This is a genomic window from Terribium retamae (assembly GCF_022347545.1).
Taxonomy (GTDB): Bacteria; Pseudomonadota; Alphaproteobacteria; order Rhizobiales; family Rhizobiaceae; genus Mesorhizobium; species Mesorhizobium retamae.
The window spans coordinates 54,926-97,807 of the sequence record NZ_JAKREW010000020.1 but is presented as its reverse complement, the minus strand read 5'-3'; the positions used below and the strand labels follow the sequence as shown (position 1 = coordinate 97,807).

The window sequence follows — 42,882 nt, the reverse complement described above, 5'->3', positions numbered from 1 at the left end:
GCTTCGGCGCGCTGCGCCTGCGCTTCGGCATTCTCCGCCCGCTGCACGGCAACGCCTTGCCGGGCCACGGCAACGGCGGAGGCGCGGTCTTCATAGGTCTGTTCGGAAATGGTACGGGTCATCTTCAGCCGCTCGGCGCGTTCGAGCGCCGATTGCGTCTGCGCCAGGGTCGCTTCCTGTTGGGCAAGGGAGGCCTTGCTGCGCGCCACGCGGCCTTCGGCTTCACGCAGCTTGTTTTCCAGCATCGCGGTTTCCATCTGGACTAGCACCTGGCCGGCCTTGACCTGTTCCCCGACTTCTACCTCGACCGAGGCGATGCGCTGATCCTGCAATGCAGTTCCGACGGCGATCTCGTCGCGCGCCACCAGCACTCCGGTGAAGGTCAATGTCCATTCGGCCGGCTGCTGCTTGGCAATGAAGGTGGAAACGGTGCGCTGTGAAAGATCCTTCGAGGCCGCCGCTGCGCCTTCGGCCAGCAGCGGACCGGTGCTCGCCGCGACGATGAAAATGGATGCCGTCGTTGCCCTGAAGCAATTCCAGGAAAAGTGCGAAGCGGTTTTCCGCGTTTCCGTAAAAAACGGAAACGCTCTGGCCAAGCGAGAAACGTAACGCATGAGTGCTGTCGCCTATATCTGCGGCGTCCCCCGCCGCTCACTTATTTATTAGACTAGTCGATCTAATAAATGACTCTGCGAAGTGTCAAGTCGCCGAAATATGCCGATTTATACGTTGACATGGCACACGTCGCCATTTATTAGACTGAGTGGTCTAGAAATAAAAAGGCGGAATTGAGGCGGGATGCGCAAGGTCGACCCCGAGAGGCATGAGGCGAAGCGCCAACAGATTTTACAGGCAGCCGTCACCTGCTTCGCGCAAAAGGGGTTTCACCGCACCTCTACCGCGGAGATCTGTGCCGAAGCAGGCATGAGCCCCGGCAATCTCTTTTATTATTTCCCCAACAAGCAGGCGATCATCGCCGCCATCGTCGAGGAAGAGCGGCGTCAGACCGCCGATTATTTCGAGGGCACCACCCAGGCGACGGATCTGTTTGCCGAGCTGCTGGACTTCATGGACATCGTGCTCGAGCTCGCTTCCGACCCGATCTATCTCAAGCTGGCGCTGGAGATCGCAGCCGAGGCGATGCGCGACGAGGAGATCGGCAAGCTCGTAACAAAGAATGACAATGAGCTGCAGACCGCGTTGAACACATTGTTACGCAACGCGGCAGCCCGTGGCCAGGTCGATCCGACACTCGACCCCGCCGACAGCGCCCGCTGGATCGCAGCCCTGGTCGACGGCGTCTTCAGCCGGGTTGCCATCGATCCCGGTTTCAACCCCCTCGAGCAGCGGCCGATGCTGCGGCTTCTCATCACCCGCTTCCTACGGCCGGGCGGCGCCGGCGACTTGTTGTCGGCGACTTCGTCACAAGGATAATCGCGGGTCATCATGGCTGACGACCGAAAAGCCCTGCGGCCGGCGCGCACGATCTGGCCTTATGCCGGGCTGCAGCTCGCCAGCGTCACCGTCAACCTGGCCAATGCGATCACCGCCGTGATCTATCCCTGGCTGGTCTACGACCTGACCGGCAGTGCCGGCTGGATGGGCGTCATTGCGGCGCTCACCTTGTTTCCGGCCATAGCCGGCTCGGCTTTCGGCGGCATCGTCGCCGAGCGGATCGGCATACGCCGCATGGCGCTGGTCTCGGTGGCGATGGGCGCTGCGGCTGCGCTTGCCGCCGCTGGCGCTTACGATGCCGGCCTGCTCACCATCGGGGTTCTTGCCATGCTCGCCCTGTTGGGCGCCGTATTGGACGGGCCGGGCGGTATCGCCATCGAGGCCCGCGTGCCGGAGATCGCCCGGCTGGCGCGCCTGCCGTTGATGCGCGCAAACGCCATCGACGACCTTGTCGACAACGGTGCCGCGATTGCCGGGCCGGCGATTGCCGCATTCCTGGTCGCCGTCACCAGCACGACGGTGCTTTTGTGGATCATCGCCGCGATCAACCTGTTGGCCGCCATTCTGGTGGCTGCCAGCCTGCCGCGCTTTCGTTTGCGTCACATCGCCGGATCCACATTCACCCAGATGAGGGCCGGCCTCGGCTTCATCGTCGGCCAGCCGACTTTGCGTTCCGCCCTCATTCTCGCCGGCATCGGCACCAGCGTCTTTGTGGCCGTCGAAGGCATCGCGCTGCCGGCAATCCTGCGCATGGAGGGACGGTCCGCGGCACTGCTTGGCTTGTTCCTGGCTGCTGCTTCGGCCGGCGCCATCGTGTCCAACCTCGCTTTGGCCCTCGCCAGTCAGGCGCCATCGCTGCGCGGTATCTTCTCGGCAGCGTTTGCCGGGCTCGCGGCCGGCGTTGCCCTTCTGCTGTTCGGTCGCTCCGTGCCGATCATGATCGCCTCCGGTGCAATGCTGGGCATCGCCGCGGGTCCCTTGTCGCCGGTCTTCGCGACACTGCTGCAGTCGAGCGTGCCGAAGGATCTGCGTGCCAATGTCATCGGTATCTCGATGAGCCTTGTGCTGCTTGGCGCGCCGCTGGCTGCACTGGTCACGGGTGCCGCATTGGAGGCTTTCGGCTCGACCGCCGTGCTGATCGCCTGTTCAGTCCTGCTTCTGGCCTGCGCGCTTTCAGCCCTTGCGATGTCGGGGCTGTGCGGCGTGGCGGCGAACCTTTCGGGCGATGAGGCCGGATAGTCCCGGCGCCGAGCATGACCGATACCGTGGGGTTATTGTCACAAAGTACAATTTCACTGGCTGAACAAAGCTATATCGTTGGCCTGCTCTGATCGTGCGGGGTGCACCGTCGTACGGAGCAGGCCCGTCTGCAGGTTAACGCCTACAAAAGTAGCAGACGGGCTTTGCTTTCTTCCGATGGTTCGCGCGGAAGCAAGCCGTCGACACGTCGAACGACCGTTGGGCATACTCCCTTTAAATTGTTGTCGCTTCTCGGGTTGCTGGAATCGCTACCCAATCGACTTCGTAGCTGCAAAGATGAGGCATTGCGGAGGATGGCCCGATGCGCATCGCTGTAGCTTGTGTCGCAATTGTCTTGGCATTGGCGGGTTGCGCGTCGCCGCCCTCCAGGCTGGTCATCGGCAGCAGCAATGTCACCGTCGCTCCAGATCTGCCGTTGCACGCTTCGATCATGCAGCGTGTGAGCGCCATGGTTTGCGCGCACAGCCTCATTGACCCGCTCCCGTCGGATGAGGAGGCCTTGAAGGCCTTGCAGAACGAAGCGGCGGCAATAGGCGCCTCGGGTGTCTATAAGTTGAAATATGCGCCGACCGGGTTGCTCGACCGCTGTGGCCTGCTGCCCGGCCTGGAGGCGACAGCGATCGCGTATCGGATGTGAGCAGCGGCTCGGGCCGGTCGTAGGTCATCGTGATCTTCGGCTTTTTGCGTCATAAGCGCCGGCATCATGGAGCGCACCCGGTGCTATCTGCATCCGGGCCGTGAGGCTTTCGCCTTCGTCAACCGAGAACTTGGCGCCGTCTCGCCTCAAGGGAACCCGATGTTCTTCCCGGGGTTACCATCGGAGGGGTGCTGCGCACCGGCAATAAGGCGCCCCCTGTCAGGCTCGGTTCGGAGAGGGGTCCAAGACATGCAGCTCTTAATACTCGGCACTGGCTGGATGGCCGGAGAGCACGCCAGGCAATTTTCCAGAGTCGAGGGCGTTGAACTGGTTGGGGCGGTCGATGTTGACCGTGGCCGTGTCGATGCATTCTCGCAAACCTATGGCATTCCCAACCATTTTACCTCGCTGGAGGCCGCATTGGACTGGGGCAGGTTCGATGCCGTGGCCAACGTAACTCCCGACGCCGTCCATCACCCGACCACGCTGGCGCTGATTGCCGCGGGCAGGCCGGTCTTGTGCGAAAAACCCCTGGCGGAAAACCATGCCAAAGCCGACGAGATGGCCACGGCCGCCGAGCGGGCCGGTATCATCAACATGGTGAACCTGACCTATCGCAACGTGGCGCCGCTGCAGAAAGCCAGGGCAATGGTCCTTGCGGGTGAAATCGGTTCCATCAAGCATGTCGAAGCGTCTTATCTGCAGAGTTGGCTGGTTTCCAAGTTCTGGGGCGATTGGCGAACCGACCCGAAGTGGCTGTGGCGTCTGTCGCGCGGCCATGGGTCCAACGGTGTGCTAGGCGATGTCGGCATCCATATTCTGGATTTCGCAAGCTACGGCGCCGGTCTTGGCATCGACAATGTGTTCTGCAGGCTCAAGGCCTTTGACAAAGCACCGGGCAACAGGGTCGGCGAATATGCGTTGGATGCGAATGACAGCTTCACCATGGCATTGGAGTTCAGCAACGGCGCGCTCGGGGTCGTTCACGCCAGCCGGTGGGCAACCGGCCATCTGAACGAACTGCGCCTGCGCTTGTATGGCGACAAAGGCGGGATAGAGGTCGTCCACAACTTGAATGGTTCGGAACTGAGAGCCTGTCTCGGTGACAAGGTCGAGAATGCAGTCTGGGAAACGCTGGATGCCGGGACCGTGCCGACCAACTATCAGCGCTTTGCTGATGCCGTTCGTTCCGGCGCGCAACCGCAACCGTCGTTCCGCCATGCGGCAGAACTTCAAAAGGTGCTCGATCTGGCACAGGTCGCGGCGGAAGGTCGAACCGAATTGCATACAGGCGGCACGGGAGACTGACGGCCGCAGACCTCGTAGCCCCGCTCCGCATGCGGGGGATCCGGAAGTCGCGTGCGACGGCCAATGTCGCCGGCGGCACAGGATGCGGATGCGATTGCCAGCATCCTTCCCGAAAAATGGAGGAGGACAGGATATGGTTTCCATGCGCAGCTTGGCTCTGGCCGTGTTGCTTCTGGCACTGCCGGTCGCGGCGGATGCAGAGGAAATTCCGGTTCCGAGCCAGGCGGAATGGGCAGGTGCGAAGAAAAGCGTTGATCTGCCGAATGGCCAGAGGGTTGCCTATGTCGAGATGGGCGATACGACCGGCAAGCCGTTGCTGCTCATTCATGGCTATACTGACAACAGCCGCAGCTGGTCGTTGCTGGCGCCCTATCTGAAATCGAGGCATGTGTTCGCCATCGATCTGCGCGGGCACGGAAAATCGAGCGTGCCGGATTGCTGTTATGCCATCACCGATCTGGCAGACGATGCATCGCTCTTCCTCGACGCGGTTGGTGTGAAGAAAGCCGATGTCGTCGGACACTCGCTGGGATCGATGACCGCGCAGATGCTTGCGGCAACCCATCCCGACAAAGTCGACCATCTGGTTCTGGTGTCGTCATCGATGAAGCCCGGCGGCGGGCCGGGTTCCTGGCTGTGGGACAACATCATGCCGCTGCGGGCTCCCATCGACCCCAACGGGAAGTTCATGATCGACTGGTATTGGAACCCCAATCCGGTGGACAAGGACTATATCGACCGCGAGCGGGCCGAGAGCGCCGCGGTTCCGATCAAGGTCTGGCACGGCGTCATGTGGGGGCTGTCGGCTTACGACTTCAGCAGCCTGGCACCGACCATCAAGGCGCCGGTGATGATCTTCTGGGGCGACCAGGACCAGCTTTTCGACGTGAAGCATCAGGATGCTTTGAAGAAAGCCTATCCATCCGCGAAATTCGAAGCCTTCGCCGGCGCCGGCCATAACATGTTCTGGGAGTTCCCAGAAAAGGTGGCGAAGGTCCTGAGCGGATTCTTGGGAACGCCGTGAGCGGCGCGGCCTCGCCAACACAGGAGCCCGCCGGCTTAGGCGGGCCCTCTGTCCATGCTATAAGGCGCCATCTTGTGACACCAAGCGGGCACCTGATCTCAAAAAAATGTCTTGAGCGCTTGTAACACCTGGTACTTTTCGTCGACCAGGAGAAGCATCGACCATTTGTCGAAGGTCGTGCACGGGTGGCCGTTGCCAAAGCCGACCATGTCGCCCACCCGCAACGGGCTGTCCTGCGGTATGTCCAGATGACAATGCTGATCACTCAGCGTCAGGACGACGTGGTCAGCCGGCATGACTTGCGGGCCTGGCATCCCGCCGCCCGGCCGATACCAGCGCAACGGCACGGGCATGCCCGTGTCGATGCCGACATCGCGTTTCCCCATCGTCAGAATGGCGCGGCCGCTCTCCGGTCGCGACTGCACATAGGCCCAGACTTCGAGCGCGGCGGTCAATCCGCCCGGCGGAAGCTGGAGCGTGGTTTGGCTCACGATGCGTTTGAATGCCGAGGCGTAGCCGATCGAATCGTGGGTCAGGTAGCAACCTGACCGCAGCACCCGCAAAACCGGCTGCGAGAACACGGCACGGTCGAATCGCTCGCCGACGCGGTCGAAGAAGCTTGAACCTCCCGCGCTGATGACGATTTGATTCCCTGGCTGGTCCTCAGGACCGAACAGACCTTCCGCCAGAGCGATGCCGGCGACGGTGGCGACAGTGTCGATCAGGCCGTCGGCTTCCCGCGGCGTCGCGAGCAGACCCTCGAAACATTCAAACCCGGCAAGCACAAGTCCGGGTGTGGCGACGACTGCGCGCGCTATATCCAGGGCCTCTTCCGGCGAGCGGACACCGGTGCGTCCGCCGACGAAACCGATCTCCACCAGCACGCGCATGGGGTTGTCTTCCGGGGGCAAGTTGCGGCGCGCGCCATCCGCCAGCAGCCTAAGGCCTTCGGTGCTGTCGGCCAGGCAATAGAGCTCGATGCGGTTGTCCCCCTGCAGGGCCCTGAAACAGGCGTCGATGGCCATTGCGCCGACCGGCTGGTTGGCGAGCACGATACGCGCCACGCCAAACCGCCGGCACACCTCCAACTGCTGGATCGTTGCGACCGTGATGGCCCAGGCGCCGTCCGCGATCTGCAGGTCAAACAGATGCGGTGACATCGTCGTCTTGCCATGCGGGGCAATCAGCAGGTTGTTGGCCTTGGTGAAGGCGCTCATCCAAGCGCTGTTGGCGGTGACGAGATCGCTGCGGATGATGGCGACCGGCATCGGCAGGTCGCCCTCCAGGACATTCCAGCCCTGATCGCCGACATCGCCGAGGCGCAGCGCCGGCGCATCGAACGGCAAGCCCTTCGTCGAGCGATCGAGGATCAGGCCGTCGAGCGGGGTGAGGTTCAGGCGCGGAAGAAAGGTCATGGGAAACTCGAATGTCGGGATATGCGGATCGCCGGCATGTGCTCGAAGAGAGCACTTGGCGACCTGCGGAAGGGATAAGCGGATTTGACCCGGGTCAGGCAGCTTCGCGCACGAAATGCGTCGACGACACCTGTCTCATGGGCCGTTCCACTGGCACGAAATCGACGCTGCGTACCGCACTGGGGATTTCGTCTGCCATCGGTTCCCGTCCTTCGGGGCGTTGGGTTGGGTCGGCCACAGGCACGGTCGAGAGGAGCTTGCGTGTATAGGGATGTTGCGGATTGCCGAAGACCGAGCGCCGGTCGCCGATCTCCACAATCTCGCCGAGATACATTACCGCAACACGGTGAGCGATGCGCTCGACCACGGCCATGTCGTGGCTGATGAACAGAAGGGCGATGCGCATCTCGCGTTGCAGGTCCATCAGGAGGTTGATGACCTGGGCCTGGATGGTTACGTCGAGCGACGCGACGGCTTCGTCGGCGATAATCAGCCGCGGGTCCATCGCCAACGCCCGCGCGATGCAGATACGTTGCCGCTGCCCGCCGGAGAAAGCATGCGGATAGCGTTCGAGATGCTCCGTGGGAAGTTCGACCTTGGCCAGCAACTGGGCTGCGCGCGCCCGCTGCGTCTTTGTCGTGCCCATGCGGTGTACGCGCATCGGATCCATCAACGCCTGTTCAATCGTCATGCGCGGATTAAGCGACGAGAACGGATCCTGGAAGATCATCTGGACGTCGCGGCGGAAGCGCGCAAGGTCCCGATGCTGTGCGCCGATCATCTCCACCCCGTCGTATCGGATGGAACCGGACAGCGGCTTCTCCAACTGGATCAGGCTGCGCGCGACTGTCGACTTTCCGCAGCCGGACTCGCCGACCAGCGCCAGCGTCTCGCCGGGAAAGATATCGAACGATACATTTTCCACGGCGTGGACCCGGCCTGAAACGCGGCCCAAAATGCCGCCGCGCAGATCGAAGCGGGTGATGAGGTTGCGAACCTCGACCAGCGGCGCGTTTTTGTCGCGTGGCGCGCTCATGCGGTCGTCTCCGCGAGCTTTTGAGTTGGTTCGTAGACAACCAGCGGAAATTTCTCCGGCGCGTCCTTTTCCACCATGCTGCCGAGGCGCGGCACGGCCGAAATCAGCGCTTGGGTATATGGATGCTTGGGCGCTGCGAAGATCTCGTAGACGGAGCCGGTCTCGACGATATCGCCCTTCAGCATCACGCAGACGCGATCCGCAATCTCGGCGACGACGCCCATGTCGTGAGTGATGAAGAGCACCGACATGCCGATCTCGCGCTGCAGTGCGCGCACGAGGTCGAGGATCTGCGCCTGGATCGTCACGTCGAGCGCAGTCGTCGGCTCGTCGAGGATCATCAGCGACGGCCTGCACGCCAGTGCCATGGCGATCATGACGCGCTGGCGCATGCCGCCGGACAGCTGATGCGCGTACTGATCGAGCCGTCGCGCCGCGTCAGGCACCCGCACGAGTTTCAGCACGCCCAGCGCAATGTCGCGCGCTTCGCGCTTCGTCTTGCCTTGATGGCGGATGATTGCCTCGGCGGTCTGGTCGCCGATGGTGAAAACCGGGTTCAGGCTCGACATGGGGTCCTGGAAGACGATCGACATCTCGTAGCCGCGCAGCAGCTCGATCCCCTTCAGGGAAAGCTTCGTGAGGTCCGATACCTTGCCATCCTTCAGGCGCATCAGGATGCGGCCGCCGGTAATCCTGGCGCCGTCATGTTCGGTCAGCCGCATGAGGGTCATCGCGGTGACCGATTTACCGGAGCCGGACTCGCCAACCAACACCAGCGTCTCTCCGCGGGCTATCGTGAAGGAGATGCCGTTCACCGCCCTGATCGGTTGGCGCCCTTGCGACGCAAAGCAGACTTCCAGATTCTCGACCGCCAGAATGACGTCGTCTGGCAATGTTGGATCGGCAGCTTTGATCGTCGACAAATCGAGTCCTTCGATAACGCGTGGCTTGGCTTGCTGCCGGGCATCGAAGGCAATGGGTGGCCCGACTGTCAATAGCAGGTTGTGGCGGAGACGTCCGCTGTGGTCGTGCCTGGTGCTGCCATCTCTCTGGGCGAAGAGTTGGAAATGCGGGCATCTGGATGCCCAGAGAGCTAACTATGCGCGTTTTGCATCAGCGTATCGCTTTTGGCATACAAGATGCTGATGGGTTCAGCGCGCGATCGAGATCGATCCGTCGAGCCGTCGCTCGGAAGTCTGGGCAAGAAAATTCCACAGCGCTTCCACATCGCGGTTGCTCGAACCGGTGCGGCGAAAGATGCGTATTTCCATCTGGAGCGACAGCTGCTGGCCACCGATCTGGACAAGCTCGCCCTGCGCGATGGACTTGCGGACACAGATTTGCGGCAACCAGGCGACCCCATGGCCGGCGACGGCCATGTGCTTGAGCCCCTCAGCGAGTGAGGATTGGTAAACGATGCTCAGATTGAGCGGCCGGCGTGAACGCGACCGGATCACCGAGATCAGTTTGCCGAGGTAGCCGTCATTCCAGGAATAGGCGAGGTAGGGAACTTCATCGCTTTCTGCCGGGTCGAGCGTGAACAGAGGCTGGCCGGAGGAATCGACGCCGGAGACGAGGATCAGCCGGTCCTGGCCTATTTGCAGCGATTCGAACGGCCCGGCCTCCAGCACCGGCGGTCCATCCGGATGATCGTAGGTGATGACGAAATCGCACCGGCCCGAGGTTAGATGCTCGATGCATTCCAGGAAGTCGGCCGTGTGCATGCTGGTGCGCATCGGCGCGTTCGGCATGCCGGGCGAGTGGACCCAGGTCGGGAAGAAGTAGATCGCAAGGGTGTGCAGCGAGGCGAATGTGATCAACTGCGAACTGGCACCGGCGACATTGCGGCAGTCGGTACGCAGCCGGTACATTTCCCGCACCATCTCCTGGCAGCGCGGCAGGAACATATTGCCCGCGCTGGTCAAGTGCACGGGGTATGTGCTGCGGTCGACCAAGCTGGCGCCGACCCAGGTTTCGAGCGATTTTATCCGCCGGCTGAATGCCGGCTGGGAGATGTTCCGCGCCGAAGCGGCGGTCGAGAAGTTCCGTGTCGCAACGATTTCCAGAAAGTCCTCGAGCCACGCCAGTTCCACAAATCGGCCCCATGCGCATTTTGCATAACCGATCCTATCTACACATTGGACAGCAGCGCAAGTGTGCTCCTAGCCTGCCGGCAAAAAGCAAGAAACCTCCGCCAACCGGGAACCAACGATGAAGCGACTTCTAGTCCTTGCCTTGTGCCTCGGCCTCAGCGCCGCGGTACCGCCGGCCATCGCCGAAACCAAGAACCCTGGAACCTTCGTGTTCCTCTGGACGGACGACATTTTGTCGTTCGACCCAGCCTACATCGCCAACACGCCGAGCTCATATGGCGTATTGAACGTCTACAGCCGCCTGCTCAATTACAAAGGCTCCGAAATTTCCGAATTCGTCCCTGCGATTTCGACTGAGGTGCCGTCGCTGGAAAACGGCTTGATCAAGGAGGGTGCCGACGGTTCCGTCAGCTACACGTTCCCGATCCGCAAGGGCGTGCGCGCTCACCAGGTCGGCATCAAGGGTGCCGACGGCAAGATCACCTGGGAATATCTCGATAAGCTGACCGAGGAGCAGAAGGCCTCCATCGAGCCGGGCTATGGGGAAATCACCGCCGAGGATGTGCGCTATTCGTTGATGCGCGCCATACTGCAGGGCCAGTCCTGGATGTCCAACGCCATCACCGAAGTCGTCACCGCCGGCAAATATACCGACATCGCCAAATGGGTAGAAACCGAGGGCAAGGTCGAAAAGATCGCCGACGCCAGCCCGGAAGTTCTGCGCAAGGTCTATGACCAGCTGGCGTCGCAGTTCACCGTTGACGGCGACAAGGTCACGTTGACGCTGCCCAAATCTTTCCCGGCGACGCTGGGCGTCATCGCCCTGCCGTTCGGCACCTCGATCGTTGACAAGGAATGGGTCACGGATGTCGGCGGATGGAGTGGATCCGGCGACGACTGGATCAAGCACTACAAGCCGGAACTCGCTGCCGATCCGCTGTTCGACAAGGAGAATGGCACCGGGCCGTTCATGCTGGAAGAGTGGGATCGTACCGATCGCCGTATCACCATGAAGCGCTTCGAAAACTACTTCATGGGACCCGCCTCGCTTGAGCGGGTGGTCATGCGCACTGTCCCGGAATGGACGACACGCCGTCTGCAACTGTTGTCGGGCGACGCCGACTATGTCTGGGCGCCAGTCGAATTTCTCGATGAACTGAGTAAGACCCCGGGCGTCAAGGTCACGGATGGGCTGCCGAAGGTTTTCGGGCGTGGGCTGTTTTTCGCCTGGCCGCTCGACGATACCGACAATCCGGCCCTCGGCAGCGGCCAGTTGGATGGCAAAGGCATCCCGCCGGATTTCTTTGCCGATATCGACGTGCGCAAAGGCTTCAACTATGCGCAGAATTACGACGCACTGCTGAAGCAGGTGCTGCTGGACAAGACGGTGCAATCGCGCGGACCGACCGTGCGCGGCATCATGGGCTATCGTCCGGATTCGCCGATCTACACATACGATCCGGCCAAGGCCACGGAGCATTTCAAGAAGGCCTTCGGCGGCAAACTTTGGGAGACCGGTTTTACCTTCACGGCCTACGTCCAGGAAGGTACGCCGCAGGGCACCGCAGCACTTTCGGCCTTGCAGCAGGGGCTGCAGCGGATCAATCCCAAGTTCAGGATGCAAATCCAGTCGCTGCCATGGGCTTCAATCTCCGACAAGCTGAACAACCGCGAAAAGCCTGCCTCGCCGTTGACCTATATGGGCTGGGGCCCAGACTATTCCGATCCGGGCGGTCCGCTGGGCGCCGCTTCCTACTACCTGTCGCCGACCGGTCTTGTCGGCGGCATGGTCGGACAAGGCTATCGTGACCTGATGGCGGAGAAGTTCAAGCCGCTGCTGGACGAGGCGTGGGCGTCGAGCGATCCGGCCGTACGCGAGCCGATCTACGCCAAGCTGCAGGAGATGTCGCACGAATACGCCACCACACAGTTCCTGTGGGAGGATTTCGGTTACATCGTCACGCGTGACAACATCGATGGCTACGTCAACAACATGATCCTCTACGGGGCATGGGACTTCTATCCGATCAAGAAGGCGAACTGATCCGCCTCGCTTCCAGCCGGGTGGCATTGTCGCCCGGCTATTCTTTTCAACCGGATATTTTCATGTGCTGAACTATGCCCTGCGACGGCTGCTGATGTTGCCGGTCGTCATGTTTGCCCTGTCGCTGATGATATTTGCGCTGCAGATGTCGTTGACGCCGACGCAACGACTGGCGGCCTATGCCCCTTCGCCAGACTACCTGAAAGGCGGCCAGGAGAGCATCCGGCGCATGATCGAGCAGTATGGGCTCAACGATCCATTCTATATCCAGTACGGACGCTGGATCGGCAACGTCCTGAGCGGCAATCTCGGCTGGTCCGAGACCGCACGGCAGCCGGTGGGGACGGCGCTGTCCTCGCTGTTTCCCGCGACCATGGAACTGGTCGTCCTCGCCTTCGTCCCGGGCCTGCTCCTGTCGATCTATCTGGGCTCGCGTGCCGGCATCTACCTGAATAAATGGCCCGACCACCTGATCCGCTTCTTCACCATCGTAGGCTGGTCCTTCCCCGTCTACGTCTTCGGCCTGTTGATGCTGCTGATCTTCTATTCCGTGCTCGACTGGTTTCCGCCGGGACGCCTGAGCCACTGGGCGCAGGACGTCGTCACCTCGAACCAATTCGTCCGCTACACCGGCGCTAACACGGTCGACTCGCTGCTGAATGGCAATCTGCCGGTTTTCTTCGACTCCCTTCGCCATTTGGCCGCGCCGGCCATTTCGCTGATCTACGTCAATCTCGCCAGCATGACCCGCATCATGCGCACCTCGATGCTTGAGACCCTGCGCCAGGACTACGTGCGCACCGCGCGCGCCAAGGGCATGCTGCGCCGCGTCGTCGAACTGCATCATGCGCGGCGCAATGCCCTGCTGCCGGTGGCGACCATCGCCGGCATGGAACTCGCCACCATGATGGGCGGCGTCGTCATCACCGAAACTATCTTCGACTATGCGGGACTCGGCCAGTTTTCGGCCAAGGCTGCGGCCAATCTGGATTTCCCGGCCATCCTCGGGTTTGGCCTGTATTTCGTCGTGGTTCTGGTGGTGATGAATCTGATCGTCGACCTGATCTATCCGCTGCTCGATCCGAGGGTGAAGACGAAATGAAGGCGCTTCGCTACCTCCTGAAAAACCCGGTTTCGCTGTTTGGCGTCCTCCTGCTGCTGGCCTTCGTGCTGATCGCGATCTTCGCGCCGGTGCTGGCGCCGACGCAGGAATTCCAGATGTCGGCCTACGACACGCCGCGTGCCGGCTTCCTGGCCACCCCGCAACCGCCATCGGCGGAGGCGATCTTCGGCACGACCGAGGGGCAGTACGATATCTATTACGGGGTGATCTGGGGTACCCGCACAGCGTTCAAGATCGGCCTCGGTGTCGTCTCTATCTCGCTGCTGATCGGCACGATCATCGGCGCTGTCGCCGCCTTCTACGGCGGGTTGCTAGACGAGTTCCTGATGCGCGTCGTTGACGTGTTCATGGCCGTGCCTTTCTTCATTGCGGCTATGATGCTGGTTGCCCTGATGGGGAAGGGGGTGATTCCCGTTTTCATCGCGCTGACCACCTTCGGCTGGATGCCCTACGCTCGCGTAATTCGCAGTGAAATCCTGCGCTTGCGGGAGATGGATTATGTTCACGCGGCTCGAGCATACGGCGCCAGCGACATGCGGCTGATCGTGCTGCACATCCTGCCTAACGCCATCTTCCCGGTGCTGGTGCTGGCCACCATGGCGACCGGCTCGATGGTCCTCACCGCCTCGGCGCTTAGCTTCCTCGGCGTCGGTGCCGAGGAGGGCTATGCGGACTGGGGCCAGTTCATCGCCTATTCGCGCAACTGGATCATCGGCCAGTCCGGCAATCCCTTCCAGTATTGGTACACGCTGGCGTTTCCCGGCGCCGCGATCTTTCTGTTCGTCCTGTCATGGAACCTTGTCGGCGATGCGCTGCGAGACATGTTGGACCCGCGCCACCAAGCCCACTGATCAATCCTGAGGTAACGACCGTGACTTCGCTCTCCACCGCCGCGCTCCGACAATTCGAGGACCTGATCCGCCATGAAGTGGAGGACAAGGAAATCCCCTCCATTTCCTACGCCCTGGTCGACCGCGACGGTCTGTTGGGCGAGGGGCATATCCAGCGCCACGACCGCAGCTTCGACATGCGCGAGGATACCTGTTTCCGCATCGGCTCGATCACCAAGACGTTCACCTCGATGGCGATCATGCAACTGGTCGAGAAGGGCATCGTCGATCTCGACGTGGATGTTTCCGAATACATCCCGGGCTTCCAGCCGCTTAACCCCTTCGCCGGACGCGAAAGCGGGCCATACGGCTCGCATATCAGCCTGCGCAAGCTGATGAGCCACACTGCCGGCATCGTCCGAGAACCGAAGAGCGGCCACTATCTCGACGCCACCCGGCCGCCGCTTGCCGACACGGTCGCCGAACTGGCGACATCGACACTGAAACAGGATCCGAGCGCCGGCCTGATGCACTATTCCAATGCCGGCATCGCGGTGGTCGGCATGGTCATCGAGAAGATGACGAAGAAGAGCTACAGCGACTACATCTCGGAAAACATCCTGAGGCCCCTCGGCATGGGCCAGACATCGGCTGGCATGGCGCCGGGCGTGCGCGAGAGGCTGGCGCCGGCAGACATGTGGACCCTCGAGGGCGACAGTCCGGCGCCCGTGTTCAGCCTTGGCGGATCGCCGGCCGGCAACATCTTCTCGACCACCGGCGACATGGCCAGCTACGCCCGCTGCCTGCTGCGCGGCGGCTTCGCGCCCGACGGCCAGTCCATAGTTTCGCCGGCTTCCCTGCGAGAAATGTGGACACCGATCGGCAAGCGCCCGGCCGGCCACGACAAGACCTTGAACGGTTACGGCCTGTGCTTCGGTATCGGCGACGTGGATGGCTGGACCTCGGTCGGCCATGGCGGAGCGGTCTACGGCTACGCCTCGCAGATGATCCTGCTACCGGCGGCAGGTCTCGGCGTGCTGATGTTTGCGACGCTGGATTTCGTCAACCAGATCGCTTCGCGGCTGGGTGGCGACGGGCTGCGCATCGTCCTTGCCGAGCGGCGCATGGGCAAGCCGCTTGAGCGGCTGCAAAGCCCGCCGCCCATCCAGGAAGAACAGTTCAATACGCTGCCCGGCCATTACCGTCATGAAACCACGGGCGAGCTGGTCGAGGTCAAGGCCAAGGGCGGCAAGCTCTATCTGATGGGCGAGGGGGTGCCTTTGCAGATCAGGCCGGTTTCCGGCTCGGATTTCGTCATCGACGGACGCATCTACGGGCGGGGCGCCGATTATGCCCATATGAACGTCTCGTTCCCGGAAGCCGACGGCCTCGTCTGGAAGGGGGTGAAATGGTCACGCATCGACAAGCTGCCGACCGAAAAGGTGCCGCCAGAGATCGCTCCGCATCTCGGCGAATACGGCCCCGACTTCAACATTACCTACCTGTCCTACAGCCACGGTGAATTGAAGTGCCTGATCGAGTATTTCTGCACCCATACGTGCGAGCCGGTGGACGCCGGACGCTTCCGGATGCGCGGCCTGCTTTATGAAGAGGAAATCCTCGAACTCGATGCCGTGGACGATCACGGCCGGCGCGGCATCCGCGTCGGGCCGATGTTCCTGGAGCGCCGCAAGCCGGCGGCCGAGGCCGCAGCTTGAACCATCAGGCAACCCCGCCCGCGCCGCTGCCGGTTGTCATGCAGTCGCCGCTCGGTGCGCGCATGCGCATCAATGGCCGCGACGTCGATTACTTCTGCGGCACCAGCTACTTCTGCCTGCACGGCCATCCGCGGGTCATTGAGGCAGCCTGCGCGGCCACCCGGCAGTTCGGCATGGGACCTGGCACGCTGGCGCAGATGCAGGTGTACGTCGCTCTCCAGGATGAGTTGCAGGCCTGGTTCGGCGCCGAGCATGTCGTCAGCCTGATCTCCGGCTATTCCAGCCCGATGGCGATGTTGCAGGGGCTGCGCGACGATTTCGACGTGATCCTGATCGACGCCGCCACGCACTACAGTGCCCGCGATGCCATACCGACGCTTGACAGGCCCGTGCACAGCTTCCGCCATCTGGATGCCGGCAGCTTGGCTGAGGAACTGGACCGCTATGTCAAACCTGGCAAGCGTCCCGTCGTGGTGACCGACGGCGTCTTCCCATCATCGGGCGCGCTCGCGCCGTTGGCCGATTACCGCCAGGCGATGGTTCCTTATGAAGGCGCCATCCTCGCCGTCGACGATTCGCACGGGGTCGGCGTGCTGGGATCGAGCGGCCGCGGCGCGCTGCAGCATTTTGGGCTCGAAGCCGACGGCAACTACCTCGCCGGCACCTTAAGCAAGGCTTTCGGCGCGCTTGGCGGCATCATTCCGGGGAGCCAGTCGCTTGCCGACAAGATTGCCGCCAATGCCATGATCATGCGTGGTGCGTCACCCGTGCCGCCTGCTGCCGCTGCCGCCGCCATCGCTTCATTGCGCGTGCTGAAAGAGACGCCGGCAATGCGAGCCAACCTTGTCCGCAATGTCAGCCACGTGCGGGCTGGCCTGCGCAAGCTGGGTTTTGTGCTGGCCGATACGCCGGTACCGATCGTCAGCGTACGCGGCGACGTCGACTTCGAACAGCTGCGTCTGCAACTTGATGCCAAAGACATCGTGGTCAAGGTCACCAAGGCTTCGGGCTATTCCGACGCGCCCGACGTGCCGACGATGCGGCTGGCGGTGTTTTCCGAGCATTCCCCCGAGCAGATCGACCGGCTTCTGTCGTCGATGGCCGAGCTGTTGTGAAACCAAGGAACAATCATCATGAAGGTATTCATCAGCGCCGATATTGAAGGCACCGCGGGCATCACCAATTGGGATGAGGCCCGTAGGGATCATCGCGACTATGCGGAGTTCCGCGAATATATGACCGACGAGCTGGTCGCGGCCTGTGAAGGTGCCAAGGCGGCAGGCGCGACCGAAATCGTCGTCAAGGACGCCCACGCTTCCGCGCGCAACCTGAACCTGGCGAAACTGCCAAGCTATGTGCGCATCATCCGGGCCTGGAGCGGCCACCCGGACCTGATGATGTTCGGCATCGATTCGAGCTTCGCCGCGGCGCTCTACACCGGATACCACAACAAGGCCGGCACCGACACGAACCCGCTCGCGCACACGCTGACCGGCACCGTGTCGCGGCTGCTGATCAACGGCGAGGTCGCTTCCGAATATACGCTGAACGCATTGTGCGCGGCGCGCTACGGGGTGCCGTCCGCCTTTCTGGCCGGTGATGCCGGCATGTGCGCCGAGGCAAAGATGTTGGTGCCGGGCATTGGCACGGTGGCCACCAGCGAAGGTTTTGGCCCCGCAACGTCGTCGTTGTCGCCGCAGGCAGCCGTGGTCGCGATCCGAGATGGCGTGGAGGCAGCGCTGTCGCGCGACCTGAAAGCATGCCTGCCCAAGCTCGCCGACAGCTATGAGTTGGTCATCGAATTCACCACGCCGATCGAGGCCTATCGTGGCAGCTGGTATCCGGGGATGGAGCATCCGGCGGCACGCACGCTACGCTTCACGGCGAAGGACTTCTTCGACATACAGCGCGCTATCCGTTTCGTCGTTATCGGTAGCTGATCGGCATGGCTACATCTCGGTGGTAGGGATCGCGCGTCGGTTGGGCATCAGCCGTGTGAGCTTCTACGACTACTTCCCCAGGCACGGATTAACGCGAAAACGGCCAAGACATGATAAGTTCACTGGTTCGCGAGGAATGAGCGCGGGAGTGTAGGCTCTTCCCCTTATGGGCCAAGTGACTCCAAGCTAGTACTCATGGGTAATACCCGGATCGTCACCCACAAACTGATGCGTTGCAATGGTATATGGCGGTATATGGCGGTATATGGCGGTGCGCCATGAGCCGCCGAAACCAGCTAAATCATTGATTTGTATTGCTCTTTAGGACGCTATGGGAGGAGGTGGAAAAACAAATGGTGCCCAGGGGCGGAATCGAACCACCGACACTGCGATTTTCAGTCGCATGCTCTACCAACTGAGCTACCTGGGCATCTGGCCGGATCCGCGACCTGAAAACCAGGATCTGGACCTTGCCTGCTTGCCGGGCTGCGGCCCGAAAGCGAGCGGGGTTATAGCATGAGATTCCTGGCTGTCCAGCACCGCCGTGTCGATTTCGCCGGGAAAACAACTATCGCGTTGAAACGTCTGAAAAATCCATGCTTTTCGTTGCGCTAGGCCGTCAGTTTCCTGCGTCGCCTTGCGACTTGTCAGGCGTATTCGCCGGCAGCTCTTCTTCTGCCTCGCCGTCGTCGCCGGGGATGACATAGACGCCCTTCAGCCAGCGGTTGAGGTCTATGTCCTTGCAGCGTGTCGAACAGAACGGATAGGTGTCGCGCGCGGAGGGGCGTCCGCATTCGGGGCAGGGCCGTTTGGGACGCAGCGGCGTCACGGTGCTGTCGTTGATTGCCATCGTTCGCTTTCCGCAGTCTGCCTTGTCTGTTGGTCGCATGATCGCGTTCGAAAGGTCAGCGCCGTTTGCTTCGCCGACCTTCAGTTTCGGATAATGCTTTAAGACAGCCCGCGTTCCGGCCAGCCGCGATGGATGTCGAAGCCTTCTCCGGCCAGCAGCGCGGTGGTCTCGTAGAGCGGCAGGCCGACGATGTTGGAATAGGAGCCGGTCATTTTCACGACGAAGGCGCCGGCCAACCCCTGCACGCCATAACCGCCGGCCTTGCCGCGCCATTCACCGGAAGCGACATAGCGGTCGATCTCGGCGCGCGGCAGGCGCTTGAAGCGCACGCGCGTTTCCACCAGACGCTGCCGCTGCTTGCCGTCCGGTGTGATCAGGCACACGCCGGTATAGACGCGATGCGAACGGCCCGACAGCAGCTGCAGGCAAAAGGCGGCATCGTCACTGGTTTCCGCCTTCGGCAGGATTCGGCGGCCGACCGCAACCACCGTATCGGCCGCCAGCACATAGCCGCGTTCGGTCTCGGCATCGCCTTGCATCGAAGCAAAGGCCTTTTCAGCCTTCTCGCGGCAAAGGCGCTTGGCCAGCGATCGTGGATGCTCGGCGCGCTGCGGCGTCTCGTCGATATCGGCGGGCAGGATGCGGTCAGGCTCGATGCCGGCCTGCTGCAACAGCTCGATCCGGCGTGGCGACCCCGAGGCAAGCACGAGCTTGTGCATGGTGCTCATCGCATCTCCGGCCCGCAATCAGGTCTTTTACTTGAAGCGATAGGTGATGCGGCCCTTGGTGAGGTCGTAGGGCGTCATCTCGACCAGAACCTTGTCGCCCGTCAGGACGCGGATACGGTTCTTGCGCATGCGTCCAGCCGTATGGGCAATGATTTCGTGTTCGTTTTCGAGCTTCACGCGGAACATCGCATTGGGCAACAATTCTGTCACCACACCCGGAAACTCGAGGACTTCTTCCTTCGGCATTCGATACCTTTGGTTTGGATGGATATCCGGCGGGCCGGCCGGAATTGGCGCGGAACCTATATGATTATCGCCGCTTTGTGAACAAGCTTAATCGGCTTGTACTCAATGGTGTTATTCGGGACTTTTCTTGGCCTGTAACCCCTTATCCACGCCAGTGCAGCACGCAGACCAGCGTGAACAGCCGCCTGGCCGTGTCGAAGTCGATTTCGATCTTGCCGGCGAGCCTGTCCATCAGGGTTTGCGAGCCTTCATTGTGCAGCCCGCGCCGGCCCATGTCGATCGCCTCGATATGGCTCGGCGTCGAGGAGCGGATGGCGTCGTAATAGCTTTCGCAGATCAGGTAATAGTCCTTCACGATGCGCCGGAACGGCGTCAGCGACAGGATATGGGTGACGACATCCGTTCCGTCCTCGCGGCTGATGGCGAAGACCAACCGCGATTCGGCAAGGGAAAGCTTGAGCTTGTAGGGGCCGTTGCCGTCGTCGTTGACAGGGCGGAACGAGTTTTCCTCGATCAGGTCGAAGATGGCCACCGCCCGCTCATGTTCCACGTCGGGCGTCGAGCGGCCGATAGTCTCGTCGAGCTCGACGTCGATCAGCCTTGCGGTGTTTGGCCCGGCTCCCGACATGCCTGCCTACATGTTCAGCCGGATGGAGACGGAGCGGCCATGCGCGTCGAGCCCTTCGGCCGTGGCCAGCGCTATCGCTGCCGGTGCCAGCTGCCGCAACTGGTCGGGGCCGAGCTTCAGCAGCGACATGCGCTTGACGAAATCGAGCACGGAAAGCCCGGACGAGAAGCGCGCTGAACGCGCCGTCGGCAGCACGTGATTGGAACCCGCGACATAGTCGCCGATCGCTTCCGGCGTGTGGCGGCCGAGGAAGACGGAGCCCGCGTTGCGCAGGCGCGCGAGATACGCCTCCGGATCGTCGACCGCGAGTTCGAGATGTTCGGCGGCGATGCGATCGGCCAGCGGCAGCGCGTCTTCCAGATCGCCCACCAGGATCACCGCGCCGAAGTCGCGCCAGCTGGCTGCCGCAGTCTCGGCGCGCGGCAAGGTGGCGAGCTGGCGCTGCACGGCAGCTTCGACGGCCGCGGCGAAGGCGGCATTATCGGTGATCAGGATAGACTGCGCCGAGGCATCGTGTTCGGCCTGCGCCAACAGATCGGCGGCGATCCAGTCGGGATCGTTCTTGCCGTCGGCGATCACCAGCACTTCGGACGGGCCGGCGATCATATCGATGCCGACGGTGCCGAAGACCTGGCGCTTGGCAGCCGCTACATAGGCATTGCCGGGGCCGACGATCTTGGCCACCGGGCGAATGGTTTCGGTACCATAGGCAAGGGCGGCCACGGCCTGCGCGCCGCCGATGCGGTAGATTTCCGAAACGCCGGCGAGATCGGCCGCCACCAGCACCAGCGGGCTGATGATGCCGCCGGACGCTGGCACAACCATGACGATGCGTTCCACACCAGCCACCTTGGCCGGCACGGCATTCATCAGCACCGAACTCGGATAGCTGGCGGTGCCGCCGGGCACATAGAGCCCGACCGCCTCGACCGCCGTCCAGCGGGAGCCCAGTTCGACGCCGAGTGGATCGGTGTAGCGGTCGTCCTTCGGCAACTGGCGCTGATGGTGCGAACGGATGCGGTCGCGAGCGAATTTCAGCGCTTCCACGGTTTCCGGGTCGGCTGCCGCATAGGCGGCCTCGATGTCGGCGCGCGAGACGGCAATGCCGAGGCTGCCGAGATCGGCCTTGTCGAAGCGCAGCGTATAGTCGATCAAAGCCTTGTCGCCTCCGGCGCGCACACGGGCGATGATGTCGCGCACCACGGCTTCGACGTCGGCCGAAACCTCGCGCTTGGTAGCGAGGAAGGCGGTGAAACGTGTTTCGAAATCCGGATCGGCAGAGCGCAGTGTGACGGCCATGCTCAGCCCCTGTGAACCGGCCGCGAGGAGGCCTGCCAGGCGCCGCCGAGATCGGCAAGGCGGGCCTCGACATATTCGACTTCCAGCATGATGGTGCCGTTGCCGGCGAAGATCAGCTCGATGATGCCGGCGGGCGGAGCGATCGGAATGAAGCTGACGGCCAGCAGCGACAGCACTTCTTCCGATTTCTCGCGCGCGATGCCGCTGGTCTTCACTGCCAGCACGCGCTCGAAATGCAGCACGCTTTGCCGGCGTTCATTGTGCTTGCGGAAGAAACCGGAGCGCACTTCCCAGGCGAAGCGGTTCATCGGCATGACGAAGCGCTTCCAGGTGGGCAGATATTCGAGGTCGCCCACCTTCATGACGGCATCCTGGACATGGGCCGAAATAATGCCCAGGTCCTGCTCGTCCAGCGCCAATAACTTCAAAGCGTCCATGCGGATACCGCACCTGCGAAGGTTTTGTTGTCTTACCTTCTGTTAGGCGGTCTTTCTGGCGGGCGCAACCGGGAGAGGGGGAGTAGCGAGTGGCGAATAGCGAATAGGGGAAATTGGCCACTATTCGCTATTCGCCACTCGCTTAGCCGCTGATCCGCTCGATCACCGCGCCGCAGCCCGACAGCTTGTCTTCCAGCCGCTCGAAGCCGCGGTCGAGATGGTAGATGCGGTTGACGGTGGTCTCGCCTTCGGCTGCGAGGCCGGCGATGACCAGCGAGACCGAAGCGCGCAGGTCGGTCGCCATCACGGGCGCGCCCTTCAGCTTCGACACGCCATCGACGATTGCCGTCTGGCCGGAAAGCGTGATGCGGGCGCCGAGACGGGCCAGCTCCTGCACGTGCATGAAGCGGTTTTCGAAGATCGTCTCGGTGATGTGCGACTTGCCCTTGGCCTTGGTCATCAGGCCCATGAACTGCGCCTGCAGGTCGGTCGGGAAGCCGGGGAAGGGCTCGGTGGTGATGTCGACCGGCGAAATGCCGGCGCCGTTGCGCCTCACGCGGATGCCCTCATTGGTCGGCGTGATCTCGGCGCCGGTCTGGCCGATCACGTCGAGCGCGGTTTGCAAGAGGTCGGGCTGGGCGTCCTTCAGCAGCACGTCGCCGCCAGCCATGGCGACCGCCATGGCATAGGTGCCGGTTTCGATGCGGTCCGGGATGACGCGCACATTGGCGCCGTGAAGCTGATCGACACCGTCGATGGTGATGGTCGAGGTGCCGGCGCCATGGATCTTGGCGCCCATGGCGTTCAGGCATTCGGCGAGGTTGACGACTTCCGGCTCGCGGGCGGCATTTTCCAGCACGGTTTCGCCGCGGGCAAGTGCCGCCGCCATCATCAGCACGTGGGTGGCGCCGACCGAGACCTTCGGGAACACGTAGCGATTGCCCTGCAGGCGGTTCTTGGCCTTGGCGATGACATAGCCGTTGTCGACATCGATGTCGGAGCCCAGTGCCTGCAGGCCGTCGATGAAGAGATCGACCGGGCGGGTGCCGATGGCGCAGCCGCCAGGCAGCGACACGCGCGCTTCGCCCATGCGGGCCAGCAGCGGGCCGATCACCCAGAACGAGGCGCGCATCTTGGAGACCAGCTCGTAAGGCGCCGTGGTGTCGACGATGTCGCGCGCGGTGAAGTTGATGGTGCGCGAATAGCCGCCGCCATTGCCGTTCTGGTGATCGCGCTTGCCGTTCACCGAATAGTCGACGCCGTGATTGCCGAGAATGCGGATGAGCTGCTCGACATCGGCCAGATGCGGCACGTTCTCCAGCGTCAGCGTGTCGCCGGTCATCAGCGCAGCGATCATCAAGGGCAGGGCGGCGTTTTTGGCGCCGGAGATTGGGATGGTGCCGGCGAGCTCGCGGCCGCCGACGATCCTGATGCGATCCATGAAAGAGTGTCCCTCAGCCGGAAGCCGGCTTAAATCGGTTGTGTTTGGGCCGCCCTCTAAACCATTGGTCGGTCCGGTTCAAGGAATAGAGCATGTCGCGCAAAAGTGTGCAGCGGTTTTGCGCGAACGACATGCTCGGAAACAAAGGCCAAATGCGCCATGAGTGCATTTGGATTTCGTGAAGTCGGCACAGGAATGGCCGTGCACTGATTCCCTTACTCTTCTTTTTTCTGTTCCTTCGATGCGGCAAGCCCGTCGGGCCTGGTGTCGGCTTCGCCGGTGCGGCGCGACCTGAGCTGCGCCTTGCGCTTCTGCAGGTTCGTACGCAGGGCTTCCGCCAGCCTGGCCTTGCGGCGATCGCCCCTCGATTCCGGCTTGGTCTTGTCGTTCATGGTCTCGCCTAGTCCTTAACAATGCATAACCGACATTGTGGCGCGGCCATGTCCGAATGTCTGTTGGAAATAGCTGCTATAGCAACTTGCACTCGGCGATTCATTGTGGCAGAAGGCGCCGCATTCACGATGCTGCCGTAGCTCAGTGGTAGAGCACTCCCTTGGTAAGGGAGAGGTCGAGAGTTCAATCCTCTCTGGCAGCACCATTCCTCCTAATAAAATCAATGGTTTAGCGACTTGATAACAGTCGCAGATTTATGTGTTTTTCTGCCACTGCACGAGTTTTGTCGTGTTTTTTGGCCTTTTTACGTGCAGTTTCCGTGCAGTCGGGATTCGTCACGAATCAGGTCATTCCTCTTTCCGGTGCCCGCAGCCAGCTTGCCAAAGCAAAGGGCGGGAAAAAGTACGCATGGCATCGCACGCCATGCGGGCGGAACCGGAAGTTTGTCGATCGCCTCAATCAGCGGAACCTGCGGCACGTTGGTATATCGACGGCTCATGTCTGTCACGGCATGTCCAAGTATCTGGTCTTTGCTGTACGGATGAACGCCTGCAACAACCAAGGCGGTCGATACTGTGTGGCGGGCCGTGTAGGGAGAAACATCCAGTATTTTGGTGCGCCTGCGCGCACCGTGGATGGCTGACTTCAGGCCACCGCCGCCCTTGCCTTTCTCATCCGTTACAATTGCCGTGTAGGGATTGCCGCGCGGCGTGCGGAATAGTGTGCCGCCATCTTCCTTGGCGCGGCGGACTAGCGGGCCAAGCCACTCGCATAGAAACCAGTGCAGCGGAACGCCGCGAGGCTCGCCGGTCTTCGATGATTTCACGACAAGCCACCGGCCCGGTAGGTTCACATCGGCCGCGGTCAGTGCAAAAACCTCAATCGGACGCATGCCTGTATAGAACAGGAACGTCATAAGCATGGCCGGGTCAGGAGACATGGCTGCCACAAACTCGGCCGCGCGTTCATAATCTACCGGCTCGGTTCCGCTTCTTGATGGTGTGGATTGCGTAACGTTCGTACCCTTCGCCTTGCGCGGTCGGCTCCATTTCTTTGGTGGGGCTAGCTTGCGCGACTCGGACGAAGCGAAGTTCCATACCGCAATGAATGGCGTGTAGACATTTCTAATCAACGTCTCGCGTGAGGCACCCGGCTTGCATAGTGCGATAGCCGCCTTGTCCAAGTCATCCTGCGTGATGGATGCCATCTTGCGATCGTCGAAGTGAGGCATCAGCCCATGGACAGCGCCAGACTTATCTTCACGCAGAAGATAGGTCATGTCGCCGCCGTTCTTGAGGTAGGCGCGGGCCGCCTCTTCAAAAGTTGTCGTGGCAACCTTGCCGTGAACACTTTCCGTTAGGACGCGAGCTTGTAGCTTGATGAGGAGCGATTTTGCGGTCGCTTCGTCTTTGGTCTTAGTAGATCTGAATACTTCTTTTCCTGTGCTGTCGGTACCTCGGATATACCAATTGGCGCTTCCAGGACGCTTGGTGAGCTTGAATTCCGACATTGCATTGCATTCCACAATTGATTGATGTGAGTCTGACTGAACAACTTTCGATTGCCGTTCTTGGCATAGTACGGAAAGTCGATTGTCAGGGACGTTAGACTCTGGCGGCTGATTTTAAGCCAGATGCAAGTCTCTTCAACCGAGTAGATGCCTGGCGGCACCCCGAGTCCGTTATCGTTATCTGGTTTCATGATTTTAATTCCTGTGCCTGGAGCGCGCGGAGGAGTGCGAGGATGAGCGCTATCGCCGGTGTAGGCATTTCTGAGCCGTCCCATGGACCGCCGCCATTTCGGTCATCCCAGACGGAAGCCTCATAGCCTTCGTGGTCGTATGGCGCTTTTCCTACCGACCACGCAAACCATTCCGGCAGCACTCGCTCAGTAAGCGCTACGGCTGAGTCTGTTGAGGCGGTTACAGCAGGGCATGTTGCGTCTGTGAAGTGTTCACCAGCGAACGTGTACCAGTGGTCGGTTGGATTGCCAGCGACTGCTCTGCAGATCGCGGCGTCCACTTCCCGATCCGGCCCTGTCAGCCGTTCCACCCGCTCTATGAGGGCTGTGAGGTCAGTCATGGTCCACCCCCAACATCATCAACGAACGGCAGGTTCCATGCGGACCACTCGATAATGTCGAGCCCGCAATTTTCAGCCAGTCCGCGTTCAGTGGTTGCGCCTTTGGAATTCTGCCAACCGGGCAGCAGAACGAGCGTATCGGCGCGATTGCAGATGAAGTCGCAGTATTCTGCGAAAGCCTTGCGCTTCGGGAAGATTGATTCCGTCCACGTGAATTCGCGCGGGTTGTAGACCTCGTGCCCTTCGGCTCGCAGTTCCGTGGCCACCCGCATGAACAGTGGATGGTTCTTCTCGGGCATGCCGGTGATTGGGCCGCTCAGATAGATCGTGCGTTTCTCAATCATCCTCGCCCCCTGTGAGTGCGCGGAGGGAGAAGGCGTCGAAATGTTCCAGAATCTGGCGGCGGCCCGCGTCAGTTGCGGTCTGCGACTGGTAGTGCGGTGTCAGCCGTTCGATTTCCTGCCGGAACCTCTCCACCGTCACCTTATCCAGATCGTCGGGACCAAGGATGCGATAGCCGGCAGCGGTGAGGGCTTCGATCGCGATACGCGCGATGGCTCTATCATCAGCATCGACATCATTCCCGCCAAACCACCGCTGGCAAATGGCTTTCGCAATTACGTCACGCGCGCTCATCACTCGCCCCTCTCTGCCGGCACTAGGGCGGTCTGCCCTCCCGGCTGGGTTGCGGCGCGGATGGCTGCTTCGATCTCCGGCTTAACCTGCCGGTTCTCATGTGGGCAGTTGATGTACATGCATGCCAGATGGCGAGAGCAAGAACTCGGGCTGTAGCAGCCATTCGGCCATGCCGGCTCATCGATGACAAGCGGTTGACGATCAACGCGCTTGATCTTCAGTTTCGGCTTTGCACGCTCCTCCGCAAGCTCTGCGGCGAGGCGGTCGCGCTCGGCTTCGGTGGCCTTGATGCGCTCATTGAAGGCGGTTCGGTATTCCTCGATCTGCGCCGAATAGTGGAAAGCCTTGCTGGCGGCGTCGATGCTCTTCCTGTCGCCTATGAGATAGATGCCGTTGGTCGAGTAGCCGCAAATCTCGGTGGCGTCGGCGTATGGGAACAGTCGGCGCTTGGCCTCATCTCGTTCCGCCCTTGCCTCGGCTAGTTGGCGCTCTAGCGTGGCTATGCGGGTGTCTTGGTCAACGATCACGTCGCGGGCGTTATGAAGATAGCTTTCGGCCCATTCTTTGGAACCGTGCTGGCAGCTTGTGTAGCCGTCTTCCAGCCATGCAAGCAGATGAGTGCTGCGCTCTGTCATCACTTGCCTCCCTCATCGGCTGGAGACGCAGGGAGAGCGGTGGCACGGTCCAGCCGTTCGATTTCAGCGATGATCAGCGCGCCGGCCTTGACTAAATCACGGCGGCGGTTTGTTGGCTTGAACCATGACCTTTCCCAAGGCCAATAGTATTGCATCAGCCCCTTTAGAATGTCGTTTAGGCTGTAGCCGCCAGTTGCGTTTCGGTAGTCGGTCCGGCAGCTTCCCGCGATCACCGCATAGATGCCCGCCGCCCGCGCCATTTCACCATCGTTATGACGATCGTCATGCTCCGGCGTCCAGCCTTCAGCATCAACTTGCCGCTTCCGTTCACTCAATATGTCGGCGACTGCCTGCCAGCCTGCGGGCGCACCAGAGAGGGCGGCGAACCGGTCGATGATCCGCTGTTGCATCGTAGGAACGTCTACAGTGCGACCGGGGATGGTGCTGCCTCTGAATTCGCCGTCGCCGCCCGTGGCCAAGTCCAAGGTCTGGATGGCGTCTTCATAGCCGTCGCGGACGCCGATTTCATACGCTTCGTCGGCATCGTTCGGCAGGTCTTTGTATGGAATTATGGTCCAAGCGTCTTCATCTTCGCGGTGAACTGCCTCGGCGTCCTCACGTCGCGCGAAGCGGGTCGCCTGCTCGCGGTTCTCGGTCCACGCCGGCATTCCGTCCGTCCAAATCCGCCAGCGCTTCCGGTCGCCACTCCCGACTATCCAGGCGTATTCGTGCGTGGCCGCCTCCACCGTTGCGGGCGTGGGTGAGACCGGGGTGGCGTAGAGGGGTTCGACTTCCCATCCCTCATTTTCGCGCTGCTTCGCCACCATTTTGTTCTCAGTAAGAGCCCAAGGGGTTGGGCGCCCCGTGTTGGGATATACCCAGCGATATCGCCACGCCATTGGTTGCGCCGGCTCTCCCGGCTCCAGTGCTGAGATGAAACGTGGATCCAGTGGGTGAGGCATGAATTCAACGGGACTAACCGGGCTTTCCGCCTCCAAATCCCACCAGTAGCCGCCGCGATGGTCGTTCCATACAGCCTCATAGGTCCGACCGTCTTCGTCTCGAACCCATACCGGATAGGAGTTTTTCAGCGTGACTGTGCCGAATTGCTGCACCGTCGCAATCGAATTGTCGGCTTCAGAGATGGGTCGCCACGCGGACGCTGGCTGCTGTGCGCTAGACATTGGCTGGGCCTCCAGATGCGGCGCGGAGTTCGGCACGGACTTCCATCCAGAGTTTGCCGAGCATGTTCTTGCCGTCGCGATTTGATCCCCAGCCCCAGAAGTCATCGCGCCAGGAGTTTTCGACCAACTCGCGGTCGCCTGTCGCCAACAGCTTGCGGCGCACGTACTCGTGCTGTTCGGCCTTGGCGCGAATGATCATCCGCATCTTTTCGACCTTCACATCGTTCCAGTCGGCCCGTTGAAGGGTCTTGTTCTCCTGGGCAATCTTGAAAGCGTCATGGGCTGATCGAGCTTCGCGCACGGCCTTGGCCACCATCAAAGCGGCTTCGGTGGGTTGTGCGCCACCCAATTTGCCGTTTGCCGCGCCAGTGGCGAAACGCAGCCAATGATACAGATGCTCAGATGTTTTGAAGTGGCCGCGACTGGCCCACTCAACTTCAAAGCTGCTGAAATTCGACAGGACGTAGAAATCCTGCTCGTAAAAGCAGACGCGCTCCGGCGTATCGAGGCCGTGGCATTCGATCCCATTCGGCTCCATCACCCCTTCCGCCCGCTCCAGCCTTGCGGAGAGAGCGGAGAGGGTGGTGGCGGCTTCCCACATGTCGTCGGACGCGCCTTCGACATCGTAGAGTTCTTCGCCGTTGTCGCCCTCGCCGGTACGCTGACACCCGGCCTGTAGGCGCTCCACCAACTCGGCTACGTCTGCCGGGAGAAGGGCGGACAGGTAGGCGGTGATGGCGTCTTCAGCTACCGATCGCGGCATATCGCTTTGATCGGGATGCGCGCTGCTTATCACCTGATATGCGGCTTCCAGCGCCTTGGCATCCAACATCACGCCACCCTCCGATTGCGAGGCTTCCCGCTCTGCTTGCCAACCGGCTTGTTGTCGTTCGCCGGTTCTTCCTCCCGTGAGGCAAACCTCTCGAGCATACCAGCCATGTTGTCGGCCCACGTTGCGCCCTTCTGGCGATAGTAGACAGCAACGTTGCGCAGGATGTGCGGCTCGGTGTCGGTGGCGATTTTGTTGATGCACGATGCGCGGCCGTAGGCTTCGTTCCACTCGCCGTTGGGATTCGGGCTCCAGGCTGCGTCAAGGTCGTTGATGTTGGTGGTGGTCATTGGTTCCTCCATTTGCGGCGGGTTGTGCGGGGCACAACGGGCCGCTGTTAGCGGTAAGCGTTGTTGGCGGCGGTTAGCAAAAGCCTGCGCACACGGGCGCACCGAAAAGGCTGTTGATCGCCACGATTACGACGAACATTGAAACCGGCCACGTTAGTACAAAGGCCAATGCGCCGATAAGTCCGGCGCCTATGGCCACACCGAGAAACATACGCTTCATGTTTGCCTCCCGTTGGCCACACGACGACGCCAAGCGGTCTCGCCGTGCTGTTCCAGAAAATTGTCAAGGCGATCGCCAAGCGCGGCAAACAACATCGCGATTTGAACCAAGTGGCTACCGCTGCCTCAACGCGAGTCTTGGCTTCCTCAAGTGTTTCGAAGTCGGTCGTGCCGTCCTTCATCTTTATGCCTGGAAGCTCTATGGATGCTCGGTAACTTTTAGGGTCGTGGCGGCTGCGCGTACCGTTGTACGAGGCGGCGCCAACTACGACCTTGCCGAGAACGAAGTTTTCTCCATTCTGATAGGGGCCGGTTTGTTTGACCCATTTTCCGGTTGGGGCTGTCATAGTTCTTCCTCCGGATGCATGGCCAACATGAACTCAAGAACGGTTGACGCGCAGAAGTCGTCCTCCATTCTGATATATTCGTCGCGAGCCCGTTCCGGTACGTTCCACAAACCATTCCAGCGTTCGTTGGCAGCCTCTTTGGCGCGAACGTCTCTGGCCTCAGCGGTGTCGTATCCCTGCTGCCATTGCTTGCGTTTGTAGTCGTCCTTATAGGGGTTGTTGAGCCATCCGCGGGCGTAATCGCGCTCGCCTTGGCCGTGCGGGTTGTTGCTCACAACAGCACCCACATAGCCACAAGCGCGCTAACGACAGCGCAAGCCATAATGAGCGCAACGGTAAAGCGCGGTAGCGACGCCAACGGTAGGCTGGCGAGGCGTAACAGGCGGAAGGTGGCCGGAGAACACGGCCAGTGGTGGGAGGGTGGTCATGACAAGTCCGCCGCAATGCCGCTCACAAGCTTGCCGCCAACCACAATTGCGGATGGTGCCCAACCGCCACGTGCTATGCGCAACCATTGTTCATAAGTTGCGGTTTCGTTGGCGAATGCGCTAGCCCCAGTGTCGGCCAGCCATTTCGCCAATTCTTCGGGCGTTGCGAAGGCGGGGGAGATTGGAGTGCCCTCCGATGTGTCCTCATACATCATGAAGTGCGTGCGCTGGTCTTCGGGCCAGTCAGGCATGTATTCGTCTTCTTTGGGCGCGCTGCCATAATAGTCTAGCGCAGCCTCAAGACCTTCCGCGTTAGCCTTCTCCATGAATTCTTCGGCAGCTTCCTTATAACCGCCGTCGAACATTGGAATGTACCGGCCAACCGCCCTATCAAAGGGCGCATTGTCTTTTGTGTAGCGCGGGTGCTGCCAATCGGCAGGCACCATTCTTACTTCACGTCCCATCTTCCCGCACTCCATTCTGGAGCTAGGCCGCACGTGGCGGCTACGGGTTAAGTCTTAGGCGATTTCGCCTATCAAGTCAATAAAAATATGCGAAACCGCCTAGTCGCCTAGTCGCTACGGCTAACCGGCACGCCGTGGCCGCCTTACAAACGACGAAAACACAATGCCTGTTACGGTGACTTCTTCCGAATCAGAGCCGAATTGAATGGGCGTCTGGTGCTCCGGGTCGCTCGAGCGCGGCCATAGCCACTTACTGCCGTCCGGCTCAACCACATATTCCTTCAATGTCGCCTCAAACAAACCGCTCTTGTTGCGACGAGAAACCAACACATGGTCGCCATTCATAGGATATAGGCCGTTCGCAATAGTTGCGGCGGCATATACAATTGAGCCGTCCGGATAATGACGGTTCATGGATGTGCCTTTAACCACATACCCCTTCAGCGGATAGTTCGGCAGCGCCGGGTCCAGCAAAACAGGTGCATCGTACTGGTCGTCGTATTCCCACTCGACAGCTTCCCGCCAGACACCGGCCTGCAGTTCACCAACGACTCGCGCCGTTTTGGCCCTCACATCCTTGTTGGAAACCGGCTCAATGCCCAACCATTCCCCAATGGTCACGCCAGCCAGGTCGGCAAGCTTCTGCGCCGGTTCTGCCTTTGGATTCAATTCGGCGCGCTCATATTTTGAAACGGTGGACTGGTCGACGCCGATCCTCTGAGCCAGCCCACCCTGACTGAGGCCGAGCTTGACGCGAAGATCCCTTATTTTACGGGCCATATTGTCCATTAGTACAATTCCTCTCCAAGAATCGTCGCGCATATAGGCGTTTTCGCCTAGCTTTGCAATAGGATTTAGGCGGTTTCGCCAAAAAGTCCAACGTTAGGCGCTTTCGCATATCGAATATTGACATGCAAGGCGAAAACGCCTAAAAGTGGGTCCGTAGTTAACGAATCCGGTTGGACCAGATTCGGAAGTCTCGGGCTGAGGAGAATTCCAGAAATGACGAAAGGTGGGCGCGCCCGCGCTATGCGGGCCGAGGGGCGTAGCTTTGTCTCAATAGCTACTGAGTTGGGAATTAGCTTGCAATGGGCTTACAAGATTGCCGGAGACGTCCTTGGTGAGGACGCAAAGGCCACGCGGAACACGGTTGTCCGCGATATTGAACTGCAGCCTACCGCTAAGACGGTAGTGAAACTCCACGCCCACAACGGTGGTTGTTCTACGCTTTCCGGGCTTATGCCAATTTCGATGCCGCGCATTGTTGCTTTGCATGGAGCGGCACAATGACTGAGGTTAGCGATAAGCTCGGCCTTGGCTCGCCGGTTGTCATTCGGGGTTACGTCGTAGGGCGTTCCGACTGGCAGAAAGGCCAATCCACTTACTGCGTCGAGTTCGACCAGAAGGGCAAACCGCAACGAGAATGGTTCCACGCCGACGAATTGGCGGTTGACTCCGTAGCGGAGGGCGGTGGGATATGAGTGGCAACAATGGTGGCGACGACACCGCTACGGAGGATATCTACGCGGGTGACCTCGTAGAGCTTGTGGTGCAGCCCGCGATTTACGGCATGGCTATCGGCTTCGAAGGCAGTTTGGTTCACGTGCGCCTTGTGGATGGCACGCGCGCCGCGTTCCACGAATACGAATTGCGCAAGATGGCTGGTGTTACGCCACCCGCCGACGAAGACAGCAACGTAATCCCGGTCGACTTCACGCGTGGCGTGCGAATGGACCGCAACACCAAGACGAAGGGAGCAGCGTAATGCATAAGTTTAAAGCGGGTGATAGGGTTGAGTGCGTAAAGGATGAGGACGGTCGCGGTCGTGGCCTAAACGGCTCTGTTATAGAGGTTGGCGATGTCTACGTTAAGGTGGATTTCGGCGGCGACTTCCCCGGACATGGTCACAATGGCCACTGTTGGTATTTTTATGACGCCGACAGGAAACTTAAGCCTGTCGCGCCGTTCAAGGTTGGTGACAAGGTCGTGCCCAAGAAGGGCGATAAGAACGACTTGTTTGGCCACTGGATGGAGTTTTGGGCCAAAGACGGTGAATCCAAGCCGAAATTCTTCTACGTGACCAAGGTCAACAACGACGACACAAACCCTTATATTCATTACAGCGCCAATCCTGGCGGCTTCGGCCCACAAGTGACGGCCAACAACCTAGAACTGTACGTAGAACCCACCCTCACCATTCAGGCTGGCCGTTACTACAAAACCCGCGATGGTCGCAAGGTGGGGCCTATGAGGCCCAGCCACTCACCGAACTATGCCTTCGTGGCGGATGTTGATTGCGAGTCTGAAAGGATATTCCAATCCGACGGCACGCATGGAAGCAAATATGTGCCAAACGATCCAAATCTGAACATCGTCGCCGAATGGGAAGAACCCGCCAGCAACGACAACGCGCCGAAGTTCAAGGTGGGTGATCGTGTGGCGCGGCCAGGACATCTCGACGGCACCATTGTGGGGATTGACGGCGACAGAGTGCGTGTCGACTACGGTGGCCATTGGGGTATTTGGGCGTGGAATCTCAGTGAGATTGACCACTATCCGCAACGGTTGGCAACAATCCCTTCGACGCCAACCGCAACGGCCATCGTCTGCCTGATCGAGAACGGCCAGCCGAAGCCTTCGGACTTCCCGCACGTTCACCCTTCGACCGCAGCGGCGGCCAAGGAAGCTGAACGCCTCGCCGGCAAGTTCAAGGGCAAGGAATTCGGCGTCTACGAACTGGTGTCGACTGTGCAGAAGCCTGCGCCAGTTTACGAGCACGAATGGCAGCGGTTGGCCGTCAACGGGAGGAAGATTGAGGCAATCAAGGTACTTCGCGGCATCACCGGCATGGGGTTAAAGCCAGCCAAGGACGCCGTGGAGTACTTCCTAGCCGCCGCCTAACCAACCCACCACACCCTTAACAGCAACCGCCTGCCACTTCGGCAGGCGGACAGGAGAACTTATGGCTAACCCCAAAGCCTACGCCACACAATTCACGCGCACCGGCAAGCTCAACATGACCAACCGCAAGCCGTACCGCTCGGCATCGCAGACACAGGCTGCGCGTGCAACGGCAAGCAAGGGCGACGACGGCGCTTATCACTCAAGCGCGCCGGTTTCTTACCACAGCGCAGGACGTAAGAGGGAGGCATAACTGACAAACCCCGAAAGCCCTTGGTACAAGGACCAGCACGACCCCAACCTTCATGAACCAGAACTACACGACGACAGCCAGGTTGCACCTCCAGCAGCCAAACGTACCGGCATCATCGTCGCATTAATCGCCGCGGCATCCGTAATTGCGGCGCTTTACTACCCGTTGCACGTCGTCGCTTTTGCGGCCGGTTGTGCAATGGGCTTGATCCAAAAAGGAGAGTAGTCTTTGGCTATCAGCCTAAGTTCGTTGAATTCCACTAGGGCCAAGGCGAAAAGCCGTGCGCCGTTGCTCGTCATCTATGGCGTAGACGGTGTCGGCAAGACAACCCTGGCGGCGGAATTTCCCGACGCAATCTATCTGCCCACAACCGGTGAACGCGCGCCGGCCGAACTGGACTTGCCTACACCAGGCGACATTACGTCAATGGACGATCTTTGGAACGTCGTTGGCGAATTGCTGGATCGCGACGAAAACGGGAACCTGACACACAACTTCAAGACGGCCATCATCGACAGCCTTGACGGCCTCGAGCCGTTGATTTGGGCGCGTACCTGCGCTCGCATCGGTGTGTCTTCAATCGAGGAACCTGGATTCGGAAAAGGCTACGTCGAGGCAGACGTTGAGTGGAATGAATATCTGGACGCGGTAACCGACCTGACGGAGGCCGGAATTACGGTTGTCCAGTTGGCGCACCCCGGCATCGTTCAGTTCAATTCGCCTATCTCGGATCCCTATAGCCGGTACGAGATCAAGCTGCACAAGCGCGCTGCATCCTTGGTGCGTGAAAAAGCCGACGTTGTCGGATTCGTCAACTATCGAATTTCGCTCATCAAGGCGGATCCCAAAAAGACCAACTCGCCAACGCACGCAGAAGGCGGCAACGAGCGCAACATCCACCTGAACGAAAAGGCGGGCTTCGTTGCAAAGAACCGCTTCAGCATGCCGGATAGCATTCGCTATCGGAAGGGTGAGGGTTACACGGAACTGTCCAAGTTCTTCCCGCACCTGGCCGCCGCTTAAGCGACCTTTGACTAGCAGAATAGAAACTAGGGAACACCATTAGATGGCCAAACTCGGCACAACCATCAATCCGCACGATCACGATACTGAACAGAACGATTTCGAACTTTTGCCAAACGGAATTTACAAGCTCGAAATTATTGCAAGCGACGTCAAAGAAGACGAGAACGACAGCGCCAACACCGCTATGAATGCGACCATTTCGGTAATCGAGCCGGAAGAGTACGCCAACCGTCGTTTCTTTATTTGGGTAGATACGCAAAATCGAGACCCCGAGAAACAGGCAAAGGGTCAGCGCGAAATCTCCAAACTCGCGCGCGCAATGTTTGGTAATAAGGCGCCAACCGTCATTGAGGATTCCGAGGAATTGCACCTTAAGTCCTTTATTGCCCGCGTGAAGAAGGGCGAGGCAGGCGTCAGCAAGGCCAGCCGACCGTATAAGGCTCGCAACAGCATTCAAAAATATTTCTATCCCGATGACGAGAGGGTGCCGCTGCCAGAGCCCGCGATTGACGAAGTGCAGCCAGCCTCCAAACCAGCCAAAGACAATCGCCCGGCAGCCGCTAACCAGAATGCAGCACCACGCCAGGCGGCTGCAGGCGGCGCTAAGCCGTGGGGGAGCAAGAAGTGATGCAACTCCAGCACGAAAAGTTCCTGAATACCGTGCGCGGTAAGGCCATGGTTGGGCACGCTACGCCAGAAGAGCTTATGAAGGTCTTTGGCCACATCGATGCGCTGGAAAACCTCTTGGACGAAGCCGACGAAGACGATGCCTTCGGCTCCGAAGGTTGGCGCCATGCGGCCGGTCTCGACTAAACACTAACCACGCCACAAACTAAGGCGGCGCGAATGCCGCCCGTCTCTTTCAATAAGCCGGAGGGCTCAATGGGCGACAAGAATTACAAGTGGTGGCATAGCTATGCCGAAGACGCAGAATCCTTCAGCGGGCCGTTCGACACCAAGCAAGAAGCCATCGACGCAGGTCAAGACGAATACGACGACGACTTTTATGTGTGCGAGGCTGACAAGTCGGTGATGGCCGCCAACATCGATGGCGAAGGAATTGCCGAGCGCGTCATGGAAGAGCTTTGCGATAACAACGAAGAGTGCTTCGGTGAGGATGGCCCCGACGACCCGTGGTCTCACCTTAAAGACGCACACCGCACACTTGGCAATGCAATTGAGCAGGCAGTTGCGGACTGGCTTAAGGACTATCCAGGTAAGACCTGGAGCTTCGGCCACGTGCGCAACGGTGAGTGCGTCAAGCTAGCCGCCTAACCCAATACGGCTGGCCGTTGCTGCCCACAGCAATAGCCAGCCACCACCAATCACACACAGGAGCTTGCCGTGAAAGTTGCACGGACTGATTTTGCGCGCCTGCTTTCTGCAGTAGCAAAGGTTGTGGAAAGCCGCAACACGATCCCCATCCTCGCCACGGTGTGCCTTGTTGCAGAGGGTGGCACGCTGACCGCTACGGCGACTGATTTGGATATTGAGATTTCGGGTTCAATCGCTGCCGAAGGAGACTTCGCAGCTTGCCTGGACGCCAAGTTGCTCACCGGCATTGTTACGAAGGTGGCAGGCGACGAAATCACCATCGAGCAGGGCGACGGCACCGCCACGTTGAGGGCTGGCCGTAGCAAGTACAATCTGCAGACACTGCCTGTTGACGACATGCCGTCAATGGCGGTTGATGGGTTTACGGCGGAATTCACCGAAGATTTGGCGGCTCTTTTCGCCCCTGTTCAGTTCGCCATCTCGACAGAAGAGACCCGCTACTACCTGAACGGTATTTTCCTGAAGGGCGCCGTGGATACCGGCTCGCAGGCCGTCGCCCTTACCGCCGTAGCCACGGACGGCCACCGCTTGGCCAAGCATGTTGCTTCCGGTGTGTCGGCTTTCGACGGTATCATTGTGCCGCGCAAGACGGTTGGCCTTGTGCCGAAGGGCAACATCACAGTTCGCCTGTCGGCCTCCAAGATCCAGTTTGTTGCAGATGGCACCACCATCACGTCGAAGCTTATTGACGGAACGTACCCCGATTATCAGCGGGTCATTCCTAGCCGCAACGACAAGATTGTAACGTTTAGCGGGGATGACATGGCTCGTGCTGCTGGCCGCGTGTCGGTGATTTCGTCGGAGCGCGGTCGCGCAGTGAAGGTCGAAGTGGTCAATGATCAGGCGACGCTTTCCGTCAACAATCCTGACAGTGGCAATGCGTCGGAAGATGTAATTGTTTCTTATGCGAATGAAGAACCAATCACGGTTGGCTTCAACAGCGCATACCTTGGCGAGCTTGTTGGCATCTTCCCGCCCGGCGACGTAAAGATGGCTTTGTCTGATGGTGCCGGACCGGTGCTTTTCACGTCGGACAATGCTCCGAACTTGCTAGCCGTTCTAATGCCGATGCGGGTGCATTGATGAGCGACATGCTGTGGCGGCCGAAGGGTCGCCACGATCTTGCATCGTTTGAGTCGGAGATTTGCGCTCACTGCCTGGACCGGAATGGCGAGGGTGATTGGGAAGATGAGTTTGGCAATGACATGCCGGGCCAATGCGTTCTTATCCATTACGCGTTTGTTGGCCCGACACTTCAGTGGACCATCAAGGACGGCAAACGCGACTGCAGTTGCTTTGTAGAAGATCCTGACAATCCTGCCCGCTGTCCGCGTACGTTGGAGATGTTTCCATGAAATCCAAACTTGAACGCATCCGCGAGCTACGCGACACCGGACACAGCTTGGAGGAAGCCAAGCGCATCGTAGCCAGAGAAGACCTGGATATTGAAATTAGGGACGCCAAGACGATCGATGATTTACGCGCAATTCTCTGGTCATTGAACGGTAGATAATGGCCCCAATACCGCGCCCAACACCATCGACAGTCGCCGCCATCTACGCTGCTTATGAGGCCGCCAATGAACATTACGACTCGCTTGGCATAAGCGTCGGTGAATCCGGAACGGAATGCGATCGCGCGCTTTGGTACACGTTCCGCTGGATTAGCGCGCGCGAACATATAGACGGCCGCAAGCTGTCCATCTTCCGAACCGGCGACAGGTGGGAGGAAGTTCTTGTTTCCGACCTGGAGCGCATCGGCGTCGAAGTCTATGGGCAGCAGGACCGCATAAGGCTTGCGGATGGCCATATCCGCGGCAAGTGCGACGGCAAGGCAATGGGCGTGCCGGAGGCGCCCAAGACCGAGCATCTTTGCGAATTCAAGAGTTCAAACGACAAGAACTTCAAAGAGATTGTCGCCAAGGGCTGCAAGGAAGCCAAGCCGCTCCACTACGCACAATGCCAACTTGGAATGCACTACTTTGGCCTAAGCCGTTGTTTGTATCTTGTTGTCAATAAAAACGACGACAGCCGCTATTCGGAGCGCATCAACTATGACATTGAATATTGCCTGCGCCTAATTGCCCGTTGCGAACGCATAATTTTCTCGGCCGTGCCGCCTTCTGGCATTTGCACCAAGCCTGATGACTTTCGCGGTCGGTTCTGCAAGCACAATGCGGTTTGCCAGGACGATGCCTGGCCGCGTGTTACGTGCCGGTCATGTCTGCACTCCTCGCCGGAGCGGGGCGGCGATGCATCGTGGTCCTGTGCGCGGTGGGCAAAGCCGCTGTCAGTAGATGAACAGAAGGCGGCCTGTCCGGCACATCTGTACATCCCCGCCTTGGTGCCTGGCGAACAGACAGACGTAGACGAAGAAGCCGAGACCGTCACCTACACGCTTAAGAGCGGCAGGGTTTGGATCGATGGCGAAAGCCAGAGGGAGGCTGCGTGACACACGAAGAAATGGCCGAAATTCTTGAGGCCATTACCTACAAACCGGGTTGGCACATTCTTGTTGGCTTCCAACACGACCAACCTTATGTGCAGCTTCACGTTACTGAGGAATCCGACGCCACGTTGGACAGTTGTTCACGTGACGGTAAGCGGACTCCTTGGCGTGGATCCAAGCGATTCCTTAGCACGCATATGTGCCGGCAGGAAATCGTTGGCGCGGTGTTCGGCCTTATCCAAGATGCGGAAAGCCATGAAATGCGCGAATGGTTCCGCTACCGCGGCGCCTCCATCTACAACCCGCACCTTGACCCTGATGCGCTCGTGCCTGTTGCGCGCCGTAAGTCGTCGTTCGTGTTGCGTGAGAACGCCATGACTATGGAGGAAGCATGACCACCAACGAACGGCCCGCCGAATTCGACCAAAAACTTGAAGCGCATATTGATTACATCAAGAACTTCATTCGCAAAATCGCGCCACAAGAAAACCTGGAAGAGGTTACGCAAGACGTAATGCTCTATGCGCTTGAGAAGTGGCATCTTTATCGACCTGATGACGGTGGCTTTGGTACGTGGCTTTCATGGCAGGTGCGCACCGTTGTTGAGGGATATCGCGGCAAAGCCAAGACACGGCGCAAGTACTTTAGCGAAGCGGACGTTGGCGAGTTGTTGCCCTTCCGCAGCACAGAGCCGCAGCAAGAGAACATTGTTATGGCTGCGCAGATGGTGCGTAAGCTATCTCGTAGTCGCGGCGGACGCATGCTTGTTAGACTAGCCGCCGGCGAACGTATGTACGAGATCGCTGCGCGCCGCAAGATATCGCACCAGCGTGTTGAGCAGCTTATTTCCAAAGAACGCAAGAAGATTCAGAAGGTGGCTTAGTGCTTTCAGCCAATTATTTTGGACCGCACTTGCCTAGCGTTGTTATGGCGAGGAAGGCTGGTGCGGCGTCCTACTTTACAGGCAAGCCGTGCAAATACGGCCACGTCGCGATTAGAAGAACTAAGGGATCTCAGTGCATGCAGTGCACTGACGATGTCAATGCTGCTTTAGTGATACAGCGTTTTGAAAAGCCAAAACGCCACAAGGGGCCAGACCATGTCGGCAAACAGTTCGGACTGTGGACCGTCGTAGAGCGAGCACCAAGCGCTAAGAACGGCGGCTCTGCATGGTTATGTGTTTGTGAGTGCGGCAATACAAAGATAGTTCCCGCGAATACCCTGATGCAGGGAAGAAGCAAATCGTGCGGTTGCATGTCGCAAAATTGGAGAGCCGCAGGGGTCACAAAACATGGGCAAGCCAGGTCAAAAGCGGCCGGGGGCTTCTCGGGTGCTTACAAATCATGGCACGCCATGAGACAAAGGTGAGAGAACCCAAATGGCGATCAATATTCTGATTATGGCGGCAGAGGCATTACGGTTTGTGACAGGTGGCTGTCGTTTGAAAATTTCTATTACGACATGGGCGACAGGCCACCGAAGTGGACGCTAGATCGTATAGACCCAAACGGGAATTATGAACCGAACAATTGTCGATGGGCCTCTCGTAAAGCGCAATCTCAAAATCAACGAAAGCGCCTTAGTTATTCCGCCATATCAGATATCCTAAATGCAGCAAGGTTGGTTGTTGCAAGCAATGACAACGAACCTGGTGAGTCCATTGTTGCGCTTCGCGCGGCGCTTTGCGAATTCGATATGAGGCATAAAAATGCTTGAACTGCGCCCATATCAGCGATCCGCCATTGATGCGCTTTACGAATACTGGCGCGAAAAGCCAGGCTCGCCGCTTATCGTCTTGCCGACCGGAGCGGGCAAAAGTGCCTGCTTGGCTTATATCTGTAAAGAGATCATCGAAGGCTATCCGGATCTGCGCATACTGGTTTGTACGCATGTTCGCGAATTGATCATTTCTAACTATCGCGAACTGTTGAACGTTTGGCCATTCGCACCAGCCGGTATCTTTAGTGCTGGCGTGGGACGTCGCGACGCGCACGCACAAATTATCTTTGGCGGAGTCCAAACGATCGCCAAACACGCAAAGACTATTGGCCACATCGACCTTGTTATGGTTGATGAGGCACACCTTATTCCGCGCAATTCTGAAACGCAGTATGGCCAACTACTTGCCGGTCTTCGGGAGATCAATCCCGACCTGAAATTGATTGGCTTAACAGCGACGCCGTACAGGCTTGGCGAGGGATTGCTAAACGAGGGCGATGGCGCGCTGTTTGACGATATCTGCTTTGAGCAGCCCGTCACCGCCATGATTGATGGTGGCTACCTGGTGCGCCCAATTTCCAAGGGTATGGCGACGACATATGACGTCACGGGTGTTGGCAAACTCGGCGGTGACTACAAGCAGAACGCATTGCAGGCCGCAGTTGATAAAGAAGAACTGACGCGCGCCGTAGTGGATGAAATTGTGACGTACGGCACAGCACCTGGTGCCGAGCGGAAGGCGTGGCTGTGCTTCTGTTCCGGCGTTGAGCACGCCTACCATATGCGCGATGAAATCCGCAGCCGTGGGTATAGCTGCGAGGCGATCGACGGCACGACGCCAAAGAATGAGCGCGACCGCATACTGGAGGATTTCAAGGCTGGTCGCATTCGTGCGTTAACAAACAATTCGGTTCTAACCACAGGAACAAATCTGCCAATCATTGACCTGGTGGCATTTTGCCGCCCAACCGCTTCGGCCGGACTCTATATCCAAATGGCTGGCCGTGGGCTGCGACTCTATCCTGGCAAGGAAAACTGTCTATTTCTTGATTTTGCTGGAGTGGTCCGGAAGCATGGCCCAATTGATGCGGTCTTGCCGCCAAGCGCACGTTCAGGTTCAGGGGACGCGCCCGTAAAGCAATGTCCCCAAGAGTCTGGCGGGTGCGGTAGTCTGGTGCATGCGTCTGCACATAAGTGTCCGGATTGCGGGTATGAGTTCCCAATTGACGACACACCAAAGATTAGCGCGCGCGCTGAAGACGTGCCGATGCTTAGCAAAGGCGAAGCCGCCTGGCGCACCGTTACAAGCCGACGCTTCGACTTCCACGAAGGCAAAGGAGACAAGCCTCCTTCTGTGAAAGTCAGCTACATGTGCGGGTTAACGTCGATACGTGAATGGCTGTGCCCGGAACACAAGGGCTTTCCAAAGACTAAGGCTGATCGGTGGTGGATAGCTCATTCTGGCAAGCGACCAATGCCCAAGTCCGTGATGGAGTGGCTGGATCGACAGAGAGAGTTGAGCACTACGGCGGAAATAGCAGTTAAGCCAGACGGCAAGTATTGGACGATTACCGATCATAGACCGGGCTCCGCCAACGACAACGTGCCGTCATGCGACAACGACAACTATTCGTATGGACTGCGGGAGGCATTAGACGATGACATTCCATTCTAACAAGACACCAACAGAAGTGCTTACCGCGGAGTTGCGCGGCTGTGTGAACGGTTACGTTGGTGCACCCGCGCTAGCGGTGCAGTGCGTAACGGCGTTGCGGAATGCGGGGTATATTATTGTGCGAGAGGACGCAATCCGGTTGGCGCAGGCACATGCGAGGGAGTGGTAGCGCCTACGAATTGTTGCGCGATGCGCAACAAGCGGTAAGCACAAATGACACGTTGGCGCTCCTTATGCGTCAAATATGAAGCGTGAAGGTTACAAGTGACAAACGACGAACGTATGGCGGCGCTAAGGCGCATGTGTGGCTACGTTGAGAATGGCAGCGATACCAGTTTGCGCATAAGTCAAGACGACGCAACTCGCGAATGGATTGTGCGTGTAGGCAATCGGTGGTGGCACGGGCCGACTATGTTGCAGGCTATTGACGCTGCGGCCGCAGATCATCCTAAGGAGGAGTGGAACTAATGACCAACAACTTCATCCAGGCAAACGTAGCCACGCTCG

General features: G+C 59.7%; 51 protein-coding genes and 2 tRNA genes (1 of these 53 running past the window's edge). 28 read left to right on the top strand and 25 right to left on the bottom strand.

Annotated elements, in window-relative coordinates; translation table 11 throughout:
* A partial coding sequence (locus L4923_RS19060) for an efflux RND transporter periplasmic adaptor subunit (protein WP_239367989.1) occupies positions 1-614 on the bottom strand: 614 nt, incomplete at its 3' end.
* A gap of 184 nt (positions 615-798) precedes the next feature.
* On the opposite strand from L4923_RS19060, the gene L4923_RS19055 reads away from it, so the two are divergent.
* The 5 genes from L4923_RS19055 to L4923_RS19035 all read left to right on the top strand — a co-directional run bounded on the left by L4923_RS19055 (position 799) and on the right by L4923_RS19035 (position 5,684).
* Entirely contained in the window at positions 799-1,434 is a 636-nt protein-coding gene (locus L4923_RS19055) for a TetR/AcrR family transcriptional regulator (protein ID WP_239367987.1), read from the top strand.
* A 12-nt stretch (positions 1,435-1,446) separates the two neighbouring features.
* Complete coding sequence (locus L4923_RS19050) at positions 1,447-2,694, top strand: MFS transporter (protein ID WP_239367985.1); 1,248 nt, start codon at positions 1,447-1,449, stop codon at positions 2,692-2,694.
* A 322-nt stretch (positions 2,695-3,016) separates the two neighbouring features.
* Complete coding sequence (locus L4923_RS19045) at positions 3,017-3,352, top strand: hypothetical protein (RefSeq protein WP_239367983.1); 336 nt, start codon at positions 3,017-3,019, stop codon at positions 3,350-3,352.
* A 249-nt stretch (positions 3,353-3,601) separates the two neighbouring features.
* Positions 3,602-4,660 carry a Gfo/Idh/MocA family protein gene (locus L4923_RS19040; RefSeq protein WP_239367981.1) on the top strand — a complete coding sequence of 353 codons (1,059 nt, stop codon included), beginning with the start codon at positions 3,602-3,604 and terminating at the stop codon, positions 4,658-4,660.
* Positions 4,661-4,802: 142 nt separating this feature from the next.
* Positions 4,803-5,684 carry an alpha/beta fold hydrolase gene (locus L4923_RS19035; protein WP_239367979.1) on the top strand — a complete coding sequence of 294 codons (882 nt, stop codon included), beginning with the start codon at positions 4,803-4,805 and terminating at the stop codon, positions 5,682-5,684.
* 98 nt (positions 5,685-5,782) lie between these two features.
* On the opposite strand, the gene L4923_RS19030 is transcribed toward L4923_RS19035, so the two are convergent.
* From L4923_RS19030 to L4923_RS19015, 4 genes are all read right to left on the bottom strand, one after another.
* Positions 5,783-7,030 (bottom strand): alanine racemase, encoded by a 1,248-nt coding sequence (locus L4923_RS19030; protein WP_239367977.1) that lies wholly within the window; start codon positions 7,028-7,030, stop codon positions 5,783-5,785.
* Positions 7,031-7,193: 163 nt separating this feature from the next.
* Entirely contained in the window at positions 7,194-8,135 is a 942-nt protein-coding gene (locus L4923_RS19025; RefSeq protein ID WP_239367975.1) for an ABC transporter ATP-binding protein, read from the bottom strand.
* Positions 8,132-9,058 (bottom strand): ABC transporter ATP-binding protein, encoded by a 927-nt coding sequence (locus tag L4923_RS19020; protein ID WP_239367973.1) that lies wholly within the window; start codon positions 9,056-9,058, stop codon positions 8,132-8,134. The genes L4923_RS19025 and L4923_RS19020 overlap by 4 nt, the downstream gene beginning before the upstream one ends.
* A gap of 228 nt (positions 9,059-9,286) precedes the next feature.
* Positions 9,287-10,228 (bottom strand): LysR substrate-binding domain-containing protein, encoded by a 942-nt coding sequence (locus L4923_RS19015; protein ID WP_239367971.1) that lies wholly within the window; start codon positions 10,226-10,228, stop codon positions 9,287-9,289.
* 118 nt (positions 10,229-10,346) lie between these two features.
* Here L4923_RS19015 and L4923_RS19010 point away from each other — a divergent pair, with 118 nt between their 5' ends.
* From L4923_RS19010 to L4923_RS18985, 6 genes are all read left to right on the top strand, one after another.
* Positions 10,347-12,272 carry an ABC transporter substrate-binding protein gene (locus L4923_RS19010; RefSeq protein WP_239367968.1) on the top strand — a complete coding sequence of 642 codons (1,926 nt, stop codon included), beginning with the start codon at positions 10,347-10,349 and terminating at the stop codon, positions 12,270-12,272.
* Positions 12,273-12,336: 64 nt separating this feature from the next.
* Complete coding sequence (locus L4923_RS19005) at positions 12,337-13,374, top strand: ABC transporter permease (RefSeq protein ID WP_239367966.1); 1,038 nt, start codon at positions 12,337-12,339, stop codon at positions 13,372-13,374.
* Positions 13,371-14,246 carry an ABC transporter permease gene (locus L4923_RS19000; protein ID WP_239367964.1) on the top strand — a complete coding sequence of 292 codons (876 nt, stop codon included), beginning with the start codon at positions 13,371-13,373 and terminating at the stop codon, positions 14,244-14,246. Before L4923_RS19005 ends, L4923_RS19000 begins: the two co-directional genes overlap by 4 nt.
* A gap of 20 nt (positions 14,247-14,266) precedes the next feature.
* On the top strand, positions 14,267-15,943 hold the full coding sequence (locus L4923_RS18995) for a serine hydrolase domain-containing protein (RefSeq protein WP_239367962.1): 1,677 nt from the start codon (positions 14,267-14,269) through the stop codon (positions 15,941-15,943).
* Complete coding sequence (locus L4923_RS18990) at positions 15,940-17,058, top strand: aminotransferase class I/II-fold pyridoxal phosphate-dependent enzyme (protein WP_239367960.1); 1,119 nt, start codon at positions 15,940-15,942, stop codon at positions 17,056-17,058. The genes L4923_RS18995 and L4923_RS18990 overlap by 4 nt, the downstream gene beginning before the upstream one ends.
* A gap of 18 nt (positions 17,059-17,076) precedes the next feature.
* Positions 17,077-17,883, top strand: a complete 807-nt coding sequence (locus tag L4923_RS18985; RefSeq protein WP_239367958.1) for a M55 family metallopeptidase — start codon at positions 17,077-17,079, stop codon at positions 17,881-17,883.
* Between the two features lie 354 nt (positions 17,884-18,237).
* Here the strand turns inward: L4923_RS18985 and L4923_RS18980 are convergent.
* The 9 genes from L4923_RS18980 to L4923_RS18940 all read right to left on the bottom strand — a co-directional run bounded on the left by L4923_RS18980 (position 18,238) and on the right by L4923_RS18940 (position 23,904).
* Positions 18,238-18,313: transfer RNA gene (locus tag L4923_RS18980), tRNA-Phe, on the bottom strand.
* Positions 18,314-18,502: 189 nt separating this feature from the next.
* The gene (yacG, locus tag L4923_RS18975) at positions 18,503-18,733 is read right to left on the bottom strand and encodes a DNA gyrase inhibitor YacG (protein WP_239367956.1); all 231 of its coding nucleotides are present in this window, start codon (positions 18,731-18,733) and stop codon (positions 18,503-18,505) included.
* Between the two features lie 98 nt (positions 18,734-18,831).
* A complete protein-coding gene (locus tag L4923_RS18970) occupies positions 18,832-19,461 on the bottom strand; it encodes a Maf-like protein (protein WP_239367954.1) in 630 nt (209 codons plus the stop codon).
* A gap of 27 nt (positions 19,462-19,488) precedes the next feature.
* Positions 19,489-19,707, bottom strand: coding sequence for a translation initiation factor IF-1 (infA, locus tag L4923_RS18965; RefSeq protein ID WP_006200926.1), 219 nt, complete (start codon positions 19,705-19,707; stop codon positions 19,489-19,491).
* Positions 19,708-19,849: 142 nt separating this feature from the next.
* Positions 19,850-20,335, bottom strand: coding sequence for a UPF0262 family protein (locus L4923_RS18960; RefSeq protein ID WP_239367952.1), 486 nt, complete (start codon positions 20,333-20,335; stop codon positions 19,850-19,852).
* A 6-nt stretch (positions 20,336-20,341) separates the two neighbouring features.
* Positions 20,342-21,634, bottom strand: a complete 1,293-nt coding sequence (hisD, locus tag L4923_RS18955) for a histidinol dehydrogenase (protein WP_239367950.1) — start codon at positions 21,632-21,634, stop codon at positions 20,342-20,344.
* A 2-nt stretch (positions 21,635-21,636) separates the two neighbouring features.
* Positions 21,637-22,071, bottom strand: a complete 435-nt coding sequence (locus L4923_RS18950; protein WP_239367948.1) for a DUF2948 family protein — start codon at positions 22,069-22,071, stop codon at positions 21,637-21,639.
* A 142-nt stretch (positions 22,072-22,213) separates the two neighbouring features.
* The gene (gene murA, locus L4923_RS18945; RefSeq protein WP_239367946.1) at positions 22,214-23,512 is read right to left on the bottom strand and encodes a UDP-N-acetylglucosamine 1-carboxyvinyltransferase; all 1,299 of its coding nucleotides are present in this window, start codon (positions 23,510-23,512) and stop codon (positions 22,214-22,216) included.
* 215 nt (positions 23,513-23,727) lie between these two features.
* Complete coding sequence (locus L4923_RS18940; RefSeq protein ID WP_239367944.1) at positions 23,728-23,904, bottom strand: hypothetical protein; 177 nt, start codon at positions 23,902-23,904, stop codon at positions 23,728-23,730.
* Positions 23,905-24,035: 131 nt separating this feature from the next.
* Here L4923_RS18940 and L4923_RS18935 point away from each other — a divergent pair.
* Positions 24,036-24,110 (top strand) — tRNA-Thr (locus L4923_RS18935).
* Positions 24,111-24,209: 99 nt separating this feature from the next.
* Here L4923_RS18935 and L4923_RS18930 read toward each other — a convergent pair.
* The 11 genes from L4923_RS18930 to L4923_RS18880 all read right to left on the bottom strand — a co-directional run bounded on the left by L4923_RS18930 (position 24,210) and on the right by L4923_RS18880 (position 31,807).
* Complete coding sequence (locus L4923_RS18930; RefSeq protein ID WP_239367942.1) at positions 24,210-25,415, bottom strand: tyrosine-type recombinase/integrase; 1,206 nt, start codon at positions 25,413-25,415, stop codon at positions 24,210-24,212.
* A gap of 567 nt (positions 25,416-25,982) precedes the next feature.
* Positions 25,983-26,330, bottom strand: a complete 348-nt coding sequence (locus L4923_RS18925; protein ID WP_239367940.1) for a DUF4406 domain-containing protein — start codon at positions 26,328-26,330, stop codon at positions 25,983-25,985.
* Positions 26,323-26,622, bottom strand: a complete 300-nt coding sequence (locus L4923_RS18920; protein ID WP_239367938.1) for a hypothetical protein — start codon at positions 26,620-26,622, stop codon at positions 26,323-26,325. The genes L4923_RS18925 and L4923_RS18920 overlap by 8 nt, the downstream gene beginning before the upstream one ends.
* Entirely contained in the window at positions 26,622-27,257 is a 636-nt protein-coding gene (locus L4923_RS18915) for a hypothetical protein (protein WP_239367936.1), read from the bottom strand. Before L4923_RS18915 ends, L4923_RS18920 begins: the two co-directional genes overlap by 1 nt.
* Positions 27,257-28,441, bottom strand: a complete 1,185-nt coding sequence (locus L4923_RS18910; protein WP_239367934.1) for a hypothetical protein — start codon at positions 28,439-28,441, stop codon at positions 27,257-27,259. Before L4923_RS18910 ends, L4923_RS18915 begins: the two co-directional genes overlap by 1 nt.
* The gene (locus L4923_RS18905; RefSeq protein WP_239367932.1) at positions 28,434-29,273 is read right to left on the bottom strand and encodes an NADAR family protein; all 840 of its coding nucleotides are present in this window, start codon (positions 29,271-29,273) and stop codon (positions 28,434-28,436) included. The genes L4923_RS18910 and L4923_RS18905 overlap by 8 nt, the downstream gene beginning before the upstream one ends.
* Positions 29,273-29,560: a hypothetical protein gene (locus L4923_RS18900; protein WP_239367931.1), complete on the bottom strand. Its 288-nt coding sequence runs from the start codon at positions 29,558-29,560 to the stop codon at positions 29,273-29,275. Before L4923_RS18900 ends, L4923_RS18905 begins: the two co-directional genes overlap by 1 nt.
* A 47-nt stretch (positions 29,561-29,607) precedes the next feature.
* Complete coding sequence (locus L4923_RS18895; protein ID WP_239367929.1) at positions 29,608-30,126, bottom strand: hypothetical protein; 519 nt, start codon at positions 30,124-30,126, stop codon at positions 29,608-29,610.
* Positions 30,123-30,401 (bottom strand): hypothetical protein, encoded by a 279-nt coding sequence (locus tag L4923_RS18890; protein WP_239367927.1) that lies wholly within the window; start codon positions 30,399-30,401, stop codon positions 30,123-30,125. The genes L4923_RS18895 and L4923_RS18890 overlap by 4 nt, the downstream gene beginning before the upstream one ends.
* A gap of 149 nt (positions 30,402-30,550) precedes the next feature.
* Entirely contained in the window at positions 30,551-31,018 is a 468-nt protein-coding gene (locus L4923_RS18885) for a hypothetical protein (RefSeq protein ID WP_239367925.1), read from the bottom strand.
* Between the two features lie 120 nt (positions 31,019-31,138).
* The gene (locus L4923_RS18880; protein ID WP_239367923.1) at positions 31,139-31,807 is read right to left on the bottom strand and encodes a helix-turn-helix domain-containing protein; all 669 of its coding nucleotides are present in this window, start codon (positions 31,805-31,807) and stop codon (positions 31,139-31,141) included.
* A gap of 497 nt (positions 31,808-32,304) precedes the next feature.
* On the opposite strand from L4923_RS18880, the gene L4923_RS18875 reads away from it, so the two are divergent.
* The 16 genes from L4923_RS18875 to L4923_RS18800 all read left to right on the top strand — a co-directional run.
* On the top strand, positions 32,305-32,499 hold the full coding sequence (locus tag L4923_RS18875) for a hypothetical protein (protein WP_239367921.1): 195 nt from the start codon (positions 32,305-32,307) through the stop codon (positions 32,497-32,499).
* Positions 32,496-32,783 (top strand): hypothetical protein, encoded by a 288-nt coding sequence (locus tag L4923_RS18870; protein ID WP_239367919.1) that lies wholly within the window; start codon positions 32,496-32,498, stop codon positions 32,781-32,783. The genes L4923_RS18875 and L4923_RS18870 overlap by 4 nt, the downstream gene beginning before the upstream one ends.
* Entirely contained in the window at positions 32,783-33,919 is a 1,137-nt protein-coding gene (locus tag L4923_RS18865; protein WP_239367917.1) for a ribosomal protein L7/L12, read from the top strand. The genes L4923_RS18870 and L4923_RS18865 overlap by 1 nt, the downstream gene beginning before the upstream one ends.
* Positions 33,920-33,980: 61 nt before the next feature.
* Positions 33,981-34,172: a hypothetical protein gene (locus L4923_RS18860; protein WP_239367915.1), complete on the top strand. Its 192-nt coding sequence runs from the start codon at positions 33,981-33,983 to the stop codon at positions 34,170-34,172.
* A 228-nt stretch (positions 34,173-34,400) separates the two neighbouring features.
* Positions 34,401-35,195, top strand: coding sequence for an ATP-binding protein (locus L4923_RS18855; RefSeq protein WP_239367913.1), 795 nt, complete (start codon positions 34,401-34,403; stop codon positions 35,193-35,195).
* A gap of 43 nt (positions 35,196-35,238) precedes the next feature.
* Positions 35,239-35,826, top strand: coding sequence for a DUF669 domain-containing protein (locus L4923_RS18850; protein ID WP_239367911.1), 588 nt, complete (start codon positions 35,239-35,241; stop codon positions 35,824-35,826).
* A complete protein-coding gene (locus tag L4923_RS18845; RefSeq protein ID WP_239367909.1) occupies positions 35,826-36,011 on the top strand; it encodes a hypothetical protein in 186 nt (61 codons plus the stop codon). The genes L4923_RS18850 and L4923_RS18845 overlap by 1 nt, the downstream gene beginning before the upstream one ends.
* A 69-nt stretch (positions 36,012-36,080) precedes the next feature.
* Entirely contained in the window at positions 36,081-36,473 is a 393-nt protein-coding gene (locus L4923_RS18840) for a hypothetical protein (RefSeq protein ID WP_239367907.1), read from the top strand.
* Between the two features lie 69 nt (positions 36,474-36,542).
* On the top strand, positions 36,543-37,616 hold the full coding sequence (gene dnaN / locus L4923_RS18835) for a DNA polymerase III subunit beta (RefSeq protein ID WP_239367905.1): 1,074 nt from the start codon (positions 36,543-36,545) through the stop codon (positions 37,614-37,616).
* A complete protein-coding gene (locus tag L4923_RS18830) occupies positions 37,616-37,888 on the top strand; it encodes a hypothetical protein (protein ID WP_239367903.1) in 273 nt (90 codons plus the stop codon). Before dnaN ends, L4923_RS18830 begins: the two co-directional genes overlap by 1 nt.
* Positions 37,885-38,046: a hypothetical protein gene (locus L4923_RS18825; RefSeq protein WP_239367901.1), complete on the top strand. Its 162-nt coding sequence runs from the start codon at positions 37,885-37,887 to the stop codon at positions 38,044-38,046. Before L4923_RS18830 ends, L4923_RS18825 begins: the two co-directional genes overlap by 4 nt.
* Positions 38,046-38,984 carry a PDDEXK family nuclease gene (locus L4923_RS18820; protein WP_239367899.1) on the top strand — a complete coding sequence of 313 codons (939 nt, stop codon included), beginning with the start codon at positions 38,046-38,048 and terminating at the stop codon, positions 38,982-38,984. Before L4923_RS18825 ends, L4923_RS18820 begins: the two co-directional genes overlap by 1 nt.
* Positions 38,981-39,376, top strand: a complete 396-nt coding sequence (locus L4923_RS18815) for a hypothetical protein (protein ID WP_239367897.1) — start codon at positions 38,981-38,983, stop codon at positions 39,374-39,376. Before L4923_RS18820 ends, L4923_RS18815 begins: the two co-directional genes overlap by 4 nt.
* Entirely contained in the window at positions 39,373-39,864 is a 492-nt protein-coding gene (locus L4923_RS18810) for a sigma-70 family RNA polymerase sigma factor (protein ID WP_239367895.1), read from the top strand. The genes L4923_RS18815 and L4923_RS18810 overlap by 4 nt, the downstream gene beginning before the upstream one ends.
* Positions 39,865-40,689: 825 nt before the next feature.
* The gene (locus L4923_RS18805; RefSeq protein ID WP_239367893.1) at positions 40,690-42,375 is read left to right on the top strand and encodes a DEAD/DEAH box helicase; all 1,686 of its coding nucleotides are present in this window, start codon (positions 40,690-40,692) and stop codon (positions 42,373-42,375) included.
* Positions 42,376-42,842: 467 nt separating this feature from the next.
* Positions 42,843-42,882: the 5' portion of a siphovirus Gp157 family protein gene (locus L4923_RS18800; protein WP_239367891.1), read on the top strand. It continues 470 nt past the right edge of the window; only the first 40 of its 510 coding nucleotides appear in the window; the start codon lies at positions 42,843-42,845; its stop codon lies beyond the right edge, outside the window.

Excerpts from the sequence above, each read along its gene's own strand:
- L4923_RS19055 (WP_239367987.1), top strand. The coding sequence starts at position 799 with ATGCGCAAGGTCGACCCCGAGAGGCATGAGGCGAAGCGCCAACAGATT.
- L4923_RS19050 (WP_239367985.1), top strand. The coding sequence starts at position 1,447 with ATGGCTGACGACCGAAAAGCCCTGCGGCCGGCGCGCACGATCTGGCCT.
- L4923_RS19045 (WP_239367983.1), top strand. The coding sequence starts at position 3,017 with ATGCGCATCGCTGTAGCTTGTGTCGCAATTGTCTTGGCATTGGCGGGT.
- L4923_RS19040 (WP_239367981.1), top strand. The coding sequence starts at position 3,602 with ATGCAGCTCTTAATACTCGGCACTGGCTGGATGGCCGGAGAGCACGCC.
- L4923_RS19035 (WP_239367979.1), top strand. The coding sequence starts at position 4,803 with ATGCGCAGCTTGGCTCTGGCCGTGTTGCTTCTGGCACTGCCGGTCGCG.
- L4923_RS19025 (WP_239367975.1), bottom strand. The coding sequence starts at position 8,135 with ATGAGCGCGCCACGCGACAAAAACGCGCCGCTGGTCGAGGTTCGCAAC.
- L4923_RS19010 (WP_239367968.1), top strand. The coding sequence starts at position 10,347 with ATGAAGCGACTTCTAGTCCTTGCCTTGTGCCTCGGCCTCAGCGCCGCG.
- L4923_RS19000 (WP_239367964.1), top strand. The coding sequence starts at position 13,371 with ATGAAGGCGCTTCGCTACCTCCTGAAAAACCCGGTTTCGCTGTTTGGC.
- L4923_RS18985 (WP_239367958.1), top strand. The coding sequence starts at position 17,077 with ATGAAGGTATTCATCAGCGCCGATATTGAAGGCACCGCGGGCATCACC.
- yacG (WP_239367956.1), bottom strand. The coding sequence starts at position 18,733 with ATGGCAATCAACGACAGCACCGTGACGCCGCTGCGTCCCAAACGGCCC.
- L4923_RS18970 (WP_239367954.1), bottom strand. The coding sequence starts at position 19,461 with ATGAGCACCATGCACAAGCTCGTGCTTGCCTCGGGGTCGCCACGCCGG.
- infA (WP_006200926.1), bottom strand. The coding sequence starts at position 19,707 with ATGCCGAAGGAAGAAGTCCTCGAGTTTCCGGGTGTGGTGACAGAATTG.
- L4923_RS18960 (WP_239367952.1), bottom strand. The coding sequence starts at position 20,335 with ATGTCGGGAGCCGGGCCAAACACCGCAAGGCTGATCGACGTCGAGCTC.
- hisD (WP_239367950.1), bottom strand. The coding sequence starts at position 21,634 with ATGGCCGTCACACTGCGCTCTGCCGATCCGGATTTCGAAACACGTTTC.
- L4923_RS18950 (WP_239367948.1), bottom strand. The coding sequence starts at position 22,071 with ATGGACGCTTTGAAGTTATTGGCGCTGGACGAGCAGGACCTGGGCATT.
- murA (WP_239367946.1), bottom strand. The coding sequence starts at position 23,512 with ATGGATCGCATCAGGATCGTCGGCGGCCGCGAGCTCGCCGGCACCATC.
- L4923_RS18940 (WP_239367944.1), bottom strand. The coding sequence starts at position 23,904 with ATGAACGACAAGACCAAGCCGGAATCGAGGGGCGATCGCCGCAAGGCC.
- L4923_RS18930 (WP_239367942.1), bottom strand. The coding sequence starts at position 25,415 with ATGTCGGAATTCAAGCTCACCAAGCGTCCTGGAAGCGCCAATTGGTAT.
- L4923_RS18925 (WP_239367940.1), bottom strand. The coding sequence starts at position 26,330 with ATGATTGAGAAACGCACGATCTATCTGAGCGGCCCAATCACCGGCATG.
- L4923_RS18920 (WP_239367938.1), bottom strand. The coding sequence starts at position 26,622 with ATGAGCGCGCGTGACGTAATTGCGAAAGCCATTTGCCAGCGGTGGTTT.
- L4923_RS18915 (WP_239367936.1), bottom strand. The coding sequence starts at position 27,257 with ATGACAGAGCGCAGCACTCATCTGCTTGCATGGCTGGAAGACGGCTAC.
- L4923_RS18910 (WP_239367934.1), bottom strand. The coding sequence starts at position 28,441 with ATGTCTAGCGCACAGCAGCCAGCGTCCGCGTGGCGACCCATCTCTGAA.
- L4923_RS18905 (WP_239367932.1), bottom strand. The coding sequence starts at position 29,273 with ATGTTGGATGCCAAGGCGCTGGAAGCCGCATATCAGGTGATAAGCAGC.
- L4923_RS18900 (WP_239367931.1), bottom strand. The coding sequence starts at position 29,560 with ATGACCACCACCAACATCAACGACCTTGACGCAGCCTGGAGCCCGAAT.
- L4923_RS18895 (WP_239367929.1), bottom strand. The coding sequence starts at position 30,126 with ATGACAGCCCCAACCGGAAAATGGGTCAAACAAACCGGCCCCTATCAG.
- L4923_RS18885 (WP_239367925.1), bottom strand. The coding sequence starts at position 31,018 with ATGGGACGTGAAGTAAGAATGGTGCCTGCCGATTGGCAGCACCCGCGC.
- L4923_RS18880 (WP_239367923.1), bottom strand. The coding sequence starts at position 31,807 with ATGGACAATATGGCCCGTAAAATAAGGGATCTTCGCGTCAAGCTCGGC.
- L4923_RS18875 (WP_239367921.1), top strand. The coding sequence starts at position 32,305 with ATGACTGAGGTTAGCGATAAGCTCGGCCTTGGCTCGCCGGTTGTCATT.
- L4923_RS18870 (WP_239367919.1), top strand. The coding sequence starts at position 32,496 with ATGAGTGGCAACAATGGTGGCGACGACACCGCTACGGAGGATATCTAC.
- L4923_RS18865 (WP_239367917.1), top strand. The coding sequence starts at position 32,783 with ATGCATAAGTTTAAAGCGGGTGATAGGGTTGAGTGCGTAAAGGATGAG.
- L4923_RS18860 (WP_239367915.1), top strand. The coding sequence starts at position 33,981 with ATGGCTAACCCCAAAGCCTACGCCACACAATTCACGCGCACCGGCAAG.
- L4923_RS18850 (WP_239367911.1), top strand. The coding sequence starts at position 35,239 with ATGGCCAAACTCGGCACAACCATCAATCCGCACGATCACGATACTGAA.
- L4923_RS18845 (WP_239367909.1), top strand. The coding sequence starts at position 35,826 with ATGCAACTCCAGCACGAAAAGTTCCTGAATACCGTGCGCGGTAAGGCC.
- L4923_RS18840 (WP_239367907.1), top strand. The coding sequence starts at position 36,081 with ATGGGCGACAAGAATTACAAGTGGTGGCATAGCTATGCCGAAGACGCA.
- L4923_RS18830 (WP_239367903.1), top strand. The coding sequence starts at position 37,616 with ATGAGCGACATGCTGTGGCGGCCGAAGGGTCGCCACGATCTTGCATCG.
- L4923_RS18825 (WP_239367901.1), top strand. The coding sequence starts at position 37,885 with ATGAAATCCAAACTTGAACGCATCCGCGAGCTACGCGACACCGGACAC.
- L4923_RS18820 (WP_239367899.1), top strand. The coding sequence starts at position 38,046 with ATGGCCCCAATACCGCGCCCAACACCATCGACAGTCGCCGCCATCTAC.
- L4923_RS18810 (WP_239367895.1), top strand. The coding sequence starts at position 39,373 with ATGACCACCAACGAACGGCCCGCCGAATTCGACCAAAAACTTGAAGCG.
- L4923_RS18805 (WP_239367893.1), top strand. The coding sequence starts at position 40,690 with ATGCTTGAACTGCGCCCATATCAGCGATCCGCCATTGATGCGCTTTAC.